This window comes from Haloferax sp. Atlit-6N (assembly GCF_003383195.1).
Taxonomy (GTDB): Archaea; Halobacteriota; Halobacteria; order Halobacteriales; family Haloferacaceae; genus Haloferax; species Haloferax gibbonsii.
Map to the genome: position 1 here is coordinate 110,776 of NZ_QEQJ01000002.1, position 50,960 is coordinate 161,735.

Sequence of the window (50,960 nt, forward strand, 5' to 3'; positions counted from 1 at the left end):
GTCCCCGGCGTCGGGGCGCAGGGCGGCGACGCCGAGGCCGCCGTCGAGTTCGGCCTCGCCGACGGCGTCGGTCTCGTGAACTCCTCGCGCGGCATCATCTTCGCCGGCGAGGACGACGGCGAGGACTTCGACAAGGCCGCCGGACAGGCGGCCAAGCGCCTCAAAAAGCGGCTGAACCAGTACCGCTGAGTCGGCGCGGGCGCTCGATTTTCGGCGGGTGACTCTTCGGCAGGTGACTCCCCGGCGAGACGTTTACCACCGTGCGCCCCTAACTGCGCTCGTGGACCGAGACCGACTCGTCATGGGGCTCGCGGCGGTGTTCGCGGGAATCACCATGCTCCTCGTCGTGTTGGCGTTCGCCTACCAACAGCTCTTGTTGCTGTTCGTCGCCATCCCCTTCGGCGCGACGACGTACTTCATGTACGCCCACGTCAGCGGCCGCCTCGAAGAGCGGTTCCGCAGGACGCGCGTCCGCGCCGACGCCGGGCGCGGCGGGTTCGGCTTCCGGTCGGACCAACGGCGGGGCGACCGCCGGGGGACCGGCGGCTTCGGCGCGGGTCCCCGCGGCGACCCCCAAGAGGGACCACGAACCGGTCGATTCGGCCCGAACGCCGGCCCCGGCGGCGGATTCGACGGCGGTCGGCGGAGACGGCGCGCCCGCGACGGAAGCGGGACGCGGGTCCGCCCGCCGCGGCGCGGCATGAGTCGGCAGAAAGCCCTCGAAACGCTCGGCCTCGACGACGACGCCTCCGAGGACGAGGTGAAGGCGGCCTACCGGAAGCGAGTCAAGGAGACCCATCCGGACTCGAAGACCGGCGACGAGGAGGCGTTCAAGCGCGTCAACCGCGCCTACGAGCGCCTGACCGAGTAACGCGGTTTCCTTTTCACCCGCATTCGACCGGCACAAGCCTCGACGAGCGCCCCCGCGTCGGTTCCGTCTCGATTGCGGTACGTTCTCATGGTAATCGCTACCGCGGAAAGCGTTTTCACGGTCGGTTTCCTACCCGCTTCCATGAGCGCGGATCGGGCTCTCTTGGACGAGGCCCTCGAGCGCGGTGAGGAAGAAGGCGGCAACGTCGAGTTCAAAGAACGCCTCACCCGCGCCGTTCACCTGTCCGACGGCCGGATGGAGTCGCTCGCGGCTCAGCTCCGACACCGAGTGCTCTCCGGCGACGGCGTGGCGACCTACGTGGTCGGCGTCACCGACGACGGCGGCATCGCCGGCATCCCGCCGGACGACTTCTCCGAGACCATGGACGTGCTGTCGCTTCTGGCCGAGGAGGCCGGCGCGCACATCGAAGACGTGGAGACGTGGGGCGTCGGCGACTCGGCCGAGCGCGGCCTCGTCGGCGTCGCGACCATCCGCGAGGGGGCGATGCTCGACGTGGACGACGACCACATCGTCGTCGGCACCGCGGGCCACGTCGACCACGGGAAGTCCACCCTCGTCGGTTCGCTCGTCACCGGGCAGGCCGACAACGGCAACGGCGGCACGCGGTCGTTCCTCGACGTGCAGCCCCACGAGGTCGAACGCGGCCTGTCGGCGGACCTCTCGTACGCCGTCTACGGCTTTTCCGACGACGGCCCGGTCCACATGCGAAACCCCCACCGGAAGTCCGACCGGGCGCAAATCGTTCAGGAGGCCGACCGGCTGGTCTCGTTCGTCGATACTGTGGGCCACGAGCCGTGGCTCCGGACGACGATTCGCGGCCTCGTCGGTCAGCGTCTCGACTACGGCCTGCTCGTCGTCGCCGCCGACGACGGCCCGACGCGGACGACCCGCGAACACCTCGGCATCCTGCTCGCGATGGAGCTACCGACGGTCGTCGCCATCACGAAGGTCGACGCCGTCTCCGAGGAGCGCGCCGCCGAGGTGGAACGCGAGGTCGAGCGGCTCCTCCGCGACGTGGGCCGGACGCCCCTGAGCGTCGAGCGCCACGGCGTCGACGCCGCGGTCGACGAGATAAGCGAGTCGGTCGTCCCGCTGTTCCTGACGAGCGCGGTCACGATGGACGGCCTCGACGACCTCGACCGGCTGTTCGAGTCGCTCCCGAAGCGCAGCGCCGCCGAGGGCGACTTCAAGATGTACATCGACCGGACCTACTCGGTCACTGGCGTCGGCGCGGTCGCCTCCGGCACGGTCAACTCCGGGGCGGTCGAGGCCGGTGACAAACTGCTCTTGGGACCGATGTCCGACGGCGAGTTCCGCGAGGTCGAGGTCCGCTCTATCGAGATGCACTACCACCGGGTCGACCGGGCCAACGCCGGCCGCATCGTCGGCATCGCCCTCAAGGGCGTCCGCGAGTCCGAAATCGAACGGGGGATGGTGCTCCTCCCGGCCGACTCGGAGCCCACCGCCGTCCGCGAGTTCGAGGCCGACGTGATGGTACTCAACCACCCGACGCGGATTCAGGAGGGCTACGAGCCCGTGGTCCACCTCGAAACCATCTCTGAGGCGGCCGTCTTCCACCCCGACGGGGGGCGGCTCCTGCCGGGCGACACCGGCACGACCCGCGTGGAGTTCAAGTTCCGACCGTACTTCGTCGAGGAGGGCCAGCGGTTCGTCTTCCGCGAGGGCCGGTCCAAGGGCGTCGGGACCGTGACCAAGGTCGACTAACGTAACACGGGCGGCGACGCGGGTTCGTCCCCGCCGGCGGTCAGGCTGATTCCTCGACCGCGACGTAGCCGTCCGGTTTTCTCGCCGCCGCGCCGAACAGCACCGCCCAGTCGAGCAGCCGCGCGACCCTGTTTCGCCAGCGCGATTCCCACCCGTCGGGGTCGCGGTGGCGCTCCCAGTTCGGGACGGTCGGCTCGAACGCGTCGAAGACCGCGTCCGCAGACCTCGGCTCGTCGCCAAGGGCGTCGAGGGCCTCTCTCGCGCCGAAGACGTTCGCCTCGAAGGCGGCCCGCAAGTCGTCCCGCGTCGGGTCCTCGCGGACGCGCTCGAAGCCGCGGCTCACCTCGCGGGCGAGGCCGAGCGACTGGCAGAACACGAGCCAGTCGCGGCCCTCGTCGGGCGTCACGTTGAGTCGGTTCGCCACCCGGCCGCAGCAGTCGTCTTCGGAGCCCGGAATCAGCGGGACGGCGCGGTGGGCGTCCCACAGTCGGTCGAGGGAGTCCGGCGCGGGCGGGACCGGTTTGCGCCTCACAGTCCGAACGAGTCGGCGAGCACGTCCTCGTCGGTCTCGCCGAGGGCGTACGTCGGGCCGTCGACCACGTCGACGGTGACCTGCGCGGGGCCGAACACGTCGGGGTCGACCTCGCCGAAGTCCCAGTCGGCGTCCTCGAACAGTTGTTCGAACGGCACGCCGTAGTCGGGTCCGGCCGTGGAAATCGCGCGGTCGAAGTCGTCGAAGTCCTCGCTGACGGTGACGTGGACGCGCCCGCCGTAGGCGACGGCGTCGTTCGTCCGTCCCATGGCGACGCTCTCGTCGTATCTGACGGGGGCGAGCGGGGCGGAACCGTTGATAGAGAGGACGTTCGTCGGGTCGTAGCCCGCCTCGAAGAGGTTGAACACGGCGAGTTCGGCCGCGCGGGCCGCGCCCGTGACGCTCCCGACGAGCGAGCCGGTCGCGTAGGTCGGCAGGAAGACGGCGCTCGGTTCGAGGCCGGTCGTCTCCGCGACGTGTTCCGCGACCTCGTCGGTCGGGAGGTCGATGCTCTCGACGGAGAGGACCGTCAGGTCGAACTCGTCGTAGTAGCCGAGGTGGTGGAACTCCTCTTCCTCGCCGACCAGCGCGCGTGCGGGGCCGGAGCCGAGGCCGTCGAAGTCGTCGAAGGTGAGCTCCCAGCCGGCCTTCTGCGAGCACAGGAGGGCCAGCGCGGGGCGGTCGGTGGAGAGTTCGACGTGCGGGCGGGGCGTGCCGGCGACCTCGCCCATCCGCGTCTGTACCGTGGCGAGACCCGCGGTCTGAATCTCCGCGAGGAGCATCCCCGCCTCGACACCGCCGTCGGCGTCGACGCCGAAGTCGATGACCGTCGCGCCCGAGTCGAGTTCGTAGCCCTCGATGCCGAGTTCCCCGGCGAAATCGAGCGCCTCGTCGACCAGTTCGATGGCCATCCGATTGATGCTGTCCATGCGAGGCGATTGCGCGCCTTCGGCTAAAGGGTTTGTCAGTCACCTACCGCTACGGGTCGCGTGGACGTGCCACGTGGGGCGCGTCGCGGGAATGCGCGGCGGGTCGCCGCACCCCCGTGCGACACTATTCGCGGTCGCTTCTCGCTTCCCGACCGAGGTGGGCTTCGACCGCGTCGACCTTGTCGGCGGCCGTCTGGTCCTTCGTGCGCTTGTCGTCTATCTTCAGGAACGTGCTCACGCGGTCGCCGTCGACCGCCTTGTGGGCCGCGCCGACCGCCGCGAGCAGTTCGTCGATGTCGTCGGCCTCGATGACCGTCCCCATCGGATTCGTCTCGTAGGACACCTCGAAGTCGTCGAGAGCCGCGACCGCCTTGGCGACCTCGCCCGACATGCTCCCTTCGACGACCGGTGCGACGCTCAGCATCGCGATGACTGTCATGGTCGAACCCACGCGCCACGCGGTAGTAAAACGGAGTGGACCGAGGCTGCCGATTCGATGACGGAACCGACGAGGCTATCTCCTCGAACAGCCACAGATTCCGATATGTTCCAGAGCGAACTCACTCGGGTGGCACTCGTCGCGGGTGCGAACGTCGTCGGTGGGGTGACCCTCGGCTCAGCCATCGGTGGCACGGTCGGTTACGCGGTGGAGTGGACCGCGACGGGCGCTGTCTTGGGGCTGGCAGTCGCCGTCTTCGCCGCCCGGCGATAGCCGCCTCCGCATCCCCGACTTGGCGGCGCATCGCGCTTTTCTCGTCGGCCGACGTATCAGCGTTCATGAATCCACGTGTCACGAGAGCGCTCACGCTCGGCCGGGCCATCGTCTACGAGGTGCGAACCGAGCGGCTCACCTTCATGGCGGGAAGCATCGCTTACGGGGCGTTCGTCTCGCTGTTACCGCTGTTCCTGCTCGTCCTCGCGGCCGTCTCCGCCACCGGCGACAGCGGCCTCCGCGAGGGCGTCATCGCCGTCATCCAGTCCGTGTTGACTCCCGGCGCGGGCGACGTTATCATCGCCGAACTGGAGTCGTCGACCCAACTAGCGAGCCTCTCGGTCGTCGGGGTGCTCGTGTTGGTGTGGGGGACGCTTCGCATCTTCCGCGGCCTCGACACCGCCTTCTCGGACATCTACGAGTCGGAGGCGGCCAACACCTTCGCCGACCAACTCTCCGACGGCATCGTCGTGCTCGTCACCGTCGCCGTCGCCGTCGTCGCCGGCGCGCTCATCGAGTCCGCGCTCCCGGCGCTCGACGGGGCGCTCGGGTGGGCCGTCTACCGCGGGCTCCTCGTGGTCGTCCTGTTCGTGACGTTCTACCCGATGTACTACATCTTCCCCGACGAGGACGTGACCTACCTCGAAGTCGTTCCCGGGACCCTCGTCGCCGCCGTCGGGCTGACGACCTTCGAATCGCTGTTCCGGCTCTACGTCGAGTTCAGTAGCCGCGCGCCCGAGTCGAGCGTCGTCGCCGGCATCCTCGTCCTCCTGACGTGGCTCTACTTCAGCGGGCTCGTCATCCTCCTCGGCGCGGCCGTCAACGCGGTGCTGTCGAACCGCTCGCGCGACGTGAACGTCCGCCCGCTGTTCGGCGGCGTCCCCCTCGACTCGCAGACCGACGCGGTGACTCGCGGCGAGGTGACCGCGGCCATCGAACGACTCGACCACCTCGTGGCGGCCGCGCCACACGAGGACCTGACGGTTCGCGTCGGCGACGAGTCCGTCACGCTCCCCCGGCCCGAACGGGTCGTCGCCGACACCGAAACCAGTCGATTCCTGCCGGAGGGGCCTGTCAGACTGGAACTCCGATGGTCCTCGTGGCCTGACAGTCAGGAGGAGTGACGACGGGCGTTATGAGGCTGGCGTGCGTATGCGACACTATGGCAATAAAGACCCCTGCCCGACCGACTCAGCCGGCGCGACCGCTCGAAGGGGACCGAACGAGGTGGGAGGCCGTGGAGACGACCGCCGAGACCGCCTCCCGCGCGGTTCGGCCTCCGACCGTCGTCGAACACCGGCGACTGCCCGAGAAGGATTTCGGCGAGGCGCTGCTCGTCTGGCGCTGTGACGACTGCGGCGAACTCGGCTCGCTGACCTCGTTCCCGTCGGGGTGTCCCGACTGCGGCGCGGGTCGCGAGGCGCTGTTTTACTTCACCGAGGACTGACGCCTCGGTCGAGCGCGGTCCGCCACCGGCCGACCGCGACCGTTTTCCCGCCGGCCGACGACCCCCGGATATGTATCTCTCTCACCCCGTCCGTCGCATGCGCGACGACCCCCTCGACGACGAGGTCGCGGAACTCCGCGTCGAACCCGCGGACGACGACGCCCGCGCCGCGCTCGAAACCCGCGTCGAGTCGCTCGGCGGCAGCCTCGAACGCGAACTCCGGTTCGGCGGCGTCGTGGTCTCGCTCGCCGAGTCGGCCGTCTCCGACCTCTGCGAACTCGACGGTATCGAGCGAATCGAGACGGTCGACACGCTCGGCTACTGATTCTTCGCCCACGCGTGCGAGGCCAGAACCGCGACTGTTGTCAACTGTTTAGTGTATTCTCTGCGGACGTTCCGTATGGTCTCCCTCCATTCCCGCGTCACGCGAGTGGTCGGCGTCGTCGCCGCCGCCGTCGGCGCGTCCGCCGCGCTCTCCGCCAGCGAGTTCGGCATCGAACTCCGTGAGAGTACCGCGCCCGCCTCGCTCATCACACGCCTCGCCACCCGGTCGCCGCTCGAATTCGGCGCGCTACTCGTCGTGTTCGCGGCCGCTATCGTCCTCGTGACGGTTCCGATCGACTCATGAGCGTGCTCGCCGAACTCGGGGGCGTTTTCCTGCTCGTCGCGTACCTGTTGCTCCTCGCGGGCACGGCCGTGCAGTACCGGCGCGGAACGCTCTCCGCTCCGCGGGCGGTTCTCCTCGTCGGGATGTGTCTCACGTGGCTCTCGTACGCCCTCTTACAGGTGACGCAGTCCGGGACCGTGCCGACGGGAACGCCGCTCAACTACGCCCTCGACGCGCTCGCCGTCGTTGTCCTCGTCGTCGGCGTGGCCGCGATGGTCTGGTGGTGGCGGGCACGGGACGAAACGTGAGTTCTCGGGGACGCGTCGGTGACTGAGTTTCGTTCAGAGAAGTGCGTCGGCTGGGATTTGAACTCCACTCGCTCACTCACGTTCGCTCGCTAGTTCAAATCCCAGCGTCCCGCATTCACAACTCACAGTCCGAGCGACACGCACAGCGGTCGCTCGGAGGGTAGATTCGTTGTAGAAGTGCGTCGGCTGGGATTTGAACCGAACCCAGACGTGCTCGCTCACTTCGTTCGCTGTGCGCGACTGGTCGGGTTCAGAATCCCTCTTGGCCGCACTTCTTCACTCCACGGAAACTCGGAGTCTGACGACTCCTCGTTTGGTACCGTTCAGAAAGTGCGTCGGCTGGGATTTGAACCCAGGTTGTGACCATGGCAAGGTCACGTGATACCACTACACTACCGACGCATGTGGTGGAAGTGCGCTGGCTGGGATTTGAACCCAGGTTGTGACCATGGCAAGGTCACGTGATACCACTACACTACCAGCGCATTCCGCGTGTATCGTGGCGTGCTGCTGCGTTACTCGATAGTGTCGGGTTGATAAATAAGACTTGCGAAACGGGGGAGAAATCGGGCGACGGCGCGCCACCTGCTACCACGTGAGATTCGCCTTCGCCGACCTGTCGTCGACCGTGTAATTACGTACCACGCGTCATTCGCCAATCGTCCACAAACTGGGTCGTGGGACGCTCTACCACCCCAGAACGGATTCGCTACTCTTTTAGGTAGGCCCCCGGTACAAACGCCACAGTCTAGACGAGACGAGGATGAACCCGGCATGAAACTCAGCGTACTCGTGCCGTCCTCACTCGTCCGGGAAGCCGAAGATCAACGCGAGGCAACTCGCAAACTCGGCTACGTCGCCCGCGCGGCGGCGGTCTTCCGGGCGAACGAACTCGTCGTCTTCCCCGACGAAGACGGCGAGAACAAGTGGGGCGGCGAGTTCGTCGAAACCGTACTTCGGTACGCCGCGACGCCCCCCTACCTCCGCAAGGAGGTCTGGGGCAAGCGCGACGAACTCCGCTACGCTGGTATCCTGCCGCCCGTTCTCGTGGCGTCTACGACCGCGGACGACTCTGACGAGTCGCCCGCGTTGCGAGAAGGAATCGTGACCGAGGTCGGACCTGACGACCGCGTTCGGGTCAATTGCGGAATGCAACACCCGATCTCCCTGTTCGTCCCTCCCGGGATGGACCTCACAGAGGGAGAGCGCGTCGCTGTCAGGATCTCTTCGCGAGAACCGGTCCGTGCGCGGATCGTCGACGAGCCCCTCCCGGGCTTCGACGTATCCCGCATGGACCTCACGGAAGCACTCGGCAGGCCAGATGCGGGCGTGCGAATCGCCACGTCTCGCTATGGCGAACCGCTGTCGGTCCCCACATTGGGCGACTTGACGGCCCGCATCACCGATGCCGGCGGCATGACCGTCGTCTTCGGGTCGCCGGGCCGTGGGCTTCCGGACATGCTCGGGATGTCTCCCGAGGATGTTGCAGACGTCGAACCTTCCGTTGGTCCGGGGTTCGACCTCTGGCTCAATACGATTCCGCGACAGGGCAGCGAGGTCGTGCGAACAGAAGAAGCGATGTTCGCCTCCCTCGCCTCCCTGACACTCACGGAGTGAATCCATGCCACAACCAAGCAGACCACGAAAAGGCTCGATGGGCTTCAGCCCCCGCAAGCGTGTGACCAAAGAGGTCCCGCGTATCAAGTCGTGGCCAAGTGACGACGGTTCCCCTGCACTGCAGGGATTCGCTGGCTACAAGGCCGGTATGACCCACGTCATGATGGTCAACGACGAGGCCGACTCCCCCCGCGAGGGAATGGAGGAGTCCGTCCCGGTGACCGTCGTCGAGACGCCGCCGATGCGCGCCGTCGCCCTTCGCGCCTACGAGCAGACGCCGTACGGTATGAAGCCGCAGACCGAGGTCTGGACGGACGAGTTCCACGACGAACTCGACCGCGTCCTCGACCTGCCGGCAGAGAACACGTTCGACTCGGACGCCGACGCGCTTCGCGAGGCCGTCGAGGCCGGCGAAGTCGATGACCTCCGCGTCATCACGCACACGGTGCCCGCCGAGCTCGCGAACGTGCCCAAGAAGAAGCCCGACGTGATGGAGACTCGCGTCGGTGGCGGCTCCATGGTGGAGCGCGCCGACTTCGCCCTCGACCTCGTTGCCGAGGGCGGCGAACACGAGATGTCCGACGTGTTCCGCGCCGGCGAGTACCTCGACGCCGCGGGTGTCACGAAGGGTAAGGGTACGCAGGGTCCCGTCAAGCGATGGGGCGTCCAGAAGCGTAAGGGCAAGCACGCCCGCCAGGGCTGGAGACGCCGTATTGGCAACCTCGGCCCCTGGAACCCGTCCCGTGTCCGCTCTACGGTTCCGCAGCTCGGTCAGACTGGGTACCACCAGCGCACCGAGCTCAACAAGCGCCTCATCGACCTCGGTGAGGGTGACGAAGCCTCCGTCGAAGGTGGCTTCGTCAACTACGGCGAGGTCGACGGCTCCTACGCGCTCATCAAGGGCTCGCTGCCGGGCCCCAACAAGCGCCTTCTGCGGTTCCGCCCGGCCATCCGGCCGAACGACCAGCCGCGCCTCGACCCCGAGGTGCGCTACGTCTCTACCGCATCGAACCAGGGATAATCCATGCAGGCAACTATCCGAGACCTGAACGGCGACGACGCGGGCAGCATCGACCTGCCCGAGGTCTTCGAGACGGCTTACCGTCCCGACCTCATCAAGCGTGCCGTCATCGCCGCGCAGGCAAACCGAAAACAGCCGTACGGTGCCGACCCCTACGCCGGACTTCGAACCCCGGCAGAGTCCATGGGCAGCGGCCGTGGGATGTCCCACGACCCACGCCAGAACGGCGTCGCCCGACGCGTCCCGCACGCCGTCTCCGGCCGTCGCGCTCACCCGCCGAAGGCCGAGAAGGACCAGGGGAAGGAGATCAACACGAAGGAGCGTAAGCTCGCTGTCCGCTCGGCGCTCGCCGCCACGACGGACTCCGAGCTGGTCGCCGAGCGCGGTCACCGCTTCGACGACGACGTCGAGCTCCCCCTCGTCGTCTCCGACGACTTCGAGGACCTCGTCAAGACGAAGGAGGTCGTCGACCTCCTGCAGTCGCTCGGCGTCTACGACGACATCGAGCGCTCCGAGGAGAACAAGAAGGTCAAAGGCGGCCAAGGCAAGCTCCGCGGTCGCAAGTACACCCGTCCGAAGTCCATTCTCTTCGTGACGGCCGAGGAGCCCTCGAAGGCCGCTCGCAACCTCGCCGGCGTCGACGTCGCCACCGCGGCGAACGTCTCCGCCGAGGACCTCGCGCCCGGCACCCACGCCGGTCGCCTCACGCTCTTCACCGAGAGCGCGCTCGAGGAGGTCGCAGAACGATGAGCATCATCGAACACCCGCTGGTCACGGAGAAGGCGATGAACCAGATGGACTTCGACAACAAGCTCCAGTTCATCGTCCACATCGACTCGACGAAGTCCGACGTGAAGGACGAAGTCCAGTCGCGCTACGACGTGACCGTCGAGAAGGTCAACACGCAGGTCACGATGAAAGGCAAGAAGAAAGCAACAGTTCGTCTCTCTGAAGACGACGACGCGCAGGAAGTCGCGTCGCGTATCGGGGTGTTCTAACCATGGGACGCCGAATTCAGGGCCAGCGTCGTGGTCGCGGTACGTCCACCTTCCGGGCGCCGTCGCACCGCTACAAGGCCGAACTGTCGCACAAGAAGTCCGAGGAGAAAGACACCATCACGGGCACGGTCGTCGGCATCGAGCACGACCCCGCACGCAGCGCGCCCATCGCCCTCGTCGAGTTCGAGGACGAACAGCGCATGATTCTCGCGCCCGAGGGTGTCACCGTCGGCGAAGAGCTTCAGATCGGCGTTTCCGCCGAAATCAAGCCCGGCAACACGCTGCCGCTCGCCGAGATTCCCGAGGGTGTCCCCGTCTGTAACGTCGAGCACCAGCCCGGCGACGGCGGGAAGTTCGCCCGCGCCTCCGGCGTGAGCGCGCAGCTTCTCTCGCACGACCGCAAGGTCGCCATCGTGAAGCTCCCGTCGGGCGAGGTCAAGCGCCTCAACCCCAACTGCCGAGCCACCATCGGCGTCGTCGCCGGTGGCGGCCGCACGGAGAAGCCGTTCGTCAAGGCAGGCAAGAAGTACCACAAGATGAAAGCGCGCGGTATCAAGTGGCCGCGCGTGCGTGGTGTTGCTATGAACGCCGTCGACCACCCGTTCGGTGGCGGCGGCCGGCAGCACCCCGGTCAGCCGAAGTCCGTCTCGCGGAACGCTCCGCCGGGCCGGAAGGTCGGTGACATCGCCTCCAAACGCACCGGTCGCGGTGGCAAGGGAGGTAAGTAACCATGAGTACGCAATACCGCACCGGCCGCGAAGGTGAGTTCACCTACCGCGGCTACACGCTCGACGAGCTGCAGGACATGGAGCTCGACGAGGTCGCGGAACTGCTCCCCGCTCGTCAGCGGCGAACCATCACCCGAGGCCTGTCGGCCGAGCACGAGAAACTGCTCGCGAAGGCTCAGGACAAGACGGAAGAGGAGACGGCTAACACGCCGATTCGAACGCACCTGCGTGACATGCCGATTCTCCCCGAATTCGTCGGTCTCACCTTCGCCGTCTACACCGGCCAGGAGTTCGAACGCACCCAGATTCAGCCCGAGATGATCGGTCACTACCTGGGCGAGTTCCAGCTGACCCGTAGCTCGGTCGAGCACGGTCAGGCCGGTATCGGCGCGACCCGGTCTTCGAAGTTCGTGCCCCTCAAGTAAACCATGGGAATCAACTACAGCGTCGAGGCCGACCCGGACACCACGGCCAAGGGTATGCTCCGGGACCGGCCCATCAGCATCAAGCACAGCAAGGCCATCTCCCGAGCCATCAAGGGGATGCCCGTCGCCGACGCAGAGGAGTACCTCGAAGCCGTCATCGACGGCGAGCGGTCGGTTCCGTTCAAGCAGCACAACTCCGGTGTCGGTCACCGAAGCGACATCGACGGCTGGGACGCGGGACGGTACCCCGAGAAGGCGTCCAAGGCGTTCCTCGAACTCCTCGAAAACGTTCGCAACAACGCGACCGAACAGGGGTTCGACGGACCGGCCATGGAGATCAAGCACGTCGCCGCCCACAAGGTCGGCGAACGTCAGGGTCGCAAGCCCCGTGCCTTCGGTCGGGCGGACCCGTGGAACACCCCAATCTGTGACGTCGAACTCATCATCGAAGAGGTCGAGGAATAATGGCTGACGAACACCAATTCATCGAGAACGGACTGCAGCGGTCCCAGATCGACGAGTTCTTCGCCGAAGAGCTCGGCCGAGCGGGCTACGGCGGCATGGACGTCGCCAAGACGCCGATGGGCACCCAGATCGTGCTCAAGGCCGAAAAGCCCGGGATGGTCATCGGGAAAGGCGGGAAGAACATCCGTAAGGTCACCCGCGAACTCGAAGAGCGATTCAACCTCGACGACCCCCAGATCGACGTGCAGGAAGTCGACGAGCCGGACCTCAACGCCCGGATCGTCGCCGACCGCCTCGCCAACGCGCTCGAGCGCGGCTGGTACTTCCGTAAGGCGGGCCACACGACCATCGACCGCATCATGGACGCCGGCGCCCTCGGTGCCGAAATCGTCCTCTCCGGTAAGGTCACGGGCGCTCGCTCCCGCGTCGAGAAGTTCAACCGCGGCTACATCAAGCACAACGGCGAGCCCGCACAGGAGATCGTCGACGAGGGCCAGGGCGTCGCAGTCATGAAGCTCGGCACCATCGGCGTGACGGTCAAGATCATCCCGCCGGGTGCGAAGCTCCCCGACGACTTCGAAGTCGAGGAAGACGCGAACCCCGAAGCGGTCGAACAGATCGAAGAGACCGAGAGCGTCGAGGACCTCCTCGAAGAGGAGCCGGAGGAAGTTCCGGACGTCTCCGAGGAGGCCGACGCCGAGACGGACGCAGTCGACGAAGACGTCGTCGAGGAAGCGGCCGTCGAAGCGGTCGAAGAAGAAGTCGTCGACGAAGCCGACGACGAGGACGACGAAGCGGTCGAGGAAGTCGTCGACGACGACGAAGAACTCGACGAAGACGTCGCCGAAGAGGCGGCCGACCTCGTCGCGGAGATGGAAGACGACGACGAAGAAACGGAGGAAGAATAAATGGCGATCCTCTACACCGAAGAGATTCGCGACATGACGCCCGCAGAGCGCACCGCCGAGCTCGAAGAGCTCGAGACGGAGCTGCTCAACGCGAAGGCCGTGCAGGCCGCGGGTGGCGCGCCGGAGAACCCCGGCCGCGTCTCTGAACTGAAGAAGACCATCGCCCGAATCAAGACGATTCAGGGCGAAGAAGGCGACCTCGACGAAGAATAAAATGCCACTCACACCCGAGACCCTCACGCGACACGAGCTCAACGGCCTCCACGTGGAGGTCGTCGACGCGGCGAACCCCGACCTCGTCGGGATAGCCGGTCGCATCGTCGTCGAGACGATGCACACGCTCATGGTCGACGACGGGTCCCGGGTGCGGCAGGTGCCGAAACGAGGGGCGACCTTCGAATTCGAGATTCCGCGTACAGATGAAGCCGCCGGCGCCGCGAAGGCGTCGGGGACCGCGTCCAAACTTCGGTCGGATACTACTGGCGGATTTGATGCCAGTCAGTCTGATCGGCTCGCCGACTCATCATCGGCGGCTTCCCGTCCCGGGAATTGCGAGGGCGCGGCCTACGTTACGGTGGATGGCGCACAACTGCTCTCACGACCCGCCCTGCGCACCGAAACTACAGGTGACTCGAAATGGCGATAGGACTTGACGTTCCAATGCCTCCGGAACCAGACAATTCCGAGGCTTACGACTACGAAAAATGTCCGTTCTACGGCTCGCTCTCCGTCCGGGGTCAGACCCTGGAGGGGACAGTCGTCTCGACGGACATGGCAAAGACCGTCATCGTCGAGCGGGAGTACGACGTATTCGTTCCGAAGTACGACCGCTACATGAAGCGACGTTCCCGCATCCCGGCACACGTGCCGGGCGTGCTCGACGACGTCGCTGTCGGTGACGAAGTAACGATTGCGGAGACCCGACCTCTCTCGAAGACGAAATCCCACGTCGTCGTCGAGATTATCGGAGGTGACGAGTGATGGAAGCGCTCAAAGCGGACATCACCAAGGGTGTCGCCCGTGGCTCGCTGGTCACGTGCGCCGACAACACCGGCGCTCGTGAACTGAAGATTATCAGCGTCGCGGGTTACTCCGGCACGAAGAACCGCCACCCCAAGGCAGGCATCGGGAACAAGGTGACCGTCTCGGTCACCAAGGGTACCCCCGAGATGCGCCGCCAGGTGCTCGAAGCGGTCATCGTCCGCCAGCGGAAATCCATCCGCCGGCCCGATGGCACGCGTGTGAAGTTCGAGGACAACGCCGCCGTCATCATCGACGAGATGGAAGAGCCTCGCGGGACCGAAATCAAGGGTCCCGTCGCACGCGAAGTCGCCGAGCGCTTCGGGAGTATCGCATCGACGGCTACGATGATTGTATAGTATGACTCGACAACCGCGCAAACAGCGAACCCAGATTCGCGACGCGCCGCTCCACGAGCGGCAAAAGCAGGTCCGCGCACCGCTGTCGGACGACCTCAGCGAGGAGTACGGCAGCCGTAACGTCCGCGTCAACGCGGGCGACACGGTCGAGGTGCTCCGCGGCGACTTCGCCGGCGAAGAAAGCGAAGTCACCGAGGTCGACCTCACCGACGCCGTCATCTACGTCGACGGCGTCACCGTTGAGAAAGCCGACGGCGAGGAGGTCCCACGCCCCCTTCAGGCCAGTAACGTCCGCGTGACGGAACTGGACCTCGAAGACGACGTGCGCGAGGCCCGACTCAAGGAGGATAACGAATGACTCGACACCAGAAGCGACTGTCCGTACCGAAGTCCTGGCCGGTCGAGCGCAAGACAGGCACGTTCACGGTCAAGGCCGGAGCGGGTCCGCACGGCGAAGAGGGGGTTCCCCTCCTCATCGTCCTGCGCGACGTGCTCGGCTACGTGGACTCGAAGAAGGAGGCCCAGTACGCCCTCAACCACCAGAGCATTCTGGTCAACGGCGACGTGGCTTCCGACGTCCGCCGTCCCATCGGGATGTTCGACATCCTGGCGTTCGTCCAGCGAGAGGAGTACTACCGCGTCTTCCCCGACGAGGGAGGCCGCCTGGCGCTGACCCCCATCGACGCCGACTCGGCATCCAGCCGTCTCGGTAAGATCGTGAACAAGACGCAGGTCGGCGGTGGCGACTTCCAGCTGACGCTCCACGACGGGGCGACCCTCATCGTCGAGGACGCCTCGGAGTACAGCGGCAAGGACTCCATCGTCGTCGACAACGAGACGAAGGACGTCGTCGCGCACTTCCCCTACGAGGAAGGCGCGCTCGTCACGGCCGTCAACGGACGGCACTCCGGCGAAATCGGCGAAATCACCGAGATTATCGTCACGCCCGGCAGCGGGAACAACTCCGTTGTCGTCGAGACCGAAGACGGCGAGTTCGAGACGGTCGAACAGTACGTCGTCGTCATCGACGAGAACTTCACGGGTGATGACGAATGAGCGAGGCTGACTTCCACGCGATGCGCGACCCGCGCATCGAGAAGGTCGTCGTCCACATGGGCGTCGGCGAAGGTGGTCGCGAACTCGCGAAGGCCGAGGACATCCTCGAGGAGATCACCGGTCAGGAGAGCGTTCGCACGATCTCCGGCCGCGCCTCGCAGGACTTCGGCGTCCGCCGCGGCGAACCCGTCGGCGCGAAGGTCACCCTCCGTGGTGACACCGCCGTCGAGTTCCTCGAAACCGCACTCCCCATCGCGGACCTCTCCGTCTCGTCGTTCGACCAGACGGGCAACTTCGGCTTCGGCGTCGAAGAGCACACGGAGTTCCCGAGCCAGGAGTACGACCCGCAGATCGGTATCTACGGGCTGGACGTGACGGTCAACCTCGTCCGCCCCGGCTACCGAGTGAAAAAGCGCGACAAGCGTTCCCGCCAGATTCCGTCGTCCCACCGGATGACCGTCGAGGACGCCGTCGCGTTCATCGAGTCCACGTTCGACGTGGAGGTTGAAGAATGAGCGATAGCGAAACAGAACAGACGGGCGAGCACGCATCCCGCCGCACCGGCCAGGAGAACGAGTGCCGGCGCTGCGGTCGAAAGCAGGGACTTGTCAGCAAGTACGACATCAACCTGTGCCGCCAGTGCTTCCGAGAGATCGCCCGCGAGATGGGATTCAAGAAGTACCGATAAGCAATGGCTGACAACGACCCACTCAGTAGCGCTCTCTCCGGTGTGGACAACGCCGAGAGCGTCGGACATCTGTCCCACGAGATCCAGCCCGCCTCCAACATCATCGGCTCCGTCCTCGAGGTCTTCTACGACCGCGGGTACATCGACGGCTTCGAGTTCGTCGACGACGGCAAGGCCGGTCTGTTCGAGGTCGAACTGAAAGGCGCAATCAACGATTGTGGCGTCGTCAAGCCCCGGTATTCCGCCGGAGCCGACGACTTCGAGAAATGGGAGAAGCGATTCCTCCCCGCCCGTGACTACGGCGCGCTCATCGTCACGACGAGCCACGGCGTCATGAGCCATTACGAGGCCCGCGAGAAGGGCATCGGTGGCCAGATCATCGCCTACGTCTACTAGAACAATGAGCCGAATAGAAATCGAAATCCCGGACGAGGTATCCGCCGAGGTCAAAAACCTCGAGCTCACCATCGAGGGCCCCAACGGAAGCGTCACCAAGCGCCTCTGGTACCCGAACGTCTCGGTCTCCGCCGAAGACGACGCAATCGTCATCGAGAGCGACGTCGAGAACGCGAAGACCAACGCGACCATCGGTACCTTCGAGAGCCACGTGAACAACATGCTTCACGGCGCGACCGAGGGGTGGGAGTACAAGATGGAAGTCCACTACGCTCACTTCCCGATGCAGGTTAGTGTCGAAGGGAGCGACGTGGTCATCAAGAACTTCCTCGGCGAGAAGTCCCCGCGACGAGCGCAGATTCGCGGCGACACGGACGTACAGGTCGACGGCGAAGAACTCACCCTGACGGGCTCCAACAAGGAGGACGTCGGGCAGACCGCCGCCGACATCGAACAACTCACCCGCGTCAAGGACAAGGACACTCGCGTGTTCACCGACGGCGTGTACATCACCCAGAAACCGCAGACTGGTGATGCCTAATGTCGGAAGAAATCACCGAACTCGAAGACATCAGCGGCGTCGGCCCGTCGAAGGCCGACGCACTCCGCGAAGCCGGCTTCGAGAGCGTCGACGACGTACAGGCCGCGAGCCAGTCCGAACTGGCCGAGGTCGACGGCATCGGTAACGCGCTCGCCGCGCGTATCAAAGCCGACGTCGGTGGCCTCGAGGTCTCCGACGAGGCCGAGGCCGAAGTCGAAGACGAGTCCGAAGCCGAGCCAGAGGAAGAGGAAGCCGAAGAGGTCGAGACGGAGCTTCAGCCCCGCGGTCACGCGGACAAGAAGCCCCAGCTCGACGAGGAAACCGCGGAAGCCCTGGCGCAGAAGCGCCGCGAGGGCAAGCCGCAGTTCAACCGGCAGGACCACCACAAGAAGAAGCGCACGCCCACGTCGTGGCGTCGCCCCCGTGGTGGGCTCTCCAAACAGCGTATCGGCATCAAGGGCAAGGGCCCCAAGGTCGAGGCGGGCTACCGCACGCCGAAGGCCGCCCGCGGCCTGCACCCGTCGGGCTTCGAGGAGGTCCGCGTGTTCAACACGGACGACCTCGAAGGCATCGACGGCGATACGCAGGCAGTTCGCATCGCCTCCTCGGTCGGCGCGCGCAAGCGCGAGCGCATCGAGGAAGCGTGTGAGGACCGCGAGATTCGCGTCCTCAACCCCACCTACGTCGAAGTCGAGGTGGACAACTGATGACGGACCTCAAAGCGCAGAAGCGAATGGCGGCCGACGTCCTCGACGTCGGCAAGGGTCGAGTTTGGTTCGACCCAGAGGAACAGGCCGAAATCGCGGAGGCCATCACGCGCGAAGACATCCGTGAACTCGTCGACGAGGGCACGATTCGCGCCAAGGACGCCAAGGGCAACTCGAAGGGTCGCGCACGCGAGCGCGCCGCCAAGCGTTCCTACGGTCACCGCAAGGGTGCCGGCTCCCGCAAGGGCCGTTCCGGCGCTCGACAGAACAAGAAAGACGCATGGGTCAGCCGAATCCGCGCCCAGCGCCGTCGCCTGAAGGAGCTTCGCGAGGACGGAACGCTCGACCGTTCCCAGTACCGCACGCTCTACAACAAGGCGTCCGGTGGCGAATTCGATAGCGTGGACCGGCTCGAAGCGTACATTCAGAACAACTACCAGGTGGAGATTCAATAATGGCGACCGGACCACGATACAAGGTTCCGATGCGGCGTCGCCGCGAAGTCCGGACCGATTACCATCAAAGGTTGCGCCTGCTGAAATCGGGCAAGCCCCGCCTCGTTGCTCGCGTGAGCAACAAGCACGTCAGGGCGCAGCTGGTCACTCCGGGCCCGCAGGGCGACGAGACCCACGCTGCAGCGACCTCTGCCGACCTCGACGAGTACGGCTGGGAAGCCCCCACGGGCAACCTCCCGAGCGCGTACCTCACGGGGTATCTGGCAGGTAAGCGGGCGCTGGCCGCCGGCGTCGAGGAAGCGGTCCTCGACATCGGCCTCAACACGGCCACGCCCGGAAACAAGGTCTTCGCGGTGCAGGAGGGTGCTATCGACGCTGGCCTCGAAATCCCCCACAACGATGCAGTACTCGCTGACTGGGACCGCAACCGCGGTGTCCACATCGCCGAGTACGCAGAGCAGCTCGACGAGCCGCTCTACAGTGGAGACTTCGATGCCACGAACCTCCCCGACCACTTCGACGAAGTGCTCGGGAACCTTCAGGAGGACGAATGAGCAGAAATAACAACGGCTGGGAGCCGCGAACGCGGCTCGGCCGCATGGTGCAGAACGGCGACGTCACGTCGATGGACCAGGCGCTCGAGACGGGACTTCCGCTCAAGGAACCCCAGCTCGTCGACCAGCTCCTTCCCGGACTGGACGACGAGGTGCTCGACATCAACATGGTCCAGCGCATGACCGACTCCGGCCGCCGGGTGAAGTTCCGGTGTGTCGTCGCAGTCGGGAACCGTGACGGCTACCTCGGCTACGCTGAGGCCCGCGACGACCAGGTCGGCGGTGCCATCCAGAAAGCCATCGAGGTGGCGAAACTGAACATCATCAAGGTAGACCGCGGCTCGGGGTCGTGGGAAGACCGCGCAGGCGGCCTCAACTCCCTCTCGCGCAAGGCAGAGGGCAAGGCCGGCTCCGTGACGGTCCGCATCATCCCCGCCCCGCAGGGTCTCGGCCTCGCGGCCGCAGAGACCGTCCGGAACATCCTCGAACTCGCCGGCATCCAGGACGCCTGGACCAAGAGCGACGGGAACACCCGGACCACGGTCAACCTCGCGAAGGCGACCTACAACGCGCTCAAGAACGCGTCGCAGTCTCGTACGCCGCAGCGCGCTCGTGAAGTGCGTCAGGAGGTGCGCGAATAATGCAGGCTATCGTTCAGCTTCGCGGTGAGGTCAACATCGCACAGGACGTCCGCGACACGCTCTCGATGCTCAACATCCACCGCGTGAACCACGCGACGTTCGTGCCGGAAACGGACGCCTACCGCGGGATGATCTCGAAGGTCAACGACTTCGTCGCGCACGGCGAGCCGAGCGTCGACGTCGTCGAGACCCTCATCAGCACGCGCGCCGAGCCCGAGCAGGGCGACGGCGACATCACCGACGAGTGGGTCTCCGAGAACACCGACTACGACGACGTGGCCGCGCTCGCGCAGGCCATCGTCGACGAGGAGACGACGCTGCGAAAGCAGGGCGTCTCCCCCGTGCTCCGTCTGCACCCGCCGCGCGGCGGTCACCGCGGACAGAAGCACGTCACCAAGGAAGGTGGCCAACTCGGAAAGCACAGCACCGAACAGATCGACGAGCTCCTGGAGGACATGCGATGACGTCCAAGAAGCGACGCCAACGCGGTTCCCGCACGCACAGCGGCGGTACGCACAAGAACCGACGCGGTGCCGGTCACCGCGGCGGTCGCGGCCGCGCCGGACGCGACAAACACGAGTTCCACAACTACGAGCCGCTCGGCAAGCACGGCTTCAAGCGACCGGACGTCCTGCAGGACGACGTCGCCGAAGTCAAGATCCAGAAGCTCGACGAGGACGCGGCGCTCCTCGCGGCCGACGGAGTCGCCGAGAAGGACGGCGACACCTACACCATCGACGCCCGCGACGTGGCCGAGGACGGCTGGGAAGCGGACGTCGTGAAGGTGCTCGGTGGCGGGCAGGTTCGTAACGAACTGCACGTCGTCGCCGACGCCTTCACCGCCGGTGCCGTCGAACTCATCGAAGAGGCGGGCGGCAACGCCGAACTCTCCGAACGCGCCGAAGAAGCGGCGGAGGCCGAGGAATCGGCCGACGCCGACGAGGACGACGAGGAATAAATCATGGGATGGAAGGACGCCGCCGAACCAGTGCTGGCGCGGATGCCCGCAGTCGCCCGACCGGAGGGACACGTACCGTTCCGCCGGAAGCTCGGGTGGACTGGCGGTATCCTCGTTCTGTACTTCTTCCTGACGAACGTGACGCTGTTCGGCGTCGACGCCGCGACCGCGAACGACCTGTTCGGTCAGTTCCGGTCCATCTTGGCCGGCCAGCAGGGCTCGGTGCTCCAACTGGGTATCGGTCCAATCGTCACGGCGAGCATCGTCCTACAACTGCTTGGCGGTGCTGACCTGCTCGGGCTCGACACGGACAACAACCCGCGCGACCAGATCCTCTATCAGGGTCTGCAGAAGCTGCTCGTCGGGGTCATGATCGTCCTGACGGGTCTACCGATGGTGTTCGCCGGCAACTTCCTGCCGGCCGACCAGGCCGTAGCGGCGTCGCTCGGCATCGGTACGCTCGGCGTGAAGGGACTCATCTTCGCGCAGATCGCCGTCGGTGGTGTCCTCATCCTGTTCATGGACGAGATCGTCAGCAAGTGGGGCGTCGGCTCCGGGGTCGGCCTGTTCATTATCGCCGGCGTCAGCCAGCAGCTCGTCGGTGGGCTGTTCAGCTGGGAGGGCCTCGGCGGCGCGTCCGGGTTCTTCCCGACGTGGATCGGCATCGTCACCGGTGCCATCGAACTGCCGGCCTCGCCGACCGACCTGCTGTCGACGATATTCCTCGGTCAGGGACAGCTGCTCGCGCTCGTCACGACGGTGCTCATCTTCGGCATCGTCGTCTACGCCGAGAGCGTCCGCGTCGAGATTCCTCTCTCGCACGCCCGCGTGAAGGGTGCCCGCGGTCGCTTCCCGGTCAAGCTCATCTACGCGAGCGTCCTGCCGATGATCCTCGTCCGCGCCCTGCAGGCGAACATCCAGTTCCTCGGGCGCATCCTCAACAACTCGTGGGCCGCCATGCCAGCGTGGCTCGGCCAGTACACGAGCGGGCAGGTCACCGGTGGCCTGTTCTACTACCTCGCGCCCATCCAGTCGCGGTCCGACTGGATGTGGTTCCTCGGGCTCACGTCGGCCGACCCGCTCGACATCGCCATCCGCGTGCTCATCGACCTGGTCTTCATGATCGTCGGTGGCGCGGTGTTCGCGATATTCTGGGTCGAGACGACGGGCATGGGTCCGGAATCGACCGCGCGACAGATTCAGAACTCCGGGATGCAGATTCCCGGGTTCCGACGCAACCCGCAGGTCATCGAGAAGGTCATGGAGCGGTACATCCCGCAAGTGACCGTCATCGGTGGCGCGCTCGTCGGCCTGCTCGCCGTCATGGCGAACATGCTCGGCACCATCGGCGCAGTCTCCGGGACGGGGCTGCTCCTTACGGTCTCCATCACGTACAAGCTGTACGAGGAGATCGCGGAGGAACAGCTCATGGAGATGCACCCGATGATGCGCAACATGTTCGGCTCCGAATAGCGAGCACCGACGCGCTCGACTGCCGCCGCACGCTCGCGGCGAACGTCACTTCCACATCACCTCATTTCTGACGCGCTCGCACCGAGAGCGGCGCGACCGCCTCGAACCACCGTACCGCCGGACAATCCGGCCACTTTTGACTGCCGCCGCCGGAACAGCGGGGTATGCACGAGGGGCGACTCGCAGTCGACATCGAGACGGCCAGCCCGAACGGCCCGCCGAGCGACTTCCGGAACACCGACGACTTCGAGTTGGTCGCCGTCGGCCTCGGCCACCGGGGCGACGGCGACGACCCCGAGGTCGAAGTCGAAGTGCTCCTCCGCGACGGCGACTGGTCGCTTGAACACACCGCCGACCTCCTCCGACGGGTCGTCGAGTGGTGCGAGGCGCGCGACGAGGGCGTCGTCACCTACAACGGCGAGTACTTCGACGAACACCACCTCCGCGCGTGGGCCGACCGAGTCGCCGACGCCGGCGTCTGGGCGGACGCGCCGCGTCGAATCGACGCGCTGTTCGCCGACCACGTCGACCTCGGAACCCTCGCCGCGGACGCGTACCCGGAGGCGGTCCGTCCGAACCGCGACATTCCGGCGCTGTGGAAGGCGTGCAAGGAAGCCGGCGTCGACCAGCCGACCGTCTGGTACGACGACTACGACCTCCCGGCGGGCTACCTCGAACGCCTCGGCATCGAGGACGGCCACGTCAAGGGAGCCCACGTCGGGGAGGCGTTGGGCGAGGCGTACGTCGACGGCGTGGTCGCGGGGCTCGGACACACGCGGACGCACGCCGAACTCACTCGGCTCCTCGTCGACTACGCCGCCGGCGACATCGAACCGCTGTTTTCGCTCCACGACGCGCTCCGCCGGGCCGGCGCGACCGCGGACTGAATCGTTTCCCCCTGCCGACCCGGCTCGACACCGTCGGTCGGGCCCGCGCGTCGTCCTGTCTCGCGGCAAACGTTTAGCCGCCGGCAGTCGTATCGCGTGGTATGAACGACCTCGAACCGACGGCCGCCGTCGAGGAGGCGCTCCGCGGCAACGGCATCAGCGTCGAGTCAGTCTCGCTCGACGACGCCGTCTCGCTGACCTATCTCACGGCGTTCCCGGACGTCGAACCCGACCACGGCGAAGTGGGGCGGGCCGTCACGGCCTTCCTCGACCTCGCTCGCGACGACGAGTTCAACCCGAGGACCGTCGAGGCGACGGTGCTCCGAAGCGAGGGCGACGTGCAGGCGACGTGGACGCTCGAAGCCGACTGGATTCGCGCGTACAACGACTACTCGCTGGACGACGAGGAACTGTCCCAACGCGTTCTCGACAGCCTCTACGAGGAGGGAGACGCGTGAGCGCGTGGCGTCACCGCGGCGAGCCGCCCGCCGCGCGCGGTCCGCGCCGACCCTCCCACTTCGAGTACTCCCGCGTCGCGTTGACCTTCGAGAGCGAGGGGACGAACTGCGCGGGCTGGCTCTACCGCCCCGACGGCGTCGAGTCGCCGCCGGTGGTCGTCATGGCGGGCGAACTCGCCGCGGAGCGTCGTTTCGGTCTCCGCCCCTACGCCGAGCGACTGGCCGAGGCGGGCTACGCGGCGTTCCTCTTCGACTACCGGAACACCGGTGATTCCGACGGGGAACCCCGGAATCTCGTGGACCCCGACTCGCAGGTCGCCGACTGGCACGCCGCGCTCGACGGACTCCGCGGGCGCGACGAAATCGACTCGCGCTCGCTCGTCCTCTGGGGGGCGGGGCTCTCCGGCGGCTACGCGCTCCGCGCGGCGGCCGAAGACGGTCGGGTCGCCGCGGTCGTCGCCCAGAACCCCATGCTCGACGGGAAGGGGGTCACGCGGGGCCGAGGCGTCAAAGGGACGCTCGCGGCGGTCGCCGCCGCCGTCCGCGACAAACTCCAGTCGCGGCTCCTCGGCCCGTATCGCGTCCCCGTCGTCGGCGACGGCTCGTCGATGGCGGTCTTCGAGGACCCCGGCGTGCGCGCCGCCTACCGCGACCTCGTGCCCCCGGGGAGCGCGTGGCGAGACGAGACACCCGCTCGGCTGTTCCTCTCGCTGCTCCGCTACCGGGCGCTCCCCGACCCGGAGGCCGTCACCTGCCCGGCGCTCCTCGTCTCGGGGACGCGCGACGACCTCGCGCCCGCCGACGCGGTCGCCGCCCTCGCCGACGAGTTACCGGAGTCGACGCTGGTCGAACTCCCCGCCGGTCACTTCGACCACTACGACCGGGCGTTCGAACAGACGTTCGGCCACCTCCTGTCGTTCCTTCGAACGGTTCGCTGACGGGGACGAGTCACCTCGTTGAACGCTCGCGCGAACCATTATGTCCTCGCCCGGCCTATACCACACAGAAATGTCCACATCCACACGTTTCGTCTCGTTGTTCCTCGCCGTCGCGCTCGTCGCGGTGGCCGCGTCCGCCCCGGTGTTCGCACAGTCCGAGACGCCGAGCGACGAGGAGATGCAACAGCTCCTCGAAGAGGGCGTCGCGCTGTACAACGATAACGTCGAACAGCTCGACGTCTCGTTCGCGCGGAGCCTCATCGCCGGGAAGACGGTGAACGTCTACGTCGAAGACGGCGACGAGACCCACGTGTTCTCGGCGTCGGTGCAAGACGACATGCGCATCGACGACATCTCCACCGGCCCCAACGACGAGGCGTCGACCCGAATCACGACGGACCGACAGACCCTCGAAACCATCGCCGACTCGCCTGACCCGCTCGCGGAGGTTCAAGACGCCCTCGCCGACGACCGCATCCGCGTCTCCGGCGAGAAGGGCCACCCCGTCGACCAGGTCGTCTGGACCGTCGCCAACACGTTCAAGGGCTTCTTCCTCTGAACACGGGCCGAACCGAACTCCGTCCGACTCCGTCCGACTCCGTCTTTTCTCCGCGTCATCGCGTCCGTAACCCACTTTGCCGCCTCTCCCGTCTCTCCGTCGATGACGTTCACGCGAACGGTCGAACTCGACGGCCACATCATCGACTCGGGGATGATGCAACAGGCCATGGGCATCGTGATGGACCTCGGGGGGGACTTCGACGTCGAGCAGTTCGACGTCGGCCGGCAGAAAGACGAGACCTCCTACTGCCGGATGTCGGTGTCCGCGGACGACCGCGAGACCCTCCAGGAGATACTGCACGAACTCCACCAAATCGGCGCGAACCTCACGGACCCCGTCGACGCCCGCGTCGAGGCCTCGCCGGCCGACCGGGTCGTCCCCGTGGGCTTTTATTCGACGACGAACCACCCGACCGACGTTCGGTATCAAGGCGAGTGGCTCCCGGTCGAGGACATCGAGATGGACTGCGCGATAGTCATCGAGGAGACCGAAACCGGGCCGCGCGCCTACACGAAGGTACTCAACGGCATCGAGGAGGGCGACCTCGTCGTCACCGACGAGGCGGGGATTCGCGTCAAGCCGCCGGAACGGCCCCGCGACGCCTCCGGTCCCTTCGGGTTCATGCAGGGCGGCGTCTCCTCGGAGCGACCCTCGGAATCGCTCATCGGCGAGGTGGCCGACGCGCTCCGCGAGACGAAGGCAGACGGCGGGAACGTCCTCGTCGTCGCCGGGCCGGCGCTCATCCACTCGGGCGGCGGCGACGCGCTCGCAGAACTCGTCCGCGAGGGCTACGTGGACATGATTTCCGCCGGCAACGGCTTCGCCACCCACGACATCGAACGCGGGCTGTACGGCACCTCACTCGGGATGGACATGGAGACGATGGAACACCCCCGAAAGGGCCACAAACACCACATCTACACCATCAGCGAGGTCATCCGCGCCGGCGGCATCGCCGAGGCCGTCGAGGAGGGACTCATCAAAGAGGGCGTGATGTACGAGTGCGTGAAAAACGACGTGCCGTACGTCCTCGCGGGGTCGATTCGGGACGACGGCCCGCTTCCCGACACCATCACCGACACCATCGAGGCGCAGAACGCCATCCGCGAGCAGGCCCACCGCGCCGACATGGTGCTCATGCTCTCGACGCTCCTGCACTCGGTCGCCGTCGGGAACTGCCTGCCCTCGACGGCGAAGACCGTCTGCGTGGACATCAACCCCGCGACCGTCACGCAACTGCTCGACCGCGGCTCCTCGCAGGCCATCGGCATGGTCACGGACATCGGGACGTTCGTGCCGACGCTCGCCGAGAAGGTGCTCGAAGCGGACGGCGAGAACTGAGCGGGTCGCTCGCGGTTCGCCCCGCGCCGCCCCGTCTGACGTGTCTATTATGACCCCGGGTGGCCTCTCTGTCCTGTATGCAACCCACAGCAGCGCGAGTGCTTCTCGCGGCACTCATGGTTCTCCTCGCCGGGTGCGGGGGCGGCGTCGGCGGCGACGCCACGACCGCGACCGACGCATCGACGGGTGCGACAGACGCGACCGCGACAGCCACCGACGGCGAATCGGCCGACCAGAGCGGCGACGGCGACGCCGAACGGTCCTCGTTTTCGTTCAACGGGACGTGGGACCAGCGGTACCGGACCGGGCAGTACTACCGCTACGACATCACGAGTCCGAGCATCGACGGCACCGCCACCTACGAGTGGGAGGTCGTCTCCGCGACCGACGACGAGGTGACGATTCGGACGAAACTGGTCACGCCCAACACGACGAGCGAGCAGACCGTGAGCGCGCCGCCGGACGAGATTTACGGCGAACTCGCCGGAAGCCCGTCGGGCTCGGTCGCTACCATCGGCTTCGACTCGCCGTACTACAGCGGGGTCGACGGCGAGACGCTCCGCGTCGGCGACGGCTGGGAAGCCTCGGGCGAAAACGGCAACGTGAGCTTCAAAGTCGAGGAGATATCCACCTACGCCGGCCTGGAGTGCGCGAACTTCGTCGTCCGGACGAACGGGAGCGTCTTCTGGGAGAGCTGCGTCACGCCGGAGAGCCCGCTGCCGGGCTACATGGCGTTCTACGAGGAGGAAGGCGACGAAGAGCCCGCGTTCGAGATGGTACTCGTCGAGTACCGAGCCGGAGACTAACGCGGCCGCGGTCGACCTCGGACGCGACGATTAGACTTTTTCCAGCGGGACGACCGCCATCGGGATGTTCGAGTTCAACAGCACGTCCTGTGCCGTGCTGCCGAAGACGATTTTCGAGGTCGGATTGCGCTTTCGGACGCCGATGACGATTTCGTCCGCGTCCTGTTCGTCGGCGCACTGGAGGATGTCGTCGGCGGCGTCGTTACCGCGGATGTACTGGTGAGTCTCCACGTCCACGAGGTCGCCGAGACGGGAGACGACGACGTTCAGGGCGTCCTCGCCGTCGCGAACGTCCTCGCTGTCGGTCTCGTCGCCGCCGCGGTGGGAGTTGACGACGTGGAGCACGTCGCCGGCGTCGATTCGCCGGGAGAGATAGTCGCAGACTTCGGCGCTGGTGTGGACCGAGTTCGTCCCGATAACGTATGTTGCCATGCCACATATCGCTACGCCGTCCTATAAAAATCCACGCCCGACCGCGCTCGTCAGGCCTGCTTCATCATCGCCAGCACGTCGTCTCTCGTCATCTGTTTCCCGTGCTCGTCGTGGGCGTGTTCCTGAATCACTTTCACGACCTCGTTTCTGTTCTCGGAGGTCACGCTGAACCCGCACGAACACGTCGCCTGTTGCATCGCCTTCGACATGGCAGCAGAGATAGGCGCCCCGAGAGCAAAGCGTGTGTTCACACTCGTCGTGACACTCCCGCTGACGGGCGAGTCCCCGCGGCCGCGGTGTCTCTATGGCCGCGGCGTCGCCGTTGTGTCGCCCGCTCCGCCGACCCATCGGGGACAAAACATATACCCGGCCGTAAATGTCAGTCGGGTATGGAAAGAAACGCCCTCCTCACCGCCGGGGCGGTCGGCGTCGTCGTCGTGGCGCTCGTCGCCGCCGCCGTGGTTCCGGGGGTCGTCGCGGACCCGACCGACGACGGCCCCGTCCGACCCGGGCCGGTAGACGTCGCCGGCGTCTCCATCGCGGCCGGACAGGCGACGGGGGAGACGGTCACGCTCGAAATCGAGACGCGCATCGACCACCGAGGAAATCCCACGCAGAACGTGAGCGTCCTCGTCCGCGCCGTCGACGCCGAGTCGGGGCTGTTGACGACGACGCAGGAACTCGACGTCGGGACGCTCTCGAAGACGGGTGAGGTGGCGACGACGACCAACCTCACGGTCCCCCGCGAGGGCGGCTACGACATCGAGGTCGTCCTCTACAGCGACGACGAGCGGGTCGACCAGGCGCGAAAGAGCGTCCGCGGCGTCTCGGCCATCAAGCCGCCGTACCTCCGGTCGACCACCTCGTTCACCGACAGCGAGGCGCTCCCGCCCGTCTCTTTCGCCGTCGCCGAGGCCGGCGAGGACCGGACGACGCTCGACCTGACGGCGACGCTGACGAACGCCGGCGACGACCCGGCCGAGGACCTCTCGGTGATGTTCGTCCTCCGGCAGGCCGAATCGAACATCGTGGCCTCCCGGACGACGGTCGACGCGGGGACCATCGCGGCCGGCCGAACCGAGACGGTGGACGCGTCGGCGAGCGTCCCGAACGACTACAACTACTACATCGACGCCGTGTTGCTCCGCGACGGGGTCGTCATCGACACCGCCCGCGGCGCGGCGAACCTGAACCCAACGAGGACGATTAGCGTGAACCAGACCAGAGAGGACGTGGAACTCCGCGTCGAAGACTTCGAGAACGGCGACGGCGACGTGCCGCAGCGAACCGACTACGAGCAGACCGAGACCTCCTCGCAGGCACCCGGCTTCGGGCCGATAGTGGCGGTCGTGGGACTGCTCGCGGCCGTCTTCGCCGCCCGGAGGTGGTCGAAATGAGCGACGAGACGCCGACGGAGACAGCGCAGTCGACGACCGACGAGCCACCGACCGCCGACGATGACGCGTCCGGGGTGGACAGGCTTCGAGAGCCCACCCCGGAGCCGACCGACGAGGAAGAAAGCGAGAACCGGGAGTTCGCGGAGCGGATGCGACGCTACCTCGACTACGCGGTCCTCGCGGGGCTGCTGTTGCTCGCGCTCATCGCGGCGTTACAGTTCTACCTCAACGCCAGCCAGACCATCACGACGTGGGTGAACCCCGAGTACCGCGCGCCGTTCCAAGCGGCGTTCAACCTCGTGTTGCTCCTCGGGGCGGCGCTCGGCGTCTCGGTCCAGCTTCGCCGACTGGCGAGCGACTGAGCGGTTGCCGAGCTACCTCTCACCACACACACAGTTTTCAGGCCGCCGCCCGAGTCGTGGGATATGAACTTTCTCTTCGTGTCGGCGGACGCCGCGCTCATCACCGACCTCGCGTGGCAGGTCCACAGGGAGGGCCACGACGTTCGGTACTACATCGAGGCCGAGCGCGACAAAGAGATCGGCGACGGCTTCGTCCCGAAGACCGACGACTGGCGCGCGGAGGTCGAGTGGGCCGACGTGACCGTCTTCGACGACATCTGGGTCGGCTCCGACATCGGCACCGGCGCGCTGGCGCAGGAACTCCGCGAGGAGGGACACGCCGTCGTCGGCGGGACGCCCAACACCGACCGCCTCGAAGAGGACCGCGGCTACGCGATGGACGTACTGGAGTCCCACGGCGTGAACACGGTCGAACAGCGCGTCTTCCACGACTTCGACGAGGGTATCGAGTACGTCCGGCGGAACCGCGCCCCCTACGTCATCAAGCCGCTCGGCGAGGTGCAGAACGTCAAGCGCCTCCTCTACGTCGGCAACGAGGACGACGGCAGCGACGTGGTCGAGGTGCTCCGCGCGTACAAGCAGGCGTGGGGCCACCGCATGAAGGGCTTTCAGCTCCAGCGGAAGGTCGAAGGCGTCGAAATCGCCGTCTGCGGCTTCTTCAACGGGGAGACGTTCGTCGACCCGGTGAACTTCAACTTCGAGCACAAGAAGCTCTTTCCGGGCAACATCGGCCCCTCGACCGGCGAGATGGGCACGTCGATGTTCTGGGCCGGGCGGAACCGGCTGTTCGAGGAGACGCTGGGTCGGCTCGAACCGTGGCTCGCCGAGGAGGGCTACGTCGGGAGCATCGACATCAACTGCATCGTCAACGAACACGGCATCTATCCGCTGGAGTTCACGCCGCGGTTCGGCTACCCGACGATTACGCTCCAAGAGGAGTCCTTCGAGTCGTCGACGGCGCAGTTCTTCTACGACCTCGCCCACGGCAACGACCCCGAGCTATCGGTCCACGGCGGCTACCAAATCGCGGTCCGCATCGTCCTGCCGCCGTTTCCCTTCACCGACGAGAAGACCTACGACGAGAACTCGCGGAACGCGGCGGTCGTCTTCGAGACCGACAGCCGCGAGGGCGTCCACATCGAGGACGCGAAACTCGTCGACGGGCAGTGGCGCGCCGCCGGCGAAAGCGGCATCCCGCTCGTCGTCACCGGGAAGGGCGAGACGATGCAGGAGGCGAGAAAACGGGCGTACGACCGCGTCGACGACATCGTCATCCCGAACCTGTACTACCGCGACGACATCGGCGAGCGCTGGGTAGACGGCGACGGCGACCGACTGCTCGCGTGGGGCTACCTCGGGCCGGCCGGCGAGTAGTCGATTCGTCGGGAGTCGATTAGTTGAGCACCAGCCACGCGGCGAAGACGGCGAGGCCGCCGACGCCGGTGCTCAGCGCGGCGTGGACTCGGAGGCGGTCGAGTATCGCGTGGGCGTGGTCGTCTTCGACCGACAGCAGTTCGTGAATCTCGCTACCGATTTCACAGCGCGGGAGGAAGTCCATGGCGACGTGGAGGAAGACGCCGGAAGCGAAGCCGAAGACGAGCCCGCGGAAGGCGCCGGTCGCCGGAAGCGAGACGGCGCTTGAGACGATGGCGGCGATGCCGAGGCCCGCCGCGGGGAGGAGAAGCGGGGCGACCGACTCACCTCGTCCCGAGAGCCGGCGGGCGGCGGCGTAGCCGGCCGGTCCCTTGTGGGAGACGATGGCGAGGCCGAGACCGACGCCCACGTCGATGTTCCCGTAGACGATGCCGATAATCGCGCCCGCGGACACCGCGTGCGCCGAGAGTTCGGCCACGGTGCGGTCGATGGGCAGGTCCATGTGGGCGAAGCGGTGGCCGACGGTGTGGGCGGCGAAGCCGACGAGGATACCGAACGCGATGCCGAAGCCACCGAACTGGGGGTGGTGACCGAGCGCCTGCGGGACCAGAAACACCGCGGCGCTCGTCACCATCGCGCCGCTGGCGAGACCGTAGCCCCAGACGAGCCCCTCGGCGTGTTCGGCCCGGCTGCGCGCGCCGAACGGTGCGGCGAGGGCCATCGCGCCGAAAGCGGCCCACGAGACGATAAGGAGGTTCCGCGCCTCGGCGCTCGCGGCGTACGCGGAGAGCGCGACGAGTGCCACGACGCTCCCCACGCCGATGGCCGTCGAACGGTTCATATTGTGAACGAACTGGTTCTGATTAATAAGGGGCGCGGTTCCGGCGGGATGGGGGAGTCGAAGCGGCGAGAACCCTCACCGCGTCGCTTTCTTCCAGGCTCTGAGGTCCGCGATGTCGCCGTCGAACTCGGCGGGGTCGGCGTCGGTCGCCGCCCAGACGAACAGGTCGGCCACGTCGTCGGGGGCGCGGCCCTGCCCGCCGGTGAGGTCGGTGGCGACGAGGCCGGGGTCGACGACCGTCACGGTCCGGTCGCAGTCGGCGGCGAACTGCCGGACGAGCGCCTCGGCGGCCGCCTTGGAGACGGCGTACGCCCCCATTCCCGGCTTCGCCTCGCGGGCGATAGAGCCGGAGGGGACGAGGATCCGACCGTCGTCGGCCATGTGCGGGAGCGCCTCTTTGACCGCCGCGAAGACGCCGCGGACGTTGGTTCGGAGGGTGTCGTCGAACGCCGCGTAGGACTCCTCGGGCGCGGGCATCTCGCCGGGCGTGCCGTGGGCGACCGCCGCGTTGGCGACGAGCACGTCGATGCGCCCGCCGGCGCGGGCCGCCGTCTCTATCAGGCGCTCCATGTCGAGTTCGTCGCGCACGTCGGCGCGGACGGCGCTCGCGGTCCCGCCGCCGGCCTCGATGTCGTCGACGACCGACTGGAGGGCGTCGCCGTCGCGGGCGCAGGCGACGACCGTCGCGCCGGCGCGACCGAGGGCGCGCGCGACCGCCGCGCCGATTCCCGAACTCGCACCCGTGACCACCGCGGTGGTGTCGTTCATGCGGGGCCGTAAGGAGGGACCGAGCCTAAAGCTACCCCCCGACGGCGGTCGATTCGGTCAGTCGATTTATGTCCTCTACGTCCTTACGAACGGACATGAATTCTGTCTCGGCTCTCGACTCCCTCGCCGGCGAGTCCGTCGTCGTCGTCGGCGGCGGGTTCGGCGGCCTCTCGACGGCGTGCTACCTCGCGGACGCCGGTGCCGACGTGACGCTGTTGGAGAAGAACGAACAGCTCGGCGGCCGAGCCAGCACGCTCGAACGCGACGGTTTCCGGTTCGATATGGGGCCGTCGTGGTATCTCATGCCCGACGTGTTCGAGCGCTTCTTCGCCTACTTCGGCAAGCGGCCCGAGGACTACTACGGGCTGACCCGACTCGACCCGCACTACCGCATCTTCTTCAAGGACGGCGACCGGGTGGACATGCTTCCCGACGTCGCGGCCAACAAGGCCACCTTCGAGTCCTACGAGCCCGGCGCGGGCGACAGGCTCGACGACTACCTCCGGAAGGCCGAGCGGAACTACCGCATCGGGATGGAGCACTTCGTCTACACCGACCGCCCGGAGCTAACCGACTACATCGACCTCGACGTGTTCCGGTACTCGTGGGGGCTGTCGCTCGTCGGCTCGATGCAGGACCACGTCGAGAAGTACTTCGACCACCCGAAGCTCCAGCAGATAATGCAGTACACGCTGGTGTTCCTCGGCGGCGCGCCGAACAACACCCCGGCGCTCTACAACCTGATGAGCCACGTGGACTTCAACATGGGCGTCTACTACCCCGACGGCGGTCTCGCGGGCGTCGTCGACGCCATCGTCGACCTCGCCGAGGAGCTGGGCGTCGAGTTCCACACCGACTCCCCCGTGGCCGAAATCGCGGGTCGCCGCGGCGGGTTCGCCGTCCGCACCGAAGACGGCCGCGAGTTCCTCTGCGACCAGGTCGTCTCCGACGCCGACTACGCCCACACCGAACAGGAGCTCCTCCCCGAGAAGAAGCGCCAGTACGACGCCGACTACTGGGACTCTCGGACCTACGCCCCCTCGGCGTTCCTGCTCTACCTCGGCGTCGAGGGCGACGTGGACGAACTCGCCCACCACACGCTCGTGTTACCCACCGACTGGGACGACCACTTCGAGACGATATTCGAAGACCCCGCGTGGCCCGACGACCCCGCGTACTACCTCTGTGTCCCCTCGAAGACCGACGACACGGTCGCTCCGGAGGGCCACAGCAACCTGTTCGCGCTCGTCCCCATCGCGGCCGGGCTGGAGGACACGCCGGAACTCCGCGAGAGCTACCGCGACCTCGTCCTCGCCGACATCGCCGACAACACCGGCGTCGACCTCCGCGACAGAATCGTCGTCGAGGAGTCGTTCTGCGTGAACGACTTCAAGGAGCGCTACAACAGCACGCAGGGCACCGCCCTCGGCCTCGCGCACACGCTGTTCCAGACGGCGCTCCTCCGCCCGCCCCACGGCTCCGAGGCGGTCGACGGCCTCTACTTCACCGGCTCGTTTACCACGCCGGGCATCGGCGTCCCGATGTGCCTCATCAGCGGTCAACTCACCGCCGAGGAGATGGCCGACGACGCGAGATGAGCGCCGACATGGCCGCACAGACCGAGTCCGGCGAAGGCGGCGACGACGGGGGAGCAGACGGCGGTCTCCGAGACCGGCTCGTCTACCTCGCGGTCCTCTCGCGGCCCCGCTTCTGGCTCTACCTCGCCGGCCCCGTCGTCGTCGGCGTGGCGGCCGCCGCGAGCGCCCCCGCCGACCTGTTCGGCCTCGAACCGGTCGCCCTGTTCGCGTACTTCCTCGTCCCCGCGAACGTCTTTCTCTACGGCGTCAACGACGTGTTCGACGCCGACGTGGACGAGGCGAACCCGAAGAAGGACGACCGCGAGGCCCGCTGGCGCGGCGACCCCGTCAACACCGCCGTCGTCGCCGCGAGCGGCCTGCTCGGCGTCGGCCTGTTCGCCGTCGTTCCGCGGGTGGCGTGGCCGTGGCTCGCCGCGCACTTCTTCCTCGCTGTCGAGTACAGCGCGCCGCCGTTTCGGTTCAAGACGACGCCGCTTCTCGACTCGGTCTCGAACGGCCTGTACGTCCTGCCGGGCGTCGCCGCCTACGCGGCCGTTTCGGGGTCGAACCCCCCGATGCTCGCCGTCGCGGGCGCGTGGCTCTGGACGATGGGGATGCACACGTTCTCCGCGATTCCCGACATCGAGCCCGACCGCGAGGCCGGCATTCGAACGACCGCGACGGCCCTCGGCGAGCGCCGGACCTACTGGTACTGCGCCGCGACGTGGGGTCTCGCCGCCGTCGCCTTCGCCGCGGTCGACCTCCGACTCGGCGCGCTCTTGGCGGCCTATCCGGTCGTCGTCCTCGGCATCGCCACCTCCGGCGTCGACGTGGACCGGGCGTACTGGTGGTACCCCGTCATCAACACCGTCGTCGGCATGCTCATCACCCTCGGGGCTCTCTGGAGGCTCGTCAATGGGTGAACCGGAGGTGCGGCCGTGAGCGCGAGCGACCTGCGAGCGCGGCTGCCGTCTCCCCGCGGTGAAGCGGAGGCGGCGCTCGACCGACTCGTGCGCGACAACCGCTTTACCATCTCGGTGTTCTTCCCGCTGAACGGCGCGGTGCTCCTCGTCGCCAGCGCGATGGGCTGGCTCCCCGACCCGCTGGCGTTCAACGCGTTTCTCATCCTCCTCGGGACGTTCGTGATGCGCTCGCCGCTCATCGTGGGCGTCCTCCCGCTCGTGACCCGGCGGGCCGCCCTCGGCGTCGGCACGCTCACCGCGTACGCCTACGCCATCGAGTACACCGGCGTCACCACGGGCTGGCCGTACGGCTGGTTCCACTACGGCGTCGACCTCGGGCCGACGGTCGCCGGCGTTCCGATCGGCTTGCCGGTGTTTTTCATCCCGCTCGTGATGAACGCCTACCTGCTGTGTCTGCTCCTGCTGGGCGACCGCGCCCGCAACGGGGCCGTCCGCCTCGGCGTCGTCATCGCGGCCGTCCTCGCCATGGACGTGGTGCTCGACCCCGGCGCGGTCGCGCTCGGCTTCTGGGAGTACTACCGCCTCGCCGACGACGCGGTGCTGTTCTACGGCGTCCCGCTTTCGAACTACGCCGGTTGGGTCGTCAGCGCGACCGTCGCCGTCGTCGCGCTCGACTGGTCGTTCGACCGCGAGGCGCTCCTCGCGCGGCTCGACCGCACGGAGTTCATGCTCGACGACCTGGTGAGCTTCGTCATCCTCTGGGGCGGCATCAACGCGTGGTTCGGCAACTGGATTCCCGTCGCGGTCGCGGCGCTGTTCGGCGTCGGACTGCTCAAGACGGACCGGTTCGACTCGCGGCTTCTGCGGCTTCCGCGGCGGCTGCCGTGGCGCTCCTGAGCGGCGGGGTTCGCTCGCGCTCGCGCCCGTCTGTCGCGACCCCAGCGCTGTCTCTCAGTCGGATTCGACGCCGCGACGCCGGCCCCGATAGGCGGCTCCGAGCCGTTTCCACTTGAGCAGGCCGAAGCCGAGGAGGATGAACCCGAAGCCGACGAGCGTGGCCGCGGTGACGGGCTCCGTGAACAGAAGCCAACTGTACACCGTCCCGAAGCCGGCGATGGCGTAGGTGACGAGGTTGAGCTCGACCGAGCCGAGTCGGGGGAGAAGCGAGAAGTACAGCAGGTAACTGACCGCGCTCGCGAAGACGCCGAGGTAGACGAGGCCGACGACGCCGGCGACCGACACATCGACCCCCGCCAGCGACTCCGTCGGACTCGCCGCGCTCGCGAGATGGGTCGCGGCGGCCCCGACGACCATCGCCCACGCGGTCTGGGCGGCGAACGGCATCTCGGTCTCGATTCGCTGGGCGAGTACGCCGCCGAGCGCGAAGGACGCCGCGGCGAGCACCAGTATCACCTGCCCCGCGGCGTTCGCCCCGAGGAGGTTCGACGGGTCCGGGTCGGTGATGACGACTAAGCCGAGGAAGCCGACGACGACGCCGAGCAGTTCGACCGGGCCGAACCGCTCGTCGGGGAGAAACAGCTTCGCGAAGCCGACGGTCAGTATCGGAATCAGCCCCGCCAGCACCGACGCGACCGCGCTCGGGACGGTCTGCTGGCCGACGTTCTGGAGGACCCCGTAGCCCGCGAGCGTCAGGAGACCGGCGACCGAGACGGCCGCCCAGTCGCCTCGCGTGCGGGGCCGCCAGTAGTCGGTGCGCCACGCCGCGTACGGCAACAGGAGCGCCGCCCCGATGTCGAGTCGGAACGCGGCGTACAGAATCGGCGGGAACGACCCCAGCCCGAGCGTCACCGCGGGGTACGTCCCGCCCCACAGCGCCGCCAAAATAACGAACAGGACGGCGTTTCGGTACCGACCGGGGAGGAGTTGGTCACCGACCATGGGGCGGCTGATCGGGGACCCCCGGGGTCGCGGGCGCGGTCGAGTCAGCGGTTCGCGGTGGCGTGTCGAGAATCGATCTCGGCTCGTCGGCGGTCGAGAGCGATGCGTCGGCGTGTGCGCTCATCACCGTGACCTACGCCCGCGAGCCGGGAGAACCGGAGGGTTAGGATGCTAACCCCCGTCGCCGGGCCGCCCGGTCGGCGGGTCGCGGTCGGCGTCGAGACCGGCGAGCGCGGAGACGGCGGCCCCGAGGAGCTTTCGCTCCGCGCGGCGGAGCGTCTTCGAGATGGCGACGTCGGAGACGCCACAGCGGTCGCCGAGGGAGGCGAGCGACTCGCCCCGCGGCGTCTCGTAGTAGCCGTGTTCGACCGCGGTTCGGAGCACCCGCGCTTCCGTCTCGGTGAGTCGCTCACAGCCGTCGAGGAGCGTCGCGGCCTCGTGGAAGTTCCGGAAGACGGCGGCCGCACCCGAGTCCGTGAGCGGCGTCTGCTCGACGACGGTGAGTTCGTAGCGGCGGTCGAGCGAGTCGAGGGTGGCCGCCGCGGCATCCGGCTCGGCGAACCCGAGGTGCCACCGTTCCCAGCCGTCCCTGTCGCGGAACGGAGCGATGACAGCGCCGCCGTTGGCCATGACCGTCTCGATGGCGACGGTCTCTTCGAGCACGACGTGGGCCGTCGCGTGCGACCCGCGCTTCCACTTCAGTTCGAAGCGGCGCACGCCGTCGGCGTCTCTGAGCGCGCGGATGCCGGCCTCCAACTGCGACCGCCCCGGCGACGAGGCTTCGACCCAGAGGTCGCACTGGCCGGTTTCGGGCGAGAGATTCCAGTACGGCGTGGTCAGCGTCACGTCGTGCGCGGCGGTCACCCGTCCCAGCGGACAGTCGTCTAACCGGGTGTCGAGGGTGACGCGATGCATGCCGAGGGCTCTCTCGGCCGCCCACTAAATCTTTCAGTCGCGGAAAAATCGCGCGTCGCTCAGTCCGAGCCCCAGCGGTTCAGCGACCGGAGCCAGCCGGAGACGCGCCCGCTGCGTCGGGGGCGGGTGGCCCGCGTCGAACCGGGGCCGAAATCCGCGTCGAGGTCGTCGTCGTCCGGGTACGGGACGACGCTGACGGCCTTGAACACGGCCACGGGGTCGCGCCAGACGGCCCAGTACGCCGCGGTCTTCGCGAGGAGCGTGAGCTTCCGCCCGAAGCTCAGTTCGGGTGTCGTCGCGAGCGTGTCGTAGCCGAGGTTCCGAATCGAACGGTGGTGGTCGGCGTACAGCACCGCCGAGAGGAGTACCGGGAACTGGCAGTCCGCCGGGAGGTACTCGATGCCGGCGACGCCGTCGCGGTACAGCGACTCCGTTCGGCGGAGTTCGTCGCGCATCACGTCGGCGACGCGCTCGTCGAACTCGAGGGCGAGTATCTGCTCGGCGTCGACGCCGTGGCGGTCCAGTGTCGTCCGCGGGAGGTACACCCGGTCGCGCTCGACCACGTCTTCGCCCACGTCGCGCAGGAAGTTCGACATCTGGAACGCCTGTCCCAGCGCCGTCGCGTGCGGGAGCGCCGCCTCGGGGTCGTCGGGACGCATGACGTCGGTCATCATCCGACCGACCGCGGAGGCCGACCCGTCCATGTACGTCTCAAGTTCGTCGTAGGTCTCGTAGCGGTCCTTCTCGATGTCCGACTCCATCGCGTCGATGAAGACGTTCACGTCGTCGGGGTCGATACCGTAGCGCTCTCTGAGTTCGGCGAACGCCGACAGGACGGGGTCGTCGGTCTCGACCTCGCCGAGCGCCTCGGCGCGGAGGCGTTCGAGACGCTCGCGCTGTTGTGCCGGCGGCGCGGTCTCCTCGGCGTCGACGACCTCGTCGGCGACCCGAAAGAACGCGTACAGCACGTACGTGGCGTGTCTGACGCGCTCCGGGAGGAGGCGCGTCGCGAAGTAAAACGTCTTTCCCGTCCGCTGTTGGATGTCTTTTCCCGCCTCGACCTGTGATTCGTTGAGCATCGTTTCGTGTACGTGGCCGCATCCGTCTCGGGACCAACTGAGCTGACCGGGGAGGACAGTCATTCGTTAGGTCTCCGCCGACATAACGCTTCGTGCTGTCGTGAAATCAACCCGCGAACCCGCCGACTTCGCAGTGGTACCAGCGCGGGCGTCTCCTGTCAGGTTTCGTTACCAGAACGTGTCGCTGCAGTCGTAGACGACCCCGTGTTCCGGGCAGACGTACTTGCAGTGGCGGTGGTCCATCGACGTGCCGCAGAAGGGACAGGGCCGTCCCTTCGGGGACTCGATGGCACACGCGTTCCGTCCGGTGTCGTCGTCCATACGAGTTTTCGTAGGACGCGACCGACATATCCCTTACTGCCGTCGGGGAGCCCTGCCGGTTCGAGTCGGTCCGCCGGTGAGGCCGAGTCGATTCCGTCTCGGACACCGGCGAGCGCCGTCGGGGCGGCGGCACCGACCGACTCGACGCGTCCGGAGACTCCACCCGAATTTGGTACGGAACTGGAACAACGCTCATGTACGGTCGTCGCCGAGTCGAACTCGTCGCGTCGAACGGCACCCGCGAGAATATTACCGCGCTCGACCAATCAACTAAACGAACAGTCGATGGAGAAGGCGCTTTGGTATCTGCTCACGGCGACTCGCGGCGGTGAGAACCGCGTCCGCATCATCCGCGCCCTCTCGGAGCGCCCGCAGAACGCGAACCGCCTCGCCGACGAGCTCGACGTGGGCTACAAGACCGTCAGACACCACCTCGACGCCCTCGAATCCCACGGGGTCGTCGAGGCCGGCGGCGACAAGTACGGACGGCTGTACTTCCTCACCGACCAGTTCGAACGGTACCGCGACACTTTCGAAGAAATCACGACACACCTCGAATGACCATGGCAATGGACACCCAAATCATGGCGGCCAGCGCCCTCTCGGGCGCGAACATCGTCTTCCTCGCGGCGCTGACCGCCGTGTGGATTCGCAACTACCGGACGTTCCGCACCTCGCTCGTCCTCGGCCTGCTCGCGTTCGCCGTCGTCATGCTCGTCGAGAACGCCGTCGCGCTCTACTTCTTTTTCACCATGCAGAGCCTCTACTCCGGGGACCCCCACGTCCAGCAGGCCGTGTTGGTCCTCCGCGGCCTCCAACTCGTCGCGCTGGCGTTCCTGACCTACGTGACGGTCCGGTGAGCGCCCGGCGGTCTCGACCTTCGGCCCCCGCCCGGTCCGAATTTGGTACAGAGTCGACCCCGATTCGTCACGGAGTCACCCCGAATCTCGAAAAACCGCCTTTAGCCGGTCTCGCGTCTTCGTTGTCGTGGCATCGACCACACGTGAGACCAATGACGGACACGACGACTCCGACGACGCGACGAACCGTGCTCGGACTGACCGGCGCGGGCGTGCTGGCCGCCCTCGCCGGCTGTTTGGGTAGTGCGAGCCTGCCGGGCCAATCGGCCGGAAACGGAAACAGCCAGTCCGCGCGAACCTACCGCGTGACCGTGGCGAACCTGACGACGGGACAGCCGCTCACCCCGCCCGCGGTGGTCGCCCACCGCGCCGGCGTGGAACTGTTCGCCGTCGGCGATCCGGCGAGCGACGCCATCAGGGAACTCGCCGAGAACGGGAACCTCGGCCCGCTTGGTGAACTGGCCGAGGAAACCGACGACGTTCGCGGCGTCGCGGTCGGCGACGCGCCGCTCGTCCCAGACGAACTCCCGGCGAGCGAGATGTTTCCCGCGGCCGCGACGCTCGAACTGGAGACCGACGCCAGCGGCGCGTACCTCTCGTTCGTCAGCATGCTCATCGGCACGAACGACGGGTTCGCCGGCCTCGACACCGTCCCGCTCCCGGAGCGGGTCAACGAGTCGCGGTCGTACTTCGCGGCCAGCTACGACGCCGGAACCGAGGTCAACACCGAGGCGTACGGCGACATGGTCCCCCCTGCACAGGCCCTCTACGGCATCGACTCCGGGACCGACGGAACCGGCATGAGCGACCCCGACCTCGCCGAGGACGGCGTCATCGCGCCGCACGCGGGTATCGTCGGCGACGGCGACCTCGACCCCGCCGTCTACGGCTGGGACGACCCCGTCGCGCTGGTTCAGGTCGAGCGACTCGACTGAGTCGGCCGCGACCTGACTTCCCGACCGTTGAAACGCCGTCGCTCGCGGGAATCGGCGTCGTCGGAGAACAAAACCCGAGGCGTGGACGCCGTCGGAAGCGAACGACCGGGGGCGGTCGTTCGGTGAAACCACGTAGCGTACCACGCGGCGAGTGCAGGGAGGCCCGACCGCGCGATGCTGTTGCAGCTGCGTCTACCCGTTGTCGGAGCGCGTTGAACCGCTCTGGTGGTGATGGTGGTGGTGGTGGGGGGCATCCGGTCGGCGAGAGACCGACGCGAACGGGAGGGTCTCTGACAACGGCGATTACCAGTTCGTTATCACCTGTCAAAGCTGTACCGGTGGTTCGAGGGCCGGGCCATCGGACATCGACGGAGTCGAATTCGGCACTGAGACGGCGTTTCACGCCCCGTGGGATCGGTTCACCTACCGAACTGTCACCGGTGTCGGTTCCGAGCGGCGGCGCCTCGCGCGTCGACTCTCGGCCGAGTCACTCGTCGCCCCCGTCGCCGAACTTCGCGTACGGCCGGCGGTGGGTGTTCCGAATCAGGTCCTCGTCGGAGACGCGAAGCCCCAGTTCGTCTAACTCCTCGCCGATTCGACTGAGGTCGTCGCCGTCGACGCCGATGGCTCGGACCATGACGTTTCGCTCGCCGGTCATCACCTCCTGTACCTCGACGACGCCGGGGACCGCGGCGGCGGCCTCGGCCAACTCCTCGCGCTCCGGAATCGGGGCCGTACAGACGATGAGCGTGTACAGTTGGTACCCCGCGCGCTCGTAGTCCACGTCGGCGTGGTAGCCGCGGACCACTCCGTCGGCTTCGAGTCGCTGGATACGGTTTCGGACGGTGCTCGCCGAGGCGTCGAGTTTGTCGGCGATGTCGGTCGACGACGTGCGGCGCGCCTCCGACTGCAACGTGTACAGTATCTTCCTGTCCAGCGCGTCGAGTTCTCGACTCGTCATTCGTCCGGTCGTCTGTCGCCCGCGACATTAACCCTCCCGGCATCGTTGTCAGAAGCTTAGTTCAAATTGAATAATACGCGACTCCCGACAATACACTACATATACGTCCGGACGGCCGATGCTTTCTAACGGGTCGAACGCGAACGAAGGGGACACCGACACAGATGAACCCAACAGAGATCGGTATACGCCTCGTCGCGGGGGCGTTGCTCATCCTCACGAACGGTTTCTTCGTGGCCATCGAGTTCGCGCTGACGCGCGCCCGCCAGTTCACCGAGTCCGAGTTCGTCGACGGCGACTCCCGACTCGAACGGGCCTGGGAGATGACCCAGGAGCTCGAACTGTATCTCACGACCTGCCAAGTCGGAATCACGGCGTCGAGCATCGCCGTGGGTATCGTCGCCGAGCCCGCGCTGGCGGCGCTGTTCGAACCGCTACTCGAGCCGCTGTTCGCCGGCACGACGCTCGCGACCATCGGCGCCGGCGCGCTCCTCGCCTACCTGATCATCAACCTCCTCCACCTCACCCACGGCGAGCAGACGCCGACGTACCTCGGCGTCGAGCGCTCCCGGATGGTCTGTCGCTACGGGGCGGCGCCGCTGCACTGGTTCTACGTCGCCATCTCGCCCGTCATCAAGTTCGGCGACTGGGTCGCCAAGTGGACGCTCAAGCTCTTCGGCATCGAGATGTCGGGCGCGTGGCTCGAAACCGAAACCGACGTCATCGAGTCCCGCGGCCAACTCCGCGAGCGTCTGAACTCGCTGCTTCAGGAGGGCGAACTCACCGAGGAGCGCCGCGACGAGGTGCTCAGCGCGCTGGACGCGGACGAACTCTCCATCAGCGAAATCATGATTCCGACAGACGACATCGTCTCGCTCTCGACGGCGGCGACGCCCGGCGAGAACTTCGACCGGATTCGGAACACGCCCCACACCCGGTTCCCGCTCGTCGGCGAGTCGCTCACCGACTTCCGCGGCGTCGTCTACGCGCCCTCCATCATCGACAACTTCGAGGCGCTCCGCGCCGGCGAGCGCTCGTTCGACGAAATCGCCGCGCCGCCGATGACGCTCGCCGCCGACACGAACGCCAGCGACGCGTTCGACCAGTTCCAAGCGGAAGACCAGGAACTCGCGCTCGTCCTTCGGGACGGCGAGGTCGTCGGCCTCCTCACCGCGACCGACGCTCTCGAAGCCGTCATGGGCGAACTCGACGACCCGCTCGACTAGCGTCGCAGACGACGTTTTCGGCTTTTTTCGGTGATTGGCCGTCGCTCACAGCGACGTGGTTTCGCGGAAAACGGGCGCGGCCGTGACGACCCACGGACGGCTCTGCGTGCGTGACGAATCGAAGAATGCCCGGGGTGGGCTCCGAACCCACGATCTCCGCATGTCCCAGGTGCGAAGCCGGCATGACTTCGCGAGGGGCGGAGGCTTCCAAGGCGTTCCGCACCGATTGTGAAACCCTATGAGTGCGGCGCTATGTCCAGCTAAGCCACCCGGGCTCAACTTCCCGTTGTGTGCTGGTTGTATTTAAGCTTCTCATCTCCGACGACCGCGGGGCGAGTCACCACGCCACTCGATTCGCGTCATCACCCGCGGATTTATGTCCCAACACCGGGTGCACACACGCATGAGCCAACCGGAGATCGTCCAGTCCGTCCTCGGAGAGGAAGACGTGGTGACGCGCGTCCACCTCGGGGGCGAGGACGAACTGTTTGTGACTCCGACGCGGACGCTCGTCTATCGGGCCGAAGGCCTCCTCTCGGACGAGTCCGTCGACGAATTCTCGCACGCCGCGGAGCGACTGTCCGTCAAGGAAGGGCGACGAAAAGCGAAGCTATCGCTCGACTACGGTCTCGACGGGAGCGAGACGTTCTCGATGTCCTCGAAGCGGCTCGACGACGCGCTCCAACCCATCGTCGAGGGCGTGCTCGCGGCCGCCGGCGTGACCGACGAAGAAGGCGAGCGCGTCGTCCAGACGTTCCGTTTCAGCGAACTCACGTTCGTCGTCACCGACGCCCGCGTCGTCCGGCACATCGGCAGCGCGGTCTGGGACGAAGACTACGAGTCGTACCGCTACGCCGACGTGACCGACCTCGAATTCGAGTCCGGAAGCGTCGCTACGACGGTCGTGCTCACCGTCGACGGCCGCCAGGAGCGGTTCAAGATTCCCAACGAGGAGGCCCGGCTCGTCCGCGAGAAACTTGCACGTGCGCTGTGTGACTACCACGGCGTCGGCAGTCTCGAGGAGTTCCGCGTCCAGATGGAGAAAGCGCGGGCGAACGACGAGTCCGCCGACGCCGCCGACCGCGACAACACCGACTTCGGCGCGGGCCCCGACCCGCTGAGCGCGAATCCCGGTGAGCTGTCCGACGAACCGGCGAACGCCACCCGCGCCGAGGGCGACGCGGCCGCCGAGGCGAGCCAGCAGGCCACCCGGACGCAGTCCGTCGAAGCCCCCTCCGCGACCGGCGCGGTGGCGGAGGCGAAGCAGGCCGCCAAGGCGGCGTCGACCGAGTCGGCGTCGGGCAACGTCGCCGACGCCGCGGACCTCGGGTTCGAGGGCTCCGGCTTCGAGTCGGCCGCCGAGTCCGAGTCGGCGGGCTCCGGTGCCGTCGATGCCGACTACGCCGAACTCGCAGACGAAATCGAGTCGCTCCGCGAGGTCGTCGAGGCCCAAAGCGAGCAGATTCGCCACCAGCAGGAGCTGGTCGAACAGCTCATCGAAGAACTCCGCCGCGGGCGGTAACCGCGGAGTTCGCCCGACGACGACCGCCCGGACACCTATTCCCGCCCGAGCACTTTCCTGATACACGACGAGCCGAAGGGCCCGAGTTCGCCGGACTCGAACCGCACGAAGTGGCCGGTGGAGATGGACGCGCCGCAGCGGCGGCAGTCGAAGTCGCCCTCGCGCTGGACGACCTGACTCTCGAATCTGACGAACGTGCCGCCGCGGTTGTGACGGACGCGGCCGCCGTCGCGCTCGATGATGCCCCGAAGCTCCGCGGTATCGAGGATGTCGCGCGTGAGCGTCGGGTCCGTGGTGACCGTCTCGATGCGGTCGACGACCTCGGCGAGGGAGAGTTCGTCGGCTTCGAGGTGCGCGAGGAGGTCGAGCGCGAGTTCGACGCGCTCGTCGCGTGTGGGCTCGGTCACGGTTCGGGAGCCAATCGAACCGGGGCGGGCTAAAGCCCTCCGAAGCACAAAGCGTTTGGTCGCGGCGCGACGACCGACTCCAGAGCTTCCGTGCCCCGTCCGCGTCTCGCCGCCGGCCTCGCGCTCGCGGCCGTCGTCGCCGGTCTCCTGTTCGCGTCTCCAGACGCCGTCATCGCGCGCGCGGCGTGGGTCGCCGCCGACCCCGTCCGACTCGTCGTCGTCGTGAGCGCGCTCGCGCTCGTCCGCCCGCTTCTCGCGTGGCCGACGACGCTCCTCGCGCTCGTCGTGGGCTACGGCCTCGGCCCGGTCGGCGTGCCGTTCGCGCTGGCGCTCATCGTCCTCACGAGCGTCCCGCCGTTCCTCTTCGCGCGGCGCTACCGCGGGACGACCAGACTGGCCGAGGTCGGCGAGCGAACCGTCGAGCAGACGGGGTCCGTCAGGGGCGTCGCCGCGAGCCGCCTGCTGCCGATCCCCTCCGACGTGGTGTCGGTGGCGGCGGGCGTCGCCAACGTCCGGCTCGGCGCGTTCGCGCTCGGAACCGCCGTCGGCGAACTCCCGTGGGCCGTCGCGGGCGTCATCGCCGGCGCGTCGGTCGAGACGCTCACGACCGAGTCGCTGGCCGCGGCCGTCCGCCCGGAGTTCGTCGTGCTCGCGGCGGTCGCGGGCGTGTCGATGCTCGTCCCGACCGCGTACCGTCGCTACCGGGCAGAATCGGGCGCGTAGGGGACGAAAATAGAGGGCAGAGAGTACGTAGAGCGTGCGAGCGGCGGGCCCTATTCTAACAGCGACTCGCCGGTCATCGCGGCCGGCTGGTCGACGCCGACGAGTTCGAGGATGGTCGGCGCGATGTCGCACAGCGAGCCGCCCTCGCGGACGGTCCGACCGCCCGAAAGCGGGTGTTCGGGGTCGAGGTCGGCGGCTTCGTCCTCGGCGTCGTTCTCCGGGGCGGCCTCGTCGTCGCGGTCGGCCGCGAGGTAGACGAACGGGACGGGGTTGAACGTGTGGGCCGTGTGCGGGTCGTCCTCGGTGCCCATGTCGTCGGCGTTGCCGTGGTCGGCGGTGATACAGACGTGGCCGCCGTGCGCGCGGACGCTCTGGACGAGCCGCCCGAGCTGTTCGTCGACCGCCTCGACCGCCTCGATGGCGGCCTCGTAGTCGCCGGTGTGGCCGACCATGTCGGGGTTGGCGTAGTTGAGCACCATCACGTTCGGGTCGTCGGACTCGATGATGTCGATGGCCGAGTCGGTGAGTTCCGCCGCGGACATCTCGGGTTGGAGGTCGTAGGTCGGCACGTCGGGGCTCTCGACGATCTTCCGAATCTCGCCGTCGAACTCGACCTCGCGGCCGCCGTTGAGGAAGTAGGTGACGTGGGGGTACTTCTCGGACTCGGCCATGCGCAGTTGCGTCATGTCCGCCTCGGCGAGCACCTCGCCGAGCGTGTCTTCGGGCTGTTCCGGCGGGTAGGCGACCGAGACGTCGAACGTCTTGTCGTACTGCGTCATCGTCGTCATGAGGATCTCCGGCGGCGCCGTCTCGAACTCCCAGACGGGCTCGATGTCGCAGAGCATCCGAACGAGCTGTCGCGCGCGGTCCGCGCGGAAGTTGAAGAAGATGACCGAGTCGCCGTCTTCGAGGGCGGGCGCGTCGTCGACGACGGTCGGCTCGACGAACTCGTCGGTGTCGCCGCGGTCGTACGACTCGGTGACGGCGTCGACGGCGGTGTCGGCGGTCCACTCCGCCTCGCGCTCGACGATGGCGTCGTAGGCGCGCTTGGTGCGCTCCCAGTTCTGGTCGCGGTCCATCGCGTAGTAGCGCCCGGAGACGGTGGCGACGCCGCCGGTTCCCTGCTCCTCGGCGACGGCTTCGAGGTCCGAGAGGTACGCCTCGCCGCCGGTGGGACTGGTGTCGCGGCCGTCGGTAAAGGCGTGGGTGACGGCGTCGACGCCGCGTTCGGCGGCGAGTTCGATGAGCGCGTGGAGGTGCTCCTGGTCGGAGTGAACGCCGCCGTCGGAGACGAGGCCCATGAGGTGTACGCGGCCGTCGTGTTCGTCGGCGTGGTCGTAGGCGGCCGTGATGGCATCGTTCTCGAAGAACGAGCCGTCGTCGATGCTGTCGCCGATGCGGGTGTACGCCTGCTTGACGACGCGGCCGGCCCCGATGTTGAGGTGGCCGACTTCGCTGTTGCCCATCTGGCCGTCCGGAAGACCGACGCGCCGGCCGTCGACGATGAGCGTCCCGAACGCGCCCGCGTCGCGGTAGCGGTCGAAGTTCGGCGTGTCCGCCGCCTTGATAGCGTCGCGGCGGTCGTGGTCGCCGAGTCCCCACCCGTCGAGGATGATGAGTGCTGCGTCCATGCGTCGCCGTTCGGCGCGCCGGGCTAACTGTCCTTTGCTCCCGACATGGAATGACAACGTGTCGCGTACGGAGATGAGAGGGCGGCGTTCGCGCCCCGACGGCGGGTTCGAGCCGCCCCGTCCCCGCCCCAGTCGCCCCCGCCCCGACGGTCTTTTCTTTCGGCGCGCCGTCCGACTCGGCGATGGGTCTGCGAGACTTCGACCTCGGCGCGGCGGTCGACGACTGGACGGAGTACTACCTCGGAAACGGCCCGAGCCTCGTCGTCTTCCTCGTCCTCAACGCCGCCGCGTTCCTCGTCGGGGTGAGTTTCTACGTCCACTCGGACCCCGCGCTGTCGGACCTGCCGACGTTCCTCTACCCGCTTTTCGGCGACTCGCCGACCGCCCTCGCGCTGATGACGCTGTCGGCCGCGACGCTGCTTCCGAACCTCGGCCGCCGCGTCGCCGACGCGCCGGTCAACCGGCCGCTCGCGTACCTCCACACGCTCGCGTTCGTCTGGCTCGTCAAGTACGGCGTCTGGACGGTCGTCGCGCTCAACCTCCGACCCGACCTCTACGTCGGCTTCTCCGGGGCCGCGCTCTGGGACTACTGGGGCATCATGCTCACCCACGCGGGCTTTCTCGCGCTCGCCCTCGTCGTCCCGCGCTACGGCGCGACCACGAAGGGCGCGCTCGGGTTCGCCCTCACCCTCGCGCTCGTCAACGACGTGTTCGACTACGGCCTCGGCTACTACCCGCCGCTGAAGTACGAGGCGGGGGCGCTCCTCGCGGGCATCACCGTCGCCCTCTCGTTTCTCGCGGTGTTCCTCGCCTCCCGGGCGTTCGACCGCCTCTCAGAGACGCCGGAGACGGCCCCGTGAGCGCCTCGGGACGGCCCCGACAGCTCCCCGTGAGCCACAATCGCTAATCGCATGACGGCGCGGAGTATCACATGAGTCAGGCTTTTCCCCGCCCGCAGTCTATGACCTCGTAATGGACTCCGCGGTACTGCTTGACCTACTCGGGAACGAAAACCGCCGGCGCATCCTGCGGTTGCTCTCGCACAAACCGTGCTACGTCACCGAGATAAGCGAGTACCTCGGCGTCAGCCCCAAGGCCGTCATCGACCACCTCCGAAAGCTGGAGGACGCGGGGCTCATCGAGTCCCGCACCGACGACCAGCGGCGCAAGTACTTCCACATCTCGCGGAACCTCAGGCTGGAGGTGAACGTCTCGCCGTACGGGTTCGGGGCGAAAAGCGCCTATCCGCCGAGTCCGAGCCTCGACATGGCCGGGCGCTGTCCGCACGTGACGCTCGAAGTCGAGAACGCCGGCACCGACGACGTCTCGGAACTGGCGCGCGAACTCGGGAAACTGGAGGAACTCGACAACGAACTCTCCTTGGCCCAGCGGTGGGTGCAGGGCCGCATCACCGACGTGCTCGACCGCCTCAACGACCGCCTCGGCGTCGACGCCGACAGCCGGTTCTACGCGGAGATTCTCGCCGCGCTCGCCAACGGGTCGAACACCGTCCGCGGCATCGCGAAGGACCTCAACGCGGACCCCGCGGTCGTCGACAGCGCGCTGCACCACCTCGCCGACGGCGGTCTGGTCGCCCACAACGGCGACCGCTGGCGAATCGACTGACGCCTACAACTCCTCTGTCAGGCCCGCCCGGAGGTCGCGGCCGAAGTAGTGACCGACCAGCCCCGCGAGCCCGCCGCTCGCCGCGCCGACGCCCGCGATGGCGACGCCGTAGTCCGCGAGCAGTTGGACCGCGAAGGGCGCGAACACGGCGAACAGCGTCGAGAGGACGAACGCGAGGCCCGCGGCGATTGCGCCGGCGAGGACGACTTCCGTGTAGCGTCGCTTCGACCCGACGAGGCCGAGGAGGAAGCCGGCGGCGGCGATGCCGACGAACCGCCCGATGAAGCCGACGATGGGAATCGCGCCGCCGACGAGCAGTCCGCCGATGGAGAGCAGGAGCGCCGCGAGGAATACGCGCGGGGAGAACAGCCCGCCGAGGCGACCGCCGCCGGACGAGGCGGAGCGCTCCGCCCGCATCGAATCGTCGCTCTCGCGGTTCACGCCGGAGAGCAGGTCGTCGACGGACTGCTCAGACTCCCGTTGGTCCGACCGTTGCATGTGTACAGGGTCGCGGGCGAGCCTGATGGCTCTTGTGCCGGTGCGACAGGTGCCCGTCGAAAAGGAGGCGCGACGCGGTCGTTACGAACCCCGACCCAAGATGAGGTACAGGAGGATGCCGAGGAGCGGGGCGAGGAAGACGACGACCGCCCAGAGGAACGCCGGGTGACTGCTGTTTCGCTTCGCGTCACTGTACGTCCACGCCGCCATCCCGATGGTGACGAGGAACACCAGAAGGAACACGCCGGCCGCGCCGCCCGACTGGAGGAGTATCGTGGGGAGCATACGCTGGCCGACGGACGGTCCGGTAAAATGTCTTGTGTCCGTTATGTCGGTGGAGCTAACGTCCCCTCAGCCACGCTCGTGGGTCGGGTATGAATCTGTGATAATCGTGGCCAGCAATCGCACCGAACGGTGAGCGTAGCGAGCCGTTCGGTATTTTTGGTCCAGATTTTTGCTCCGAGCGGGTCGCTATGCGACCCCGAGGAGGAAAAAGGTGGAATGGTGGGTTTGAAGTCTGCCCCCACGGTATCCCGCGATATGAACGCAGGGGACCGCGTCCGCGTCACCCGCGCGGACGTCACGAACGAAGGCGTACTCATGCCGTCTTCCACCGAGGACCACCTCGTCGTCAAGCTCGACGGCGGGTACAACGTCGGCATCGCCCGCGAGGGAGCCGACGTGGACGTGCTCGAAACCGACGTGTACGACATCGAAGACGCACAGTCCGAGGGCGACGGCACCTCAGAGATCGAGTTCGACGACGACCTCCCGACCATCTCGCTCATCTCGACCGGCGGGACCATCGCCTCGACGGTCGACTACCGCACGGGCGCGGTGACCGCGCAGTTCGACGCCGAGGACGTGCTCCGGGCCGTCCCCGACCTCGCGGGCCGGGCGAACTACCGCGGCCGCGTCGTCGCCAACATCCTCTCGGAGAACATGACGACCGACGTGTGGGTCGACCTCGCCGAGGCCGTCGCCGAGGAAATCGAGGCCGGGGCCGACGGCGTCGTCGTCATGCACGGCACCGACACGATGCAGTTCTCCGCGTCGGCGATGTCGTTCATGCTCGACACGCCCGTCCCCATCGTCTTCACGGGCAGTCAGCGCTCGGCCGACCGCCCCTCGTCTGACAACGTGATGAACGCCGTCTGCGCCGTCGAGGCCGCCAAGGCCGACGCCGCCGAGGTCATGGTCTGCATGCACGCCTCGGAGTCCGACGACGTCTGCGCGCTCCACGAGGGGACGCGCGTCCGCAAGAACCACACCTCCCGGCGCGACGCGTTCGAGACCGTCGGCGCGAAGCCGCTCGGCGAGGTCGACTACGAGGCCGAGGAGGTCACGTTCCGCCGCGACTACGCCCCCCGCGGCGAGGCCGACCTCGCGCTCCACGCCGACATCGAGTCCGAGGTGGAACTCGTGAAGTTCACGCCGGGGATGGACCCCGCGGCGCTCGACTACCTCGACGGGAAGGCCGGCGTCGTCATCGAGGGGACGGGCCTCGGCCACGTCCACACCGACCTCAT

71 protein-coding genes and 3 tRNA genes (2 of these 74 only partly in view) are annotated in these 50,960 nt (G+C 67.3%); 55 read left to right on the top strand and 19 right to left on the bottom strand.

The features are described 5' to 3' along the window. From pyrF to DEQ92_RS09645, 3 genes are all read left to right on the top strand, one after another. Positions 1-189: the 3' end of an orotidine-5'-phosphate decarboxylase gene (gene pyrF, locus DEQ92_RS09635; RefSeq protein ID WP_004974893.1), read on the top strand. 609 nt of this gene lie to the left of the window's left edge; 189 of the gene's 798 nt are visible here — the last part of the coding sequence; its start codon lies beyond the left edge, outside the window; it ends in the stop codon at positions 187-189. Positions 190-280: 91 nt separating this feature from the next. Next, positions 281-871 carry a J domain-containing protein gene (locus DEQ92_RS09640; RefSeq protein WP_115805062.1) on the top strand — a complete coding sequence of 197 codons (591 nt, stop codon included), beginning with the start codon at positions 281-283 and terminating at the stop codon, positions 869-871. Positions 872-1,012: 141 nt separating this feature from the next. Further along, positions 1,013-2,617, top strand: a complete 1,605-nt coding sequence (locus tag DEQ92_RS09645) for a GTPBP1 family GTP-binding protein (protein WP_004974896.1) — start codon at positions 1,013-1,015, stop codon at positions 2,615-2,617. 40 nt (positions 2,618-2,657) lie between these two features. Here the strand turns inward: DEQ92_RS09645 and DEQ92_RS09650 are convergent, their stop codons facing one another. The 3 genes from DEQ92_RS09650 to DEQ92_RS09660 form a co-directional block, all read right to left on the bottom strand. Next, positions 2,658-3,149: a hypothetical protein gene (locus DEQ92_RS09650; protein ID WP_115805063.1), complete on the bottom strand. Its 492-nt coding sequence runs from the start codon at positions 3,147-3,149 to the stop codon at positions 2,658-2,660. Further along, on the bottom strand, positions 3,146-4,078 hold the full coding sequence (gene mch, locus DEQ92_RS09655) for a methenyltetrahydromethanopterin cyclohydrolase (protein ID WP_115805064.1): 933 nt from the start codon (positions 4,076-4,078) through the stop codon (positions 3,146-3,148). Before mch ends, DEQ92_RS09650 begins: the two co-directional genes overlap by 4 nt. A 124-nt stretch (positions 4,079-4,202) precedes the next feature. Next, on the bottom strand, positions 4,203-4,517 hold the full coding sequence (locus DEQ92_RS09660; RefSeq protein WP_004062408.1) for an MTH1187 family thiamine-binding protein: 315 nt from the start codon (positions 4,515-4,517) through the stop codon (positions 4,203-4,205). A 105-nt stretch (positions 4,518-4,622) separates the two neighbouring features. Here DEQ92_RS09660 and DEQ92_RS09665 point away from each other — a divergent pair, with 105 nt between their 5' ends. The 6 genes from DEQ92_RS09665 (at position 4,623) to DEQ92_RS09690 (ending at position 7,152) form a co-directional block, all read left to right on the top strand. Continuing rightward, positions 4,623-4,790, top strand: a complete 168-nt coding sequence (locus DEQ92_RS09665; RefSeq protein WP_233510337.1) for a hypothetical protein — start codon at positions 4,623-4,625, stop codon at positions 4,788-4,790. A 65-nt stretch (positions 4,791-4,855) separates the two neighbouring features. Next, complete coding sequence (locus tag DEQ92_RS09670; protein WP_004974900.1) at positions 4,856-5,914, top strand: YihY/virulence factor BrkB family protein; 1,059 nt, start codon at positions 4,856-4,858, stop codon at positions 5,912-5,914. Positions 5,915-5,952: 38 nt separating this feature from the next. After that, complete coding sequence (locus tag DEQ92_RS09675; protein ID WP_049905064.1) at positions 5,953-6,237, top strand: hypothetical protein; 285 nt, start codon at positions 5,953-5,955, stop codon at positions 6,235-6,237. Between the two features lie 70 nt (positions 6,238-6,307). Further along, positions 6,308-6,562: a hypothetical protein gene (locus tag DEQ92_RS09680; protein ID WP_004974905.1), complete on the top strand. Its 255-nt coding sequence runs from the start codon at positions 6,308-6,310 to the stop codon at positions 6,560-6,562. A gap of 75 nt (positions 6,563-6,637) precedes the next feature. After that, positions 6,638-6,865, top strand: a complete 228-nt coding sequence (locus DEQ92_RS09685) for a hypothetical protein (RefSeq protein ID WP_004974906.1) — start codon at positions 6,638-6,640, stop codon at positions 6,863-6,865. Next, positions 6,862-7,152 carry a hypothetical protein gene (locus DEQ92_RS09690; protein WP_004974907.1) on the top strand — a complete coding sequence of 97 codons (291 nt, stop codon included), beginning with the start codon at positions 6,862-6,864 and terminating at the stop codon, positions 7,150-7,152. The genes DEQ92_RS09685 and DEQ92_RS09690 overlap by 4 nt, the downstream gene beginning before the upstream one ends. Positions 7,153-7,483: 331 nt before the next feature. On the opposite strand, the gene DEQ92_RS09695 is transcribed toward DEQ92_RS09690, so the two are convergent. Both DEQ92_RS09695 and DEQ92_RS09700 read right to left on the bottom strand, forming a co-directional pair. Beyond that, positions 7,484-7,554, bottom strand: a tRNA-Gly gene (locus DEQ92_RS09695). Between the two features lie 12 nt (positions 7,555-7,566). After that, positions 7,567-7,637 (bottom strand) — tRNA-Gly (locus tag DEQ92_RS09700). A gap of 289 nt (positions 7,638-7,926) precedes the next feature. Here DEQ92_RS09700 and DEQ92_RS09705 point away from each other — a divergent pair. From DEQ92_RS09705 to DEQ92_RS09855, 31 genes are all read left to right on the top strand, one after another. Then, positions 7,927-8,769: a putative RNA uridine N3 methyltransferase gene (locus tag DEQ92_RS09705; protein WP_004974908.1), complete on the top strand. Its 843-nt coding sequence runs from the start codon at positions 7,927-7,929 to the stop codon at positions 8,767-8,769. 4 nt (positions 8,770-8,773) lie between these two features. After that, complete coding sequence (locus DEQ92_RS09710) at positions 8,774-9,790, top strand: 50S ribosomal protein L3 (RefSeq protein ID WP_004974909.1); 1,017 nt, start codon at positions 8,774-8,776, stop codon at positions 9,788-9,790. A 3-nt stretch (positions 9,791-9,793) separates the two neighbouring features. Next, positions 9,794-10,540: a 50S ribosomal protein L4 gene (gene rpl4p / locus DEQ92_RS09715; protein ID WP_008095285.1), complete on the top strand. Its 747-nt coding sequence runs from the start codon at positions 9,794-9,796 to the stop codon at positions 10,538-10,540. After that, positions 10,537-10,788 (top strand): 50S ribosomal protein L23, encoded by a 252-nt coding sequence (locus DEQ92_RS09720; RefSeq protein ID WP_004974911.1) that lies wholly within the window; start codon positions 10,537-10,539, stop codon positions 10,786-10,788. Before rpl4p ends, DEQ92_RS09720 begins: the two co-directional genes overlap by 4 nt. A 2-nt stretch (positions 10,789-10,790) precedes the next feature. After that, entirely contained in the window at positions 10,791-11,516 is a 726-nt protein-coding gene (locus DEQ92_RS09725; RefSeq protein ID WP_004974912.1) for a 50S ribosomal protein L2, read from the top strand. 2 nt (positions 11,517-11,518) lie between these two features. After that, a complete protein-coding gene (locus tag DEQ92_RS09730; RefSeq protein WP_004974913.1) occupies positions 11,519-11,941 on the top strand; it encodes a 30S ribosomal protein S19 in 423 nt (140 codons plus the stop codon). 3 nt (positions 11,942-11,944) lie between these two features. Further along, positions 11,945-12,406, top strand: coding sequence for a 50S ribosomal protein L22 (locus tag DEQ92_RS09735; RefSeq protein WP_004042608.1), 462 nt, complete (start codon positions 11,945-11,947; stop codon positions 12,404-12,406). Further along, positions 12,406-13,314, top strand: a complete 909-nt coding sequence (locus DEQ92_RS09740) for a 30S ribosomal protein S3 (protein WP_004974914.1) — start codon at positions 12,406-12,408, stop codon at positions 13,312-13,314. The genes DEQ92_RS09735 and DEQ92_RS09740 overlap by 1 nt, the downstream gene beginning before the upstream one ends. After that, on the top strand, positions 13,315-13,527 hold the full coding sequence (gene rpmC, locus DEQ92_RS09745) for a 50S ribosomal protein L29 (RefSeq protein ID WP_004062417.1): 213 nt from the start codon (positions 13,315-13,317) through the stop codon (positions 13,525-13,527). It begins immediately after the preceding gene. 1 nt (position 13,528) lies between these two features. Beyond that, a complete protein-coding gene (locus tag DEQ92_RS09750) occupies positions 13,529-13,960 on the top strand; it encodes a ribonuclease P protein component 1 (RefSeq protein WP_049967753.1) in 432 nt (143 codons plus the stop codon). Further along, positions 13,951-14,295, top strand: coding sequence for a 30S ribosomal protein S17 (locus DEQ92_RS09755; protein WP_049905065.1), 345 nt, complete (start codon positions 13,951-13,953; stop codon positions 14,293-14,295). Before DEQ92_RS09750 ends, DEQ92_RS09755 begins: the two co-directional genes overlap by 10 nt. Then, positions 14,295-14,693 (top strand): 50S ribosomal protein L14, encoded by a 399-nt coding sequence (locus DEQ92_RS09760; protein WP_004974917.1) that lies wholly within the window; start codon positions 14,295-14,297, stop codon positions 14,691-14,693. Before DEQ92_RS09755 ends, DEQ92_RS09760 begins: the two co-directional genes overlap by 1 nt. Before the next feature lies 1 nt (position 14,694). Beyond that, positions 14,695-15,051 carry a 50S ribosomal protein L24 gene (rplX, locus tag DEQ92_RS09765; RefSeq protein ID WP_004974918.1) on the top strand — a complete coding sequence of 119 codons (357 nt, stop codon included), beginning with the start codon at positions 14,695-14,697 and terminating at the stop codon, positions 15,049-15,051. Then, positions 15,048-15,749, top strand: coding sequence for a 30S ribosomal protein S4e (locus tag DEQ92_RS09770; protein ID WP_004974919.1), 702 nt, complete (start codon positions 15,048-15,050; stop codon positions 15,747-15,749). Before rplX ends, DEQ92_RS09770 begins: the two co-directional genes overlap by 4 nt. Further along, positions 15,746-16,264 carry a 50S ribosomal protein L5 gene (locus DEQ92_RS09775; protein WP_004974920.1) on the top strand — a complete coding sequence of 173 codons (519 nt, stop codon included), beginning with the start codon at positions 15,746-15,748 and terminating at the stop codon, positions 16,262-16,264. The genes DEQ92_RS09770 and DEQ92_RS09775 overlap by 4 nt, the downstream gene beginning before the upstream one ends. Further along, positions 16,261-16,437 (top strand): 30S ribosomal protein S14, encoded by a 177-nt coding sequence (locus DEQ92_RS09780; RefSeq protein WP_004042587.1) that lies wholly within the window; start codon positions 16,261-16,263, stop codon positions 16,435-16,437. Before DEQ92_RS09775 ends, DEQ92_RS09780 begins: the two co-directional genes overlap by 4 nt. Positions 16,438-16,440: 3 nt before the next feature. After that, positions 16,441-16,833, top strand: coding sequence for a 30S ribosomal protein S8 (locus DEQ92_RS09785; RefSeq protein WP_004042581.1), 393 nt, complete (start codon positions 16,441-16,443; stop codon positions 16,831-16,833). A gap of 4 nt (positions 16,834-16,837) precedes the next feature. Continuing rightward, positions 16,838-17,374, top strand: coding sequence for a 50S ribosomal protein L6 (locus DEQ92_RS09790; RefSeq protein WP_004974940.1), 537 nt, complete (start codon positions 16,838-16,840; stop codon positions 17,372-17,374). Beyond that, entirely contained in the window at positions 17,374-18,081 is a 708-nt protein-coding gene (locus DEQ92_RS09795) for a 50S ribosomal protein L32e (RefSeq protein ID WP_004974943.1), read from the top strand. Before DEQ92_RS09790 ends, DEQ92_RS09795 begins: the two co-directional genes overlap by 1 nt. Further along, positions 18,081-18,536 carry a 50S ribosomal protein L19e gene (locus DEQ92_RS09800; protein WP_004974946.1) on the top strand — a complete coding sequence of 152 codons (456 nt, stop codon included), beginning with the start codon at positions 18,081-18,083 and terminating at the stop codon, positions 18,534-18,536. The genes DEQ92_RS09795 and DEQ92_RS09800 overlap by 1 nt, the downstream gene beginning before the upstream one ends. Continuing rightward, positions 18,536-19,090, top strand: coding sequence for a 50S ribosomal protein L18 (locus tag DEQ92_RS09805; RefSeq protein ID WP_004969595.1), 555 nt, complete (start codon positions 18,536-18,538; stop codon positions 19,088-19,090). The genes DEQ92_RS09800 and DEQ92_RS09805 overlap by 1 nt, the downstream gene beginning before the upstream one ends. After that, positions 19,087-19,731: a 30S ribosomal protein S5 gene (locus DEQ92_RS09810; RefSeq protein ID WP_049905066.1), complete on the top strand. Its 645-nt coding sequence runs from the start codon at positions 19,087-19,089 to the stop codon at positions 19,729-19,731. Before DEQ92_RS09805 ends, DEQ92_RS09810 begins: the two co-directional genes overlap by 4 nt. Next, a complete protein-coding gene (locus DEQ92_RS09815) occupies positions 19,731-20,195 on the top strand; it encodes a 50S ribosomal protein L30 (RefSeq protein ID WP_004974952.1) in 465 nt (154 codons plus the stop codon). The genes DEQ92_RS09810 and DEQ92_RS09815 overlap by 1 nt, the downstream gene beginning before the upstream one ends. Next, positions 20,192-20,689, top strand: coding sequence for an uL15m family ribosomal protein (locus DEQ92_RS09820; protein ID WP_004974953.1), 498 nt, complete (start codon positions 20,192-20,194; stop codon positions 20,687-20,689). The genes DEQ92_RS09815 and DEQ92_RS09820 overlap by 4 nt, the downstream gene beginning before the upstream one ends. Before the next feature lie 3 nt (positions 20,690-20,692). Beyond that, positions 20,693-22,162, top strand: coding sequence for a preprotein translocase subunit SecY (secY, locus tag DEQ92_RS09825; protein WP_004974957.1), 1,470 nt, complete (start codon positions 20,693-20,695; stop codon positions 22,160-22,162). Positions 22,163-22,326: 164 nt separating this feature from the next. Beyond that, on the top strand, positions 22,327-23,049 hold the full coding sequence (locus tag DEQ92_RS09830) for a hypothetical protein (RefSeq protein WP_050459673.1): 723 nt from the start codon (positions 22,327-22,329) through the stop codon (positions 23,047-23,049). A 101-nt stretch (positions 23,050-23,150) separates the two neighbouring features. Continuing rightward, positions 23,151-23,507: a hypothetical protein gene (locus DEQ92_RS09835; protein WP_050459672.1), complete on the top strand. Its 357-nt coding sequence runs from the start codon at positions 23,151-23,153 to the stop codon at positions 23,505-23,507. Continuing rightward, on the top strand, positions 23,504-24,445 hold the full coding sequence (locus tag DEQ92_RS09840; protein WP_050459671.1) for an alpha/beta hydrolase: 942 nt from the start codon (positions 23,504-23,506) through the stop codon (positions 24,443-24,445). The genes DEQ92_RS09835 and DEQ92_RS09840 overlap by 4 nt, the downstream gene beginning before the upstream one ends. Positions 24,446-24,515: 70 nt before the next feature. Then, complete coding sequence (locus DEQ92_RS09845; protein WP_050459670.1) at positions 24,516-25,004, top strand: hypothetical protein; 489 nt, start codon at positions 24,516-24,518, stop codon at positions 25,002-25,004. Between the two features lie 102 nt (positions 25,005-25,106). Continuing rightward, complete coding sequence (locus tag DEQ92_RS09850; protein WP_004974966.1) at positions 25,107-26,348, top strand: TIGR00300 family protein; 1,242 nt, start codon at positions 25,107-25,109, stop codon at positions 26,346-26,348. 116 nt (positions 26,349-26,464) lie between these two features. Then, entirely contained in the window at positions 26,465-27,154 is a 690-nt protein-coding gene (locus tag DEQ92_RS09855) for a hypothetical protein (RefSeq protein ID WP_004974969.1), read from the top strand. Positions 27,155-27,184: 30 nt separating this feature from the next. On the opposite strand, the gene DEQ92_RS09860 is transcribed toward DEQ92_RS09855, so the two are convergent. Together DEQ92_RS09860 and DEQ92_RS09865 are read right to left on the bottom strand one after the other, a co-directional pair. After that, on the bottom strand, positions 27,185-27,586 hold the full coding sequence (locus tag DEQ92_RS09860; RefSeq protein WP_008095356.1) for a universal stress protein: 402 nt from the start codon (positions 27,584-27,586) through the stop codon (positions 27,185-27,187). A 50-nt stretch (positions 27,587-27,636) separates the two neighbouring features. Beyond that, positions 27,637-27,795 (bottom strand): DUF1059 domain-containing protein, encoded by a 159-nt coding sequence (locus DEQ92_RS09865; protein WP_081605197.1) that lies wholly within the window; start codon positions 27,793-27,795, stop codon positions 27,637-27,639. A 180-nt stretch (positions 27,796-27,975) separates the two neighbouring features. On the opposite strand from DEQ92_RS09865, the gene DEQ92_RS09870 reads away from it, so the two are divergent. From DEQ92_RS09870 to DEQ92_RS09880, 3 genes are all read left to right on the top strand, one after another. Continuing rightward, positions 27,976-28,983 (top strand): PGF-CTERM sorting domain-containing protein, encoded by a 1,008-nt coding sequence (locus tag DEQ92_RS09870; RefSeq protein WP_004974975.1) that lies wholly within the window; start codon positions 27,976-27,978, stop codon positions 28,981-28,983. After that, the gene (locus DEQ92_RS09875) at positions 28,971-29,345 is read left to right on the top strand and encodes a hypothetical protein (RefSeq protein WP_004974976.1); all 375 of its coding nucleotides are present in this window, start codon (positions 28,971-28,973) and stop codon (positions 29,343-29,345) included. The genes DEQ92_RS09870 and DEQ92_RS09875 overlap by 13 nt, the downstream gene beginning before the upstream one ends. Positions 29,346-29,408: 63 nt before the next feature. Then, positions 29,409-30,719 carry a phosphoribosylamine--glycine ligase gene (locus tag DEQ92_RS09880; RefSeq protein ID WP_004974977.1) on the top strand — a complete coding sequence of 437 codons (1,311 nt, stop codon included), beginning with the start codon at positions 29,409-29,411 and terminating at the stop codon, positions 30,717-30,719. 19 nt (positions 30,720-30,738) lie between these two features. On the opposite strand, the gene DEQ92_RS09885 is transcribed toward DEQ92_RS09880, so the two are convergent. Together DEQ92_RS09885 and DEQ92_RS09890 are read right to left on the bottom strand one after the other, a co-directional pair. Beyond that, entirely contained in the window at positions 30,739-31,560 is an 822-nt protein-coding gene (locus DEQ92_RS09885) for a hypothetical protein (protein WP_004974979.1), read from the bottom strand. Between the two features lie 75 nt (positions 31,561-31,635). Beyond that, complete coding sequence (locus DEQ92_RS09890; RefSeq protein ID WP_115820715.1) at positions 31,636-32,328, bottom strand: SDR family NAD(P)-dependent oxidoreductase; 693 nt, start codon at positions 32,326-32,328, stop codon at positions 31,636-31,638. Positions 32,329-32,423: 95 nt separating this feature from the next. Between DEQ92_RS09890 and DEQ92_RS09895 the strand changes: the two genes are divergently transcribed. From DEQ92_RS09895 to cruF, 3 genes are read left to right on the top strand one after another with little or no spacing between them, the layout of a single operon-like run. Beyond that, positions 32,424-33,926 carry an NAD(P)/FAD-dependent oxidoreductase gene (locus tag DEQ92_RS09895; protein ID WP_004974981.1) on the top strand — a complete coding sequence of 501 codons (1,503 nt, stop codon included), beginning with the start codon at positions 32,424-32,426 and terminating at the stop codon, positions 33,924-33,926. Further along, positions 33,923-34,828 carry a prenyltransferase gene (locus tag DEQ92_RS09900; protein WP_004974982.1) on the top strand — a complete coding sequence of 302 codons (906 nt, stop codon included), beginning with the start codon at positions 33,923-33,925 and terminating at the stop codon, positions 34,826-34,828. Before DEQ92_RS09895 ends, DEQ92_RS09900 begins: the two co-directional genes overlap by 4 nt. Before the next feature lie 15 nt (positions 34,829-34,843). Next, a complete protein-coding gene (cruF, locus tag DEQ92_RS09905) occupies positions 34,844-35,725 on the top strand; it encodes a bisanhydrobacterioruberin hydratase (RefSeq protein ID WP_115820716.1) in 882 nt (293 codons plus the stop codon). A gap of 54 nt (positions 35,726-35,779) precedes the next feature. On the opposite strand, the gene DEQ92_RS09910 is transcribed toward cruF, so the two are convergent. The 4 genes from DEQ92_RS09910 to DEQ92_RS23845 all read right to left on the bottom strand — a co-directional run bounded on the left by DEQ92_RS09910 (position 35,780) and on the right by DEQ92_RS23845 (position 39,042). Then, the gene (locus tag DEQ92_RS09910; RefSeq protein ID WP_004974989.1) at positions 35,780-36,727 is read right to left on the bottom strand and encodes a DMT family transporter; all 948 of its coding nucleotides are present in this window, start codon (positions 36,725-36,727) and stop codon (positions 35,780-35,782) included. 171 nt (positions 36,728-36,898) lie between these two features. Continuing rightward, positions 36,899-37,642, bottom strand: coding sequence for a helix-turn-helix domain-containing protein (locus DEQ92_RS09915; protein ID WP_004974997.1), 744 nt, complete (start codon positions 37,640-37,642; stop codon positions 36,899-36,901). Positions 37,643-37,701: 59 nt separating this feature from the next. Next, positions 37,702-38,721, bottom strand: a complete 1,020-nt coding sequence (locus DEQ92_RS09920) for a phytoene/squalene synthase family protein (protein WP_115805069.1) — start codon at positions 38,719-38,721, stop codon at positions 37,702-37,704. 168 nt (positions 38,722-38,889) lie between these two features. Beyond that, positions 38,890-39,042 carry an HVO_2523 family zinc finger protein gene (locus tag DEQ92_RS23845; RefSeq protein ID WP_004974999.1) on the bottom strand — a complete coding sequence of 51 codons (153 nt, stop codon included), beginning with the start codon at positions 39,040-39,042 and terminating at the stop codon, positions 38,890-38,892. Positions 39,043-39,327: 285 nt separating this feature from the next. On the opposite strand from DEQ92_RS23845, the gene DEQ92_RS09925 reads away from it, so the two are divergent. The 3 genes from DEQ92_RS09925 (at position 39,328) to DEQ92_RS09935 (ending at position 40,837) form a co-directional block, all read left to right on the top strand. Beyond that, a complete protein-coding gene (locus DEQ92_RS09925) occupies positions 39,328-39,603 on the top strand; it encodes a winged helix-turn-helix domain-containing protein (RefSeq protein ID WP_004975000.1) in 276 nt (91 codons plus the stop codon). Positions 39,604-39,605: 2 nt separating this feature from the next. Next, complete coding sequence (locus DEQ92_RS09930) at positions 39,606-39,902, top strand: hypothetical protein (protein ID WP_049905074.1); 297 nt, start codon at positions 39,606-39,608, stop codon at positions 39,900-39,902. 152 nt (positions 39,903-40,054) lie between these two features. Further along, positions 40,055-40,837 (top strand): spondin domain-containing protein, encoded by a 783-nt coding sequence (locus tag DEQ92_RS09935; RefSeq protein WP_115820717.1) that lies wholly within the window; start codon positions 40,055-40,057, stop codon positions 40,835-40,837. Positions 40,838-41,324: 487 nt separating this feature from the next. Here DEQ92_RS09935 and DEQ92_RS09940 read toward each other — a convergent pair whose 3' ends face one another. Next, positions 41,325-41,798 (bottom strand): Lrp/AsnC family transcriptional regulator, encoded by a 474-nt coding sequence (locus tag DEQ92_RS09940; protein WP_004975004.1) that lies wholly within the window; start codon positions 41,796-41,798, stop codon positions 41,325-41,327. A 164-nt stretch (positions 41,799-41,962) separates the two neighbouring features. Between DEQ92_RS09940 and DEQ92_RS09945 the strand changes: the two genes are divergently transcribed. After that, the gene (locus tag DEQ92_RS09945) at positions 41,963-43,024 is read left to right on the top strand and encodes a CNNM domain-containing protein (protein ID WP_004975005.1); all 1,062 of its coding nucleotides are present in this window, start codon (positions 41,963-41,965) and stop codon (positions 43,022-43,024) included. A gap of 126 nt (positions 43,025-43,150) precedes the next feature. Here the strand turns inward: DEQ92_RS09945 and DEQ92_RS09950 are convergent. After that, positions 43,151-43,299: transfer RNA gene (locus tag DEQ92_RS09950), tRNA-Met, on the bottom strand. A 128-nt stretch (positions 43,300-43,427) separates the two neighbouring features. On the opposite strand from DEQ92_RS09950, the gene DEQ92_RS09955 reads away from it, so the two are divergent. After that, positions 43,428-44,546: a hypothetical protein gene (locus DEQ92_RS09955; protein ID WP_115805071.1), complete on the top strand. Its 1,119-nt coding sequence runs from the start codon at positions 43,428-43,430 to the stop codon at positions 44,544-44,546. Positions 44,547-44,581: 35 nt separating this feature from the next. Here DEQ92_RS09955 and DEQ92_RS09960 read toward each other — a convergent pair whose 3' ends face one another. Continuing rightward, complete coding sequence (locus DEQ92_RS09960) at positions 44,582-44,953, bottom strand: DUF5830 family protein (protein ID WP_004975009.1); 372 nt, start codon at positions 44,951-44,953, stop codon at positions 44,582-44,584. A gap of 90 nt (positions 44,954-45,043) precedes the next feature. Here DEQ92_RS09960 and DEQ92_RS09965 point away from each other — a divergent pair, with 90 nt between their 5' ends. Then, complete coding sequence (locus tag DEQ92_RS09965; protein WP_004975010.1) at positions 45,044-45,676, top strand: TVP38/TMEM64 family protein; 633 nt, start codon at positions 45,044-45,046, stop codon at positions 45,674-45,676. A 50-nt stretch (positions 45,677-45,726) separates the two neighbouring features. Here DEQ92_RS09965 and gpmI read toward each other — a convergent pair whose 3' ends face one another. After that, positions 45,727-47,307, bottom strand: a complete 1,581-nt coding sequence (gene gpmI / locus DEQ92_RS09970) for a 2,3-bisphosphoglycerate-independent phosphoglycerate mutase (RefSeq protein ID WP_004975013.1) — start codon at positions 47,305-47,307, stop codon at positions 45,727-45,729. A gap of 182 nt (positions 47,308-47,489) precedes the next feature. Between gpmI and DEQ92_RS09975 the strand changes: the two genes are divergently transcribed. Together DEQ92_RS09975 and DEQ92_RS09980 are read left to right on the top strand one after the other, a co-directional pair. Continuing rightward, positions 47,490-48,167: a DUF1405 domain-containing protein gene (locus DEQ92_RS09975; protein WP_004975016.1), complete on the top strand. Its 678-nt coding sequence runs from the start codon at positions 47,490-47,492 to the stop codon at positions 48,165-48,167. 112 nt (positions 48,168-48,279) lie between these two features. After that, a complete protein-coding gene (locus tag DEQ92_RS09980) occupies positions 48,280-48,933 on the top strand; it encodes a metalloregulator ArsR/SmtB family transcription factor (RefSeq protein WP_004975018.1) in 654 nt (217 codons plus the stop codon). A gap of 3 nt (positions 48,934-48,936) precedes the next feature. On the opposite strand, the gene DEQ92_RS09985 is transcribed toward DEQ92_RS09980, so the two are convergent. Both DEQ92_RS09985 and DEQ92_RS09990 read right to left on the bottom strand, forming a co-directional pair. After that, positions 48,937-49,431, bottom strand: coding sequence for a hypothetical protein (locus DEQ92_RS09985; protein ID WP_004975019.1), 495 nt, complete (start codon positions 49,429-49,431; stop codon positions 48,937-48,939). An 81-nt stretch (positions 49,432-49,512) separates the two neighbouring features. Next, positions 49,513-49,716, bottom strand: a complete 204-nt coding sequence (locus DEQ92_RS09990; protein WP_004975021.1) for a PLDc N-terminal domain-containing protein — start codon at positions 49,714-49,716, stop codon at positions 49,513-49,515. A gap of 255 nt (positions 49,717-49,971) precedes the next feature. Between DEQ92_RS09990 and gatD the strand changes: the two genes are divergently transcribed. Next, a protein-coding gene (gene gatD, locus DEQ92_RS09995) for a Glu-tRNA(Gln) amidotransferase subunit GatD (RefSeq protein ID WP_050459661.1) crosses the window boundary here: on the top strand, positions 49,972-50,960 show its 5' portion. The gene runs 259 nt beyond the window's last position; the window shows 989 of its 1,248 coding nt (coding positions 1-989); the start codon lies at positions 49,972-49,974; its stop codon lies off the right edge, out of view.

Bases quoted from the DNA above. Each gene is read 5' to 3' on its own strand.
- DEQ92_RS09645 (WP_004974896.1), top strand. From the start codon at position 1,013: ATGAGCGCGGATCGGGCTCTCTTGGACGAGGCCCTCGAGCGCGGTGAG.
- mch (WP_115805064.1), bottom strand. From the start codon at position 4,078: ATGGACAGCATCAATCGGATGGCCATCGAACTGGTCGACGAGGCGCTC.
- DEQ92_RS09660 (WP_004062408.1), bottom strand. From the start codon at position 4,517: ATGACAGTCATCGCGATGCTGAGCGTCGCACCGGTCGTCGAAGGGAGC.
- DEQ92_RS09665 (WP_233510337.1), top strand. From the start codon at position 4,623: ATGTTCCAGAGCGAACTCACTCGGGTGGCACTCGTCGCGGGTGCGAAC.
- DEQ92_RS09670 (WP_004974900.1), top strand. From the start codon at position 4,856: ATGAATCCACGTGTCACGAGAGCGCTCACGCTCGGCCGGGCCATCGTC.
- DEQ92_RS09675 (WP_049905064.1), top strand. From the start codon at position 5,953: ATGGCAATAAAGACCCCTGCCCGACCGACTCAGCCGGCGCGACCGCTC.
- DEQ92_RS09680 (WP_004974905.1), top strand. From the start codon at position 6,308: ATGTATCTCTCTCACCCCGTCCGTCGCATGCGCGACGACCCCCTCGAC.
- DEQ92_RS09685 (WP_004974906.1), top strand. From the start codon at position 6,638: ATGGTCTCCCTCCATTCCCGCGTCACGCGAGTGGTCGGCGTCGTCGCC.
- DEQ92_RS09690 (WP_004974907.1), top strand. From the start codon at position 6,862: ATGAGCGTGCTCGCCGAACTCGGGGGCGTTTTCCTGCTCGTCGCGTAC.
- DEQ92_RS09705 (WP_004974908.1), top strand. From the start codon at position 7,927: ATGAAACTCAGCGTACTCGTGCCGTCCTCACTCGTCCGGGAAGCCGAA.
- DEQ92_RS09710 (WP_004974909.1), top strand. From the start codon at position 8,774: ATGCCACAACCAAGCAGACCACGAAAAGGCTCGATGGGCTTCAGCCCC.
- rpl4p (WP_008095285.1), top strand. From the start codon at position 9,794: ATGCAGGCAACTATCCGAGACCTGAACGGCGACGACGCGGGCAGCATC.
- DEQ92_RS09720 (WP_004974911.1), top strand. From the start codon at position 10,537: ATGAGCATCATCGAACACCCGCTGGTCACGGAGAAGGCGATGAACCAG.
- DEQ92_RS09725 (WP_004974912.1), top strand. From the start codon at position 10,791: ATGGGACGCCGAATTCAGGGCCAGCGTCGTGGTCGCGGTACGTCCACC.
- DEQ92_RS09730 (WP_004974913.1), top strand. From the start codon at position 11,519: ATGAGTACGCAATACCGCACCGGCCGCGAAGGTGAGTTCACCTACCGC.
- DEQ92_RS09735 (WP_004042608.1), top strand. From the start codon at position 11,945: ATGGGAATCAACTACAGCGTCGAGGCCGACCCGGACACCACGGCCAAG.
- DEQ92_RS09740 (WP_004974914.1), top strand. From the start codon at position 12,406: ATGGCTGACGAACACCAATTCATCGAGAACGGACTGCAGCGGTCCCAG.
- rpmC (WP_004062417.1), top strand. From the start codon at position 13,315: ATGGCGATCCTCTACACCGAAGAGATTCGCGACATGACGCCCGCAGAG.
- DEQ92_RS09750 (WP_049967753.1), top strand. From the start codon at position 13,529: ATGCCACTCACACCCGAGACCCTCACGCGACACGAGCTCAACGGCCTC.
- DEQ92_RS09755 (WP_049905065.1), top strand. From the start codon at position 13,951: ATGGCGATAGGACTTGACGTTCCAATGCCTCCGGAACCAGACAATTCC.
- DEQ92_RS09760 (WP_004974917.1), top strand. From the start codon at position 14,295: ATGGAAGCGCTCAAAGCGGACATCACCAAGGGTGTCGCCCGTGGCTCG.
- rplX (WP_004974918.1), top strand. From the start codon at position 14,695: ATGACTCGACAACCGCGCAAACAGCGAACCCAGATTCGCGACGCGCCG.
- DEQ92_RS09770 (WP_004974919.1), top strand. From the start codon at position 15,048: ATGACTCGACACCAGAAGCGACTGTCCGTACCGAAGTCCTGGCCGGTC.
- DEQ92_RS09775 (WP_004974920.1), top strand. From the start codon at position 15,746: ATGAGCGAGGCTGACTTCCACGCGATGCGCGACCCGCGCATCGAGAAG.
- DEQ92_RS09780 (WP_004042587.1), top strand. From the start codon at position 16,261: ATGAGCGATAGCGAAACAGAACAGACGGGCGAGCACGCATCCCGCCGC.
- DEQ92_RS09785 (WP_004042581.1), top strand. From the start codon at position 16,441: ATGGCTGACAACGACCCACTCAGTAGCGCTCTCTCCGGTGTGGACAAC.
- DEQ92_RS09790 (WP_004974940.1), top strand. From the start codon at position 16,838: ATGAGCCGAATAGAAATCGAAATCCCGGACGAGGTATCCGCCGAGGTC.
- DEQ92_RS09795 (WP_004974943.1), top strand. From the start codon at position 17,374: ATGTCGGAAGAAATCACCGAACTCGAAGACATCAGCGGCGTCGGCCCG.
- DEQ92_RS09800 (WP_004974946.1), top strand. From the start codon at position 18,081: ATGACGGACCTCAAAGCGCAGAAGCGAATGGCGGCCGACGTCCTCGAC.
- DEQ92_RS09805 (WP_004969595.1), top strand. From the start codon at position 18,536: ATGGCGACCGGACCACGATACAAGGTTCCGATGCGGCGTCGCCGCGAA.
- DEQ92_RS09810 (WP_049905066.1), top strand. From the start codon at position 19,087: ATGAGCAGAAATAACAACGGCTGGGAGCCGCGAACGCGGCTCGGCCGC.
- DEQ92_RS09815 (WP_004974952.1), top strand. From the start codon at position 19,731: ATGCAGGCTATCGTTCAGCTTCGCGGTGAGGTCAACATCGCACAGGAC.
- DEQ92_RS09820 (WP_004974953.1), top strand. From the start codon at position 20,192: ATGACGTCCAAGAAGCGACGCCAACGCGGTTCCCGCACGCACAGCGGC.
- secY (WP_004974957.1), top strand. From the start codon at position 20,693: ATGGGATGGAAGGACGCCGCCGAACCAGTGCTGGCGCGGATGCCCGCA.
- DEQ92_RS09830 (WP_050459673.1), top strand. From the start codon at position 22,327: ATGCACGAGGGGCGACTCGCAGTCGACATCGAGACGGCCAGCCCGAAC.
- DEQ92_RS09835 (WP_050459672.1), top strand. From the start codon at position 23,151: ATGAACGACCTCGAACCGACGGCCGCCGTCGAGGAGGCGCTCCGCGGC.
- DEQ92_RS09845 (WP_050459670.1), top strand. From the start codon at position 24,516: ATGTCCACATCCACACGTTTCGTCTCGTTGTTCCTCGCCGTCGCGCTC.
- DEQ92_RS09850 (WP_004974966.1), top strand. From the start codon at position 25,107: ATGACGTTCACGCGAACGGTCGAACTCGACGGCCACATCATCGACTCG.
- DEQ92_RS09855 (WP_004974969.1), top strand. From the start codon at position 26,465: ATGGTTCTCCTCGCCGGGTGCGGGGGCGGCGTCGGCGGCGACGCCACG.
- DEQ92_RS09860 (WP_008095356.1), bottom strand. From the start codon at position 27,586: ATGGCAACATACGTTATCGGGACGAACTCGGTCCACACCAGCGCCGAA.
- DEQ92_RS09865 (WP_081605197.1), bottom strand. From the start codon at position 27,795: ATGTCGAAGGCGATGCAACAGGCGACGTGTTCGTGCGGGTTCAGCGTG.
- DEQ92_RS09870 (WP_004974975.1), top strand. From the start codon at position 27,976: ATGGAAAGAAACGCCCTCCTCACCGCCGGGGCGGTCGGCGTCGTCGTC.
- DEQ92_RS09880 (WP_004974977.1), top strand. From the start codon at position 29,409: ATGAACTTTCTCTTCGTGTCGGCGGACGCCGCGCTCATCACCGACCTC.
- DEQ92_RS09885 (WP_004974979.1), bottom strand. From the start codon at position 31,560: ATGAACCGTTCGACGGCCATCGGCGTGGGGAGCGTCGTGGCACTCGTC.
- DEQ92_RS09890 (WP_115820715.1), bottom strand. From the start codon at position 32,328: ATGAACGACACCACCGCGGTGGTCACGGGTGCGAGTTCGGGAATCGGC.
- DEQ92_RS09895 (WP_004974981.1), top strand. From the start codon at position 32,424: ATGAATTCTGTCTCGGCTCTCGACTCCCTCGCCGGCGAGTCCGTCGTC.
- DEQ92_RS09900 (WP_004974982.1), top strand. From the start codon at position 33,923: ATGAGCGCCGACATGGCCGCACAGACCGAGTCCGGCGAAGGCGGCGAC.
- DEQ92_RS09910 (WP_004974989.1), bottom strand. From the start codon at position 36,727: ATGGTCGGTGACCAACTCCTCCCCGGTCGGTACCGAAACGCCGTCCTG.
- DEQ92_RS09915 (WP_004974997.1), bottom strand. From the start codon at position 37,642: ATGCATCGCGTCACCCTCGACACCCGGTTAGACGACTGTCCGCTGGGA.
- DEQ92_RS09920 (WP_115805069.1), bottom strand. From the start codon at position 38,721: ATGCTCAACGAATCACAGGTCGAGGCGGGAAAAGACATCCAACAGCGG.
- DEQ92_RS23845 (WP_004974999.1), bottom strand. From the start codon at position 39,042: ATGGACGACGACACCGGACGGAACGCGTGTGCCATCGAGTCCCCGAAG.
- DEQ92_RS09925 (WP_004975000.1), top strand. From the start codon at position 39,328: ATGGAGAAGGCGCTTTGGTATCTGCTCACGGCGACTCGCGGCGGTGAG.
- DEQ92_RS09930 (WP_049905074.1), top strand. From the start codon at position 39,606: ATGGCAATGGACACCCAAATCATGGCGGCCAGCGCCCTCTCGGGCGCG.
- DEQ92_RS09935 (WP_115820717.1), top strand. From the start codon at position 40,055: ATGACGGACACGACGACTCCGACGACGCGACGAACCGTGCTCGGACTG.
- DEQ92_RS09940 (WP_004975004.1), bottom strand. From the start codon at position 41,798: ATGACGAGTCGAGAACTCGACGCGCTGGACAGGAAGATACTGTACACG.
- DEQ92_RS09945 (WP_004975005.1), top strand. From the start codon at position 41,963: ATGAACCCAACAGAGATCGGTATACGCCTCGTCGCGGGGGCGTTGCTC.
- DEQ92_RS09955 (WP_115805071.1), top strand. From the start codon at position 43,428: ATGAGCCAACCGGAGATCGTCCAGTCCGTCCTCGGAGAGGAAGACGTG.
- gpmI (WP_004975013.1), bottom strand. From the start codon at position 47,307: ATGGACGCAGCACTCATCATCCTCGACGGGTGGGGACTCGGCGACCAC.
- DEQ92_RS09975 (WP_004975016.1), top strand. From the start codon at position 47,490: ATGGGTCTGCGAGACTTCGACCTCGGCGCGGCGGTCGACGACTGGACG.
- DEQ92_RS09980 (WP_004975018.1), top strand. From the start codon at position 48,280: ATGGACTCCGCGGTACTGCTTGACCTACTCGGGAACGAAAACCGCCGG.
- DEQ92_RS09985 (WP_004975019.1), bottom strand. From the start codon at position 49,431: ATGCAACGGTCGGACCAACGGGAGTCTGAGCAGTCCGTCGACGACCTG.
- DEQ92_RS09990 (WP_004975021.1), bottom strand. From the start codon at position 49,716: ATGCTCCCCACGATACTCCTCCAGTCGGGCGGCGCGGCCGGCGTGTTC.